This is a genomic window from Brevibacillus sp. NL20B1 (assembly GCF_018195675.1).
Classification (GTDB): domain Bacteria; phylum Bacillota; class Bacilli; order Brevibacillales; family Brevibacillaceae; genus Brevibacillus; species Brevibacillus aydinogluensis.
Genome location: NZ_JAGTPT010000009.1, coordinates 55371 through 112117, shown reverse-complemented (window position 1 = coordinate 112117; position 56747 = coordinate 55371). Strand labels below are relative to the sequence as shown.

At 57.5% G+C, this 56747-nt stretch carries 57 protein-coding genes and 1 tRNA gene (2 of these 58 cut by a window edge); 39 read left to right on the top strand and 19 right to left on the bottom strand.

Going from position 1 to position 56747, the window contains the following annotated elements:
• Positions 1-337, top strand: partial view of a type I glutamate--ammonia ligase gene (gene glnA / locus KDN35_RS08465; RefSeq protein ID WP_171564739.1) — the 3' end only. It extends 998 nt beyond the left edge of the window; 337 of the gene's 1335 nt are visible here — the last part of the coding sequence; the start codon falls outside the window, past its left edge; the stop codon is at positions 335-337.
• Positions 338-834: 497 nt separating this feature from the next.
• Here the strand turns inward: glnA and KDN35_RS08460 are convergent, their stop codons facing one another.
• Entirely contained in the window at positions 835-1059 is a 225-nt protein-coding gene (locus tag KDN35_RS08460) for a hypothetical protein (RefSeq protein WP_171566703.1), read from the bottom strand.
• Positions 1060-1420: 361 nt separating this feature from the next.
• Between KDN35_RS08460 and KDN35_RS08455 the strand changes: the two genes are divergently transcribed.
• Positions 1421-1909, top strand: a complete 489-nt coding sequence (locus KDN35_RS08455; protein WP_171566704.1) for a DUF456 domain-containing protein — start codon at positions 1421-1423, stop codon at positions 1907-1909.
• 123 nt (positions 1910-2032) lie between these two features.
• On the opposite strand, the gene lexA is transcribed toward KDN35_RS08455, so the two are convergent.
• Positions 2033-2656, bottom strand: coding sequence for a transcriptional repressor LexA (gene lexA, locus KDN35_RS08450; protein WP_171566705.1), 624 nt, complete (start codon positions 2654-2656; stop codon positions 2033-2035).
• A 219-nt stretch (positions 2657-2875) separates the two neighbouring features.
• Here lexA and yneA point away from each other — a divergent pair, with 219 nt between their 5' ends.
• The 4 genes from yneA to KDN35_RS08430 all read left to right on the top strand — a co-directional run bounded on the left by yneA (position 2876) and on the right by KDN35_RS08430 (position 6187).
• Positions 2876-3151 (top strand): cell division suppressor protein YneA, encoded by a 276-nt coding sequence (yneA, locus tag KDN35_RS08445; RefSeq protein WP_349290965.1) that lies wholly within the window; start codon positions 2876-2878, stop codon positions 3149-3151.
• Between the two features lie 105 nt (positions 3152-3256).
• Positions 3257-3454, top strand: a complete 198-nt coding sequence (locus KDN35_RS08440; RefSeq protein ID WP_171566707.1) for a DUF896 domain-containing protein — start codon at positions 3257-3259, stop codon at positions 3452-3454.
• Positions 3455-3544: 90 nt separating this feature from the next.
• On the top strand, positions 3545-3910 hold the full coding sequence (gene crcB / locus KDN35_RS08435) for a fluoride efflux transporter CrcB (RefSeq protein WP_171566708.1): 366 nt from the start codon (positions 3545-3547) through the stop codon (positions 3908-3910).
• 33 nt (positions 3911-3943) lie between these two features.
• Complete coding sequence (locus KDN35_RS08430; RefSeq protein WP_171566709.1) at positions 3944-6187, top strand: UvrD-helicase domain-containing protein; 2244 nt, start codon at positions 3944-3946, stop codon at positions 6185-6187.
• A gap of 79 nt (positions 6188-6266) precedes the next feature.
• Here KDN35_RS08430 and KDN35_RS08425 read toward each other — a convergent pair whose 3' ends face one another.
• A complete protein-coding gene (locus KDN35_RS08425) occupies positions 6267-6569 on the bottom strand; it encodes a HesB/IscA family protein (RefSeq protein ID WP_171566710.1) in 303 nt (100 codons plus the stop codon).
• Between the two features lie 242 nt (positions 6570-6811).
• On the opposite strand from KDN35_RS08425, the gene KDN35_RS08420 reads away from it, so the two are divergent.
• Positions 6812-6904, top strand: a tRNA-Ser gene (locus KDN35_RS08420).
• 312 nt (positions 6905-7216) lie between these two features.
• Here the strand turns inward: KDN35_RS08420 and KDN35_RS08415 are convergent.
• Positions 7217-8650, bottom strand: a complete 1434-nt coding sequence (locus tag KDN35_RS08415) for an amino acid permease (RefSeq protein ID WP_212132534.1) — start codon at positions 8648-8650, stop codon at positions 7217-7219.
• Positions 8651-8971: 321 nt separating this feature from the next.
• Here KDN35_RS08415 and KDN35_RS08410 point away from each other — a divergent pair, with 321 nt between their 5' ends.
• Positions 8972-9166 carry a hypothetical protein gene (locus tag KDN35_RS08410; RefSeq protein WP_171566712.1) on the top strand — a complete coding sequence of 65 codons (195 nt, stop codon included), beginning with the start codon at positions 8972-8974 and terminating at the stop codon, positions 9164-9166.
• A gap of 18 nt (positions 9167-9184) precedes the next feature.
• On the opposite strand, the gene KDN35_RS08405 is transcribed toward KDN35_RS08410, so the two are convergent.
• Positions 9185-9919 (bottom strand): alpha/beta hydrolase, encoded by a 735-nt coding sequence (locus KDN35_RS08405; protein ID WP_171566713.1) that lies wholly within the window; start codon positions 9917-9919, stop codon positions 9185-9187.
• Positions 9920-10225: 306 nt separating this feature from the next.
• Between KDN35_RS08405 and pdhA the strand changes: the two genes are divergently transcribed.
• The 5 genes from pdhA to KDN35_RS08380 all read left to right on the top strand — a co-directional run bounded on the left by pdhA (position 10226) and on the right by KDN35_RS08380 (position 15492).
• Complete coding sequence (gene pdhA / locus KDN35_RS08400) at positions 10226-11311, top strand: pyruvate dehydrogenase (acetyl-transferring) E1 component subunit alpha (protein WP_171566714.1); 1086 nt, start codon at positions 10226-10228, stop codon at positions 11309-11311.
• A gap of 3 nt (positions 11312-11314) precedes the next feature.
• On the top strand, positions 11315-12295 hold the full coding sequence (locus KDN35_RS08395) for an alpha-ketoacid dehydrogenase subunit beta (RefSeq protein ID WP_171566715.1): 981 nt from the start codon (positions 11315-11317) through the stop codon (positions 12293-12295).
• A 100-nt stretch (positions 12296-12395) separates the two neighbouring features.
• Positions 12396-13775 carry a dihydrolipoamide acetyltransferase family protein gene (locus tag KDN35_RS08390; protein WP_171566716.1) on the top strand — a complete coding sequence of 460 codons (1380 nt, stop codon included), beginning with the start codon at positions 12396-12398 and terminating at the stop codon, positions 13773-13775.
• 5 nt (positions 13776-13780) lie between these two features.
• Complete coding sequence (gene lpdA / locus KDN35_RS08385) at positions 13781-15193, top strand: dihydrolipoyl dehydrogenase (protein WP_212132533.1); 1413 nt, start codon at positions 13781-13783, stop codon at positions 15191-15193.
• Positions 15194-15330: 137 nt separating this feature from the next.
• On the top strand, positions 15331-15492 hold the full coding sequence (locus KDN35_RS08380; RefSeq protein WP_171566718.1) for an aspartyl-phosphate phosphatase Spo0E family protein: 162 nt from the start codon (positions 15331-15333) through the stop codon (positions 15490-15492).
• Between the two features lie 11 nt (positions 15493-15503).
• On the opposite strand, the gene KDN35_RS08375 is transcribed toward KDN35_RS08380, so the two are convergent.
• Both KDN35_RS08375 and KDN35_RS08370 read right to left on the bottom strand, forming a co-directional pair.
• Positions 15504-16268, bottom strand: coding sequence for a DUF5937 family protein (locus KDN35_RS08375; RefSeq protein WP_249178992.1), 765 nt, complete (start codon positions 16266-16268; stop codon positions 15504-15506).
• Positions 16269-16331: 63 nt separating this feature from the next.
• Complete coding sequence (locus KDN35_RS08370) at positions 16332-16484, bottom strand: small acid-soluble spore protein P (RefSeq protein ID WP_230076979.1); 153 nt, start codon at positions 16482-16484, stop codon at positions 16332-16334.
• 195 nt (positions 16485-16679) lie between these two features.
• Here KDN35_RS08370 and KDN35_RS08365 point away from each other — a divergent pair, with 195 nt between their 5' ends.
• Positions 16680-17567: a HEPN domain-containing protein gene (locus KDN35_RS08365; protein ID WP_171566719.1), complete on the top strand. Its 888-nt coding sequence runs from the start codon at positions 16680-16682 to the stop codon at positions 17565-17567.
• A gap of 167 nt (positions 17568-17734) precedes the next feature.
• Here the strand turns inward: KDN35_RS08365 and KDN35_RS08360 are convergent, their stop codons facing one another.
• Positions 17735-18787 carry a phosphodiester glycosidase family protein gene (locus KDN35_RS08360; RefSeq protein ID WP_171566720.1) on the bottom strand — a complete coding sequence of 351 codons (1053 nt, stop codon included), beginning with the start codon at positions 18785-18787 and terminating at the stop codon, positions 17735-17737.
• 121 nt (positions 18788-18908) lie between these two features.
• On the opposite strand from KDN35_RS08360, the gene KDN35_RS08355 reads away from it, so the two are divergent.
• From KDN35_RS08355 to KDN35_RS08345, 3 genes are all read left to right on the top strand, one after another.
• Positions 18909-19052, top strand: coding sequence for a hypothetical protein (locus KDN35_RS08355; protein ID WP_171566721.1), 144 nt, complete (start codon positions 18909-18911; stop codon positions 19050-19052).
• A gap of 141 nt (positions 19053-19193) precedes the next feature.
• Positions 19194-20384: a DEAD/DEAH box helicase gene (locus tag KDN35_RS08350; protein WP_171566722.1), complete on the top strand. Its 1191-nt coding sequence runs from the start codon at positions 19194-19196 to the stop codon at positions 20382-20384.
• 37 nt (positions 20385-20421) lie between these two features.
• The gene (locus KDN35_RS08345) at positions 20422-20577 is read left to right on the top strand and encodes a hypothetical protein (protein WP_212132532.1); all 156 of its coding nucleotides are present in this window, start codon (positions 20422-20424) and stop codon (positions 20575-20577) included.
• Between the two features lie 30 nt (positions 20578-20607).
• Here KDN35_RS08345 and KDN35_RS08340 read toward each other — a convergent pair whose 3' ends face one another.
• On the bottom strand, positions 20608-21444 hold the full coding sequence (locus tag KDN35_RS08340; RefSeq protein ID WP_171566724.1) for a serine/threonine protein kinase: 837 nt from the start codon (positions 21442-21444) through the stop codon (positions 20608-20610).
• A gap of 109 nt (positions 21445-21553) precedes the next feature.
• Here KDN35_RS08340 and KDN35_RS08335 point away from each other — a divergent pair, with 109 nt between their 5' ends.
• Complete coding sequence (locus KDN35_RS08335) at positions 21554-22666, top strand: DUF3900 domain-containing protein (RefSeq protein ID WP_171566725.1); 1113 nt, start codon at positions 21554-21556, stop codon at positions 22664-22666.
• Positions 22667-22692: 26 nt separating this feature from the next.
• The gene (locus KDN35_RS08330; RefSeq protein WP_212132531.1) at positions 22693-23541 is read left to right on the top strand and encodes a DUF1444 family protein; all 849 of its coding nucleotides are present in this window, start codon (positions 22693-22695) and stop codon (positions 23539-23541) included.
• On the opposite strand, the gene KDN35_RS08325 is transcribed toward KDN35_RS08330, so the two are convergent.
• The 3 genes from KDN35_RS08325 to KDN35_RS08315 form a co-directional block, all read right to left on the bottom strand.
• Positions 23538-24479: a hypothetical protein gene (locus tag KDN35_RS08325; RefSeq protein ID WP_349290964.1), complete on the bottom strand. Its 942-nt coding sequence runs from the start codon at positions 24477-24479 to the stop codon at positions 23538-23540. The two genes, KDN35_RS08330 and KDN35_RS08325, sit on opposite strands and share 4 nt — an antisense overlap.
• Positions 24480-24502: 23 nt before the next feature.
• Entirely contained in the window at positions 24503-25549 is a 1047-nt protein-coding gene (locus KDN35_RS08320; RefSeq protein ID WP_212132529.1) for a DUF2515 family protein, read from the bottom strand.
• A 146-nt stretch (positions 25550-25695) separates the two neighbouring features.
• Complete coding sequence (locus KDN35_RS08315) at positions 25696-25836, bottom strand: hypothetical protein (RefSeq protein WP_171566729.1); 141 nt, start codon at positions 25834-25836, stop codon at positions 25696-25698.
• 101 nt (positions 25837-25937) lie between these two features.
• Between KDN35_RS08315 and KDN35_RS08310 the strand changes: the two genes are divergently transcribed.
• A complete protein-coding gene (locus tag KDN35_RS08310; RefSeq protein ID WP_171566730.1) occupies positions 25938-26258 on the top strand; it encodes an iron-sulfur cluster biosynthesis family protein in 321 nt (106 codons plus the stop codon).
• A 9-nt stretch (positions 26259-26267) separates the two neighbouring features.
• Here the strand turns inward: KDN35_RS08310 and KDN35_RS08305 are convergent, their stop codons facing one another.
• The 4 genes from KDN35_RS08305 to KDN35_RS08290 all read right to left on the bottom strand — a co-directional run bounded on the left by KDN35_RS08305 (position 26268) and on the right by KDN35_RS08290 (position 29183).
• Complete coding sequence (locus KDN35_RS08305; protein ID WP_171566731.1) at positions 26268-26717, bottom strand: DUF441 domain-containing protein; 450 nt, start codon at positions 26715-26717, stop codon at positions 26268-26270.
• A 228-nt stretch (positions 26718-26945) separates the two neighbouring features.
• Positions 26946-27254 carry a DUF1811 family protein gene (locus KDN35_RS08300; protein ID WP_171566732.1) on the bottom strand — a complete coding sequence of 103 codons (309 nt, stop codon included), beginning with the start codon at positions 27252-27254 and terminating at the stop codon, positions 26946-26948.
• Positions 27255-27630: 376 nt separating this feature from the next.
• Positions 27631-28254 (bottom strand): cell wall hydrolase, encoded by a 624-nt coding sequence (locus KDN35_RS08295; RefSeq protein ID WP_171566733.1) that lies wholly within the window; start codon positions 28252-28254, stop codon positions 27631-27633.
• Between the two features lie 236 nt (positions 28255-28490).
• Complete coding sequence (locus tag KDN35_RS08290) at positions 28491-29183, bottom strand: peptidylprolyl isomerase (RefSeq protein ID WP_171566734.1); 693 nt, start codon at positions 29181-29183, stop codon at positions 28491-28493.
• A 110-nt stretch (positions 29184-29293) separates the two neighbouring features.
• Here KDN35_RS08290 and KDN35_RS08285 point away from each other — a divergent pair, with 110 nt between their 5' ends.
• The 7 genes from KDN35_RS08285 (at position 29294) to KDN35_RS08255 (ending at position 36642) form a co-directional block, all read left to right on the top strand.
• Entirely contained in the window at positions 29294-30469 is a 1176-nt protein-coding gene (locus tag KDN35_RS08285) for a trans-sulfuration enzyme family protein (protein ID WP_171566735.1), read from the top strand.
• Between the two features lie 289 nt (positions 30470-30758).
• Positions 30759-31322, top strand: coding sequence for an RNA polymerase sigma factor (locus tag KDN35_RS08280; protein ID WP_171566778.1), 564 nt, complete (start codon positions 30759-30761; stop codon positions 31320-31322).
• On the top strand, positions 31319-32392 hold the full coding sequence (locus tag KDN35_RS08275) for a PD40 domain-containing protein (protein WP_171566736.1): 1074 nt from the start codon (positions 31319-31321) through the stop codon (positions 32390-32392). Before KDN35_RS08280 ends, KDN35_RS08275 begins: the two co-directional genes overlap by 4 nt.
• Positions 32393-32410: 18 nt before the next feature.
• Entirely contained in the window at positions 32411-34663 is a 2253-nt protein-coding gene (locus tag KDN35_RS08270; RefSeq protein WP_212132528.1) for a hypothetical protein, read from the top strand.
• A complete protein-coding gene (locus KDN35_RS08265) occupies positions 34656-35582 on the top strand; it encodes an ABC transporter ATP-binding protein (RefSeq protein ID WP_212132527.1) in 927 nt (308 codons plus the stop codon). Before KDN35_RS08270 ends, KDN35_RS08265 begins: the two co-directional genes overlap by 8 nt.
• The gene (locus KDN35_RS08260; RefSeq protein ID WP_212132526.1) at positions 35582-36448 is read left to right on the top strand and encodes an ABC transporter permease; all 867 of its coding nucleotides are present in this window, start codon (positions 35582-35584) and stop codon (positions 36446-36448) included. The genes KDN35_RS08265 and KDN35_RS08260 overlap by 1 nt, the downstream gene beginning before the upstream one ends.
• A 23-nt stretch (positions 36449-36471) precedes the next feature.
• A complete protein-coding gene (locus tag KDN35_RS08255) occupies positions 36472-36642 on the top strand; it encodes a hypothetical protein (RefSeq protein WP_171566740.1) in 171 nt (56 codons plus the stop codon).
• Positions 36643-36692: 50 nt separating this feature from the next.
• Here the strand turns inward: KDN35_RS08255 and KDN35_RS08250 are convergent, their stop codons facing one another.
• A complete protein-coding gene (locus KDN35_RS08250) occupies positions 36693-37610 on the bottom strand; it encodes a TIGR01777 family oxidoreductase (RefSeq protein ID WP_212132525.1) in 918 nt (305 codons plus the stop codon).
• Positions 37611-37798: 188 nt separating this feature from the next.
• Between KDN35_RS08250 and KDN35_RS08245 the strand changes: the two genes are divergently transcribed.
• Positions 37799-39235 (top strand): ATP-binding protein, encoded by a 1437-nt coding sequence (locus KDN35_RS08245; RefSeq protein ID WP_216369499.1) that lies wholly within the window; start codon positions 37799-37801, stop codon positions 39233-39235.
• 82 nt (positions 39236-39317) lie between these two features.
• Positions 39318-39623 (top strand): DUF1292 domain-containing protein, encoded by a 306-nt coding sequence (locus tag KDN35_RS08240; protein WP_171566742.1) that lies wholly within the window; start codon positions 39318-39320, stop codon positions 39621-39623.
• 87 nt (positions 39624-39710) lie between these two features.
• On the opposite strand, the gene KDN35_RS08235 is transcribed toward KDN35_RS08240, so the two are convergent.
• On the bottom strand, positions 39711-40088 hold the full coding sequence (locus KDN35_RS08235; protein ID WP_171566743.1) for a YflT domain-containing protein: 378 nt from the start codon (positions 40086-40088) through the stop codon (positions 39711-39713).
• Between the two features lie 337 nt (positions 40089-40425).
• On the opposite strand from KDN35_RS08235, the gene KDN35_RS08230 reads away from it, so the two are divergent.
• From KDN35_RS08230 to KDN35_RS08190, 9 genes are all read left to right on the top strand, one after another.
• Positions 40426-41229, top strand: coding sequence for a hypothetical protein (locus KDN35_RS08230; protein WP_212132524.1), 804 nt, complete (start codon positions 40426-40428; stop codon positions 41227-41229).
• A 23-nt stretch (positions 41230-41252) separates the two neighbouring features.
• A complete protein-coding gene (locus KDN35_RS08225; protein ID WP_212132523.1) occupies positions 41253-42383 on the top strand; it encodes an Rv1355c family protein in 1131 nt (376 codons plus the stop codon).
• A 78-nt stretch (positions 42384-42461) separates the two neighbouring features.
• A complete protein-coding gene (locus tag KDN35_RS08220) occupies positions 42462-43214 on the top strand; it encodes a YebC/PmpR family DNA-binding transcriptional regulator (RefSeq protein ID WP_171566746.1) in 753 nt (250 codons plus the stop codon).
• A 309-nt stretch (positions 43215-43523) separates the two neighbouring features.
• Entirely contained in the window at positions 43524-45485 is a 1962-nt protein-coding gene (locus KDN35_RS08215) for a DNA gyrase/topoisomerase IV subunit B (RefSeq protein WP_171566747.1), read from the top strand.
• Positions 45486-45487: 2 nt separating this feature from the next.
• The gene (gene parC / locus KDN35_RS08210; RefSeq protein ID WP_212132522.1) at positions 45488-48040 is read left to right on the top strand and encodes a DNA topoisomerase IV subunit A; all 2553 of its coding nucleotides are present in this window, start codon (positions 45488-45490) and stop codon (positions 48038-48040) included.
• Between the two features lie 5 nt (positions 48041-48045).
• Positions 48046-48372: a hypothetical protein gene (locus KDN35_RS08205; protein ID WP_212132521.1), complete on the top strand. Its 327-nt coding sequence runs from the start codon at positions 48046-48048 to the stop codon at positions 48370-48372.
• Positions 48373-48573: 201 nt separating this feature from the next.
• Positions 48574-48777 (top strand): hypothetical protein, encoded by a 204-nt coding sequence (locus KDN35_RS08200; RefSeq protein WP_171566750.1) that lies wholly within the window; start codon positions 48574-48576, stop codon positions 48775-48777.
• Positions 48778-49008: 231 nt separating this feature from the next.
• Entirely contained in the window at positions 49009-51420 is a 2412-nt protein-coding gene (locus KDN35_RS08195; protein WP_212132520.1) for an AAA family ATPase, read from the top strand.
• Positions 51421-51600: 180 nt separating this feature from the next.
• Positions 51601-53826, top strand: a complete 2226-nt coding sequence (locus KDN35_RS08190; RefSeq protein ID WP_212132519.1) for a S8 family serine peptidase — start codon at positions 51601-51603, stop codon at positions 53824-53826.
• A 45-nt stretch (positions 53827-53871) separates the two neighbouring features.
• On the opposite strand, the gene KDN35_RS08185 is transcribed toward KDN35_RS08190, so the two are convergent.
• The gene (locus KDN35_RS08185) at positions 53872-55548 is read right to left on the bottom strand and encodes a PucR family transcriptional regulator (protein WP_212132518.1); all 1677 of its coding nucleotides are present in this window, start codon (positions 55546-55548) and stop codon (positions 53872-53874) included.
• A 125-nt stretch (positions 55549-55673) separates the two neighbouring features.
• On the opposite strand from KDN35_RS08185, the gene KDN35_RS08180 reads away from it, so the two are divergent.
• Positions 55674-56747: the 5' portion of a CoA-acylating methylmalonate-semialdehyde dehydrogenase gene (locus KDN35_RS08180; RefSeq protein ID WP_171566754.1), read on the top strand. It continues 435 nt past the right edge of the window; the window shows 1074 of its 1509 coding nt (coding positions 1-1074); its start codon is at positions 55674-55676; its stop codon lies beyond the right edge, outside the window.

The following is a 56747-nucleotide window of genomic DNA, read 5'->3' as shown; positions in this document are numbered from 1 at the left end:
AGTGCGCAACCCGGACCCGGCTGCAAACCCGTACCTGGCTCTCGCTGTCATGCTGAAAGCAGGGCTGGACGGCATCAAGAAAAAACTGGAGCTGCCGCCGTCGGTGGACCGCAACATCTACGTGATGACCGAAGAAGAGCGCGAAGCTGCCGGCATCGAAAGCCTGCCGGCAACCCTGAAGGAAGCGATCGACTGCCTGAAGGCCGATCCGGTCATCTGCGAAGCGCTGGGTGAGCATGCCCTGGTACACTTCACCGAGGCAAAAGAAATCGAATGGGATATGTTCCGTACCCGCGTCCACGATTGGGAACGCGAACAATACATGAACACCTACTAATCAGCGAACCCCCTTTGCCTGTTGGGGCGGGGAAGTTCCGGGAGTGGGGCCGAGTGATGGCCCTGCTCCTTTTTGTTATTTTTGAGGACGAGGGCGTATGGGCTCCAGAGAGCAAAAAAAACAGCAGCCCCATGGCAGGGGCTGCACAGCGTGTAGACAAAGTCCGCGGCACATGGGAGATCAGGCCCGCTCGCTTGCTTGACGCCCAGCACAGAAGCGAATGATGTCCGCTCCAAAACGAGACGCGGGCAGGGGACAAACATCTGGGTATTTCGAGGAAGTGAGACTTGTGTCCCCTGTTGATTCCCGCGTCTTCGTTTTTCAGCTGAGCAGGTCGTCAAAGGAGCTCGCTTGGCCCATCCCGCCATGCGATGAACATTGTCTTCCGCTTCGGTTGATGAATAGGCAGGCCTTTCGGCCTGGAGATCATTTTTTGTGGACGCTAACTCAATGAACCGTTTGTCTTCAGTCTGAGCAGCCCCATGGCAGGGGCTGCGTTATGATTGTTCGTTTTCCAAACGTTTCTTTTTCACCCATTCATTCCAGTATTCAACTTCCTCAGCGCCTTCACCTAAAACTTCAATTTCGCCTATACAATATTCACAGATGTAATAGATTTCTCCATCGCGGAGAATGGAGCACTTCTTTGGTCTCAAATGCTCGATTTCGCACCAAAAAGAAAGTTTCTTGCAATGTTCGCATCTTATATCATCGTCTTCCATATTACTTTTGTACCTCCTAAGTATTAATCGACCGTACACTTACAGACGTATTCCAAAGAATACATTAACCATAATGATAAAATATGTCAATTATTATGATTTATGGAAAAAGAAAAATCTGTTTATTTTTACTGATACGTGCATACTGACCAAGATGAGTCATGTGAAAAACGAATCCAGGCAGTGATAAACCAGTAATCCGCTTGCTTTCCAGCACGGATGTGAATATGAAATGGAACCGCATGGGGCCGTGTAATTTTGCAGCCTGGCTGGCTTCTGCAAAAATGTGGACGAGAATATATAGAAGGATGCAACGATTGGCGAGGTAATCCGTATATCCTAAGAGAAAGGAGTGTGCCCGATGGAAATACTGCTGTGGATTGTCATCGTGGCGTTGTTTGTCGCAAGCATCGCCGGTATTTTTCTTCCGGTTTTGCCGGATACGATTTTGCTTTGGGCCGGGTTTTTGCTGTACCACTTTGTCCTCGCCGAACCGGGGGCCGGGCTGCCGGCGTCGTTCTGGTGGGGGATGGTGGTGCTGAGTGTGCTGCTGTACGGCGCCGATTTGCTGACCAACATGTACTTCGTGAAGCGGTACGGCGGTTCCAAGTGGTCGTCGATTGCAGCGGCGGTCGGTATCTTTCTCGGGATTTTCCTGTTCCCGCCGTTCGGGATGCTGATCCTGCCGTTTTTGTTTGTGGTGTTGGTAGAGCTGTTCGTATCCAACCAGCCGTTTGAACGGGCGATTAAGGCGGGGGTGGGATCGCTCGTCGGATTTCTCGGCAGCGCAGTCGTCAAGGTCGTCCTGCAAATCGTGATGATCATCTGGTTTTTCATCGCCGCCCTGTAGATCATGCTCCAAGGGGGCGAGATGCAATTCCTGCACCGGATCGTGCCGGTCTGACAGCGCCATAGAAAAAACGAGCCCGTATCTTTCGACGATGGTCGGGAAAGATACGGGCTATTCGTTTTCCTAGTGAATCAACCGGTACACTCCGATGACTTTTCCCAGAATGGTGACCGAGTCCAGGATGATCGGCTCCATCGTGGAATTCTCCGGCTGCAGGCGGAAGTGGTTTTTCTCCTTGAAGAACCGCTTGACGGTGGCTTCGTCCTCATCGGTCATCGCCACGACAATGTCGCCGTTGTTGGCCACGTTTTGCTGGCGCACGATGACGTAGTCGCCGTCGAGGATGCCTGCCTCGATCATACTGTCACCCGACACGCGAAGCATGTACACCTTGTCCGAGGTGACAATGTGTTCCGGCAGGGGGAAGTAATCCTCCACGTGTTCCACGGCCGTAATGGGCTGCCCGGCCGTTACCTTCCCGATGACGGGCACTCGCACGACGGATACTTCATAGTCATCCTGATAGCGGTCGCCATCGGTCAACAGCTCAATCGCGCGCGGCTTGGTGGGGTCGCGCCGGATCAATCCTTTCTTTTCCAGACGGGCCAGGTGACCGTGGACGGTGGAGCTGGAGGCCAACCCGACGGCCTCGCCAATTTCACGAACGGACGGCGGATATCCCTTGTCGCGGACTTCCTTGCGAATGAAATCGATAATGGCTTGTTGTCTGCTGGATAGCTTGGACATGGACCACACCCCTGTTTTCTCGAACATGTTTTCTATATTGTACCATGGGATCTTGCGTTCGACAAACGTTAGTTCGATTTCGCTTGACACAAAACACATGTTCGCATTATGATGAAAACAAGAATATAGAACGTATGTTTGCAGGGGGATGGTATCATGCATGCTGTATCCGCACACAACCGTTTCACCAAAAAACAGGAGCGCCATAGCCGCACTGGTGTGAGACGCGGTGGGGCATTGATCTTTTTCGTGGTATTCTCTCTCTTTTTTTACTTCCTGACAGAACTTGTGTTCGCATCGGAGTCGTCGTCGATCGTGCCTGTGAAGGTAGTGACCGTTCAGAAGGGTGACAGCTTGTGGAAAATTGCCGTTGAGCACCAGGACGAAGCCGACATGGAGGTGCGCGAACTGGTGTACGCGATCAAAAAGATGAACCGACTGGACAACTCCGACATATACCCCGGACAGCGCTTGGCTGTTCCCGTCGGAGAGTAGACGGCAGCCAAGACAGCGGGGCAGGCCAGTGTATATCCTTTCGCTTGCGTTGTGCCGCCGATGTGTTATAATAGAGCGGCATTACAGAGAGTAGGGGGAGAGGCTGTGGTAACCGACGCGGAAATCAAACGGATCAACGAGTTGGCCAAGAAATCCCGCGAACAAGGCCTGACCGACGATGAAAAACAGGAGCAGCAGGCACTGCGGCGCAAGTACATCGACGCTGTCAAGGCGTCCCTGCGGGCTAACCTGGAATCGATCCGCTATGTGGAAGATCTTGAGGACAACGGTCCCAAACATTAAGATAACGTGTACTGGCACAAAAAGGCATCCACGCGCTTCGCTTGGATGTCTTTTTCTACGACGAAACGGAGCGAACAGGGAGGAATGCGCATGTCGTGGCTTGCTGTGGCAGTGGGGGGCGCTGTCGGATCAATCGTGCGGTATGGATTGGGCCTGGTGCTGAATCAGCCGGGCTGGCCGGCAGGTACGTGGGGAGCCAATGTTGTCGGCTCGTTTTGCATCGGTCTTTTGTACGCCTGGGGAAAGGAGCGGGGGTTTCTCCCGCCGGAGCTGTACCTGCTTTTTACCACCGGGCTGTTGGGCGGCTTTACGACCTTTTCTACCTTTTCTCTGGAGGTCATCACCTTTTTTGGCGACGGGAACATTGGACGCGGATTGGCGTACGTGCTGCTCAGCGTCGGCATTGGGCTGTTGGCCTGCGGAGCCGGAGTCTGGCTGGGCCGGCATGTGGGCTGACGCCAGCGCGATTGAAGCGAAGGGAGGATGGACGTGACGATTCGGCATCCCGATTACGAACAGGAACAAAAGCGGCTGGATGAAACGGTGTCCGCCATTGAACGGGAGATCGAGATACTGCGCGAGGAAGTAAGGGAAGTGACCGACGACTACGTGAAGCAGGTGGTCGGGTACAAAAAGGCCAAGGAACTGCGGTATCTGGAAGACCAGGGGAAAGACAAACCTTACTTCGGCCGGGTGGACTTTCTCAAGGATGAGACATACGAACTGGACATCGTCTATATCGGCAAGCGCGGCATTGTCCGCAGCGATACGTTTGATGCGCTGGTCGTGGACTGGCGGGCTCCGATTGCCAGCCTGTACTACAGCGGCGAAAGCAAGGACGCCTTCTACCGGACCGACAAGGGCATCGTCCGTGGAGAAGTTCGCCTGAAGCGCAACTTTGCGATTGAGAAGGGAAAGATTACCGGCATCTACGACGGGGCGGTCAAGGAGACGATCCGCCGGGGTATCGGCCATCCCGACGAGTTTCTCGAGGAAGGGTATATCGATGAGTTCCTCGCCGCCAATCTCAACCAGACCAACGACAGTCGGCTGAAGGACATCGTGGCGACCATCCAGTCCGAACAAAACGACATCATTCGGGCGGACAAAGACCGTCCCATCGTCGTCCAGGGGGTGGCCGGGAGCGGGAAGACCACCATCGCGCTGCACCGCCTCTCCTACCTGATCTACAACTACCAGGATACGATGATGTCGAAAAAATTCATGGTGTTTGCGCCGAACCGCCTGTTTCTGAACTACATATCGGACGTGCTTCCGGAACTGGGGGTGGATGACGTCCAGCAGGCCACGTTCTTGGACTGGGCGGCCAAGCTGGCCAAGCCGCTTCTGCCCAAAGGCTGGCGCATCACCGACCCGCAGAAGCTGCTGCGCCTGTTTTTCGAGGAAGGACAGGACCGGCGGGAACGGGAGATGACGCAAAACCGCCTGCGGTTCAAAGGCTCGCTCGCCTGCAAGGCTGCCTTGGATAACTATCTGCGCTATCTGGCGGAGACGGAAATCCCGTTTAAAAAGTTGAGCTTTGTCTACAGCCGGACCCAACAGGTCTTTTCCATCAGCGGAGAGACGATCCGGGAACTGTTTACCGGCCAGTTCGGCCACCTGCCCTACCGAAAGCGCCTCGAGGCGCTGCGCAAGCATCTGAAGCAGGAGATGAACAAGCAGCTGTTTGCCCATTTGCGCGAGATGCGGATTGATTTGGACAAACAGGGTTTGACAAGGTTTGAGCGGATGATGGAACAGATTCTGGAGAAGTACTTGTCGTCCTTCCCGCAGGTGGATGTATTCGCGGCGTACCGGAAGCTGATCACGGATGAGACGCTGCTCAGACGCCTGGCGCCGGATGGCGTGGAGGACAGCGTCATTGCGGACGTCTGTCAATCATCGGAGGCGCTTTTTGCCAACGAGCGGATCGAGCCGGAAGACGTGGCGCCGCTGTTGTACCTGCGCCATCTGGTGGACGGGCTCGAACAGGCGGGGCAGTTCGACCATACGGTGGTGGACGAGGCGCAGGATCTGAGCGCCTTGGAGATTGCCGTGATCGCCCTGGTGACGAAGCGGCAGTCCTTGACCGTGGTGGGCGACATCGCACAGGGCATCCACGGCTACCGGGGCCTGCAGACGTGGGACGAATTGACAGGCGGTGTGTTTGTCCAGCCTCCCGCTGCGTATTACACGCTGGCGCAAAGCTATCGGTCCACGATTGAGATCATGCGCTGTGCCAACGAGGTGCTGCGCAGGATTCGCCTGCCCGAGTCGGTGATGGCCAGGCCGGTGCTGCGGCACGGAGAAAAGCCGAAGATGCTGTCGTATGCGGCTCCGGCCGAAAAATGGGAACAAACGGCACGGCTTGTCCGGGAATTGCAAGAAGAAGGCTTTCAGACCGTCGCCATCGTCACCAAGACAGCCGAAGAGAGCAAACAGGCGCACAAGGCGCTGCGCGGCGCGATCAGCGAACTGGTCCTGCTCGGCTCCAAAGACAGCCGATACCCCGGAGGTGTAACGGTCATGCCGGCGTATCTGACCAAAGGGCTGCAGTTTGACGCAGTGATCCTCTTGGATGTGGAGCGATACACGGACAGCGAGTGGGACGCCAAACTGCTGTACGTGGCGATGACCCGTCCCGTTCACCGGCTGTTGATCCTGCACGAAGCGGGCCGAATCAGCCCGCTGCTGTGCGATGTTCCCGACGAGTTGTTGTCCGTTACATCATAGAAACGCGTTGTTCAATTTTGCTAAACAAAGAAAAGAGCTCTCTGCGCAGGTTGTCGTGCAGAGAGCTTTTTCGTTGGAATCAGTGATCCCCGTGATTGCCTTTGGACGGATTGGTGATGACGTAGCCTTCTTCCGGCAGGTACAGGTAGTCAATTTTTACGCCATCCAGCAGCGGCTCGTTTTTGTTGACGATCACGTCGATCTCCTTGTCGGTGGAGACGACCTCGTCGTCGGCACCGGGCTTGTCCAGCGCCAGGCCGTAATGGGCGTGGTCGCCGTGCTTATGCGTGATGTAGACGCGCAGTTTCAGCTCTTTGTCTTCTTCTTGATCCAGCACAGCTTTCAATTGCTTCGCAGCGTTGCGGGTGATTTTTACCTTCATGCGGGGCAGTCTCCTTACTTGTAAAAGTGTCTTCTTCATCTTACCAACAGAAAAATCGCTGTGCAATGCGCAAAGTGTGAAACGTCAGCAAGACGCGTGTGATCAAGCGCATCGCCCTGACGAAGCAGCGGCGGAAACGTGCAGCCTGTGTCCATCCTGCTGCATATTTTTTTTGCCTGAAATCCACGAGCCCTCTTGATTTGCTTTAAAAAACAGGGTATACTATCACTCGTCACGAATACGGATGGGTGTCCGAGTGGCCGAAGGAGCACGATTGGAAATCGTGTAGGCGGTGTTGAGCCGTCTCGTGGGTTCAAATCCCACCCCATCCGCCATTACGCGTACACCATACGTCTTCCGGAAGCGGGAGGCGTTTTTTTGTTCCTTTTTTTGTTCATCAGTGTGTAGACAAAGTCTGTGCCGCATGGGTGATGGGGCCCGCCCGCTCTCTTGACGACCAGCAAGGAAGCGGAAAGCGTCCGCTCCAAAACGCGACGCGGGCGGGCGGCAAACAGCTGGGTAGTTCGGTCTCCACCTTTGATCAATGTGCAGGCCTTGCAGCCTGGGACCGATGGGAAGATCAGTTTCTTCCTTAAATATCGTAAAAAAAGGCATGCCCTGATGGACATGCCTTTTTTCTTTATATATCACTGTAGTTCGGTGCTTGCCTGCGGCGAGGGAGTGCTTACTGTCGTCTGTCGCGGCTTCATCACCGGATAGAGCAGCAGCCCGACTGCGTAGAGAGCCAGTCCGAACAGCAGCGTTTTCATGTCGGCTGTCCCCGTCTTGATGACCCAGAGCGAGAACAGCACAGCCAGCACAGCCACCACACCATCAAAGAGGCGTGCGGCCGGCTGCCGTTCATACGTCTGACCGACAACCACCAGCTTCAGCTGGAAAATGGCAGAAGCCAGATAGGGCAGGAGGATGGCCAGTGTTGCCACCGTGATGACAAAGTGGTACGCTTCGGCAATCGTGCCGGAGATCGTCGAAAAAATGAACAGTTGCGACATGAGATTCGTAACGGTCAGCGAGCGAACCGGACTCCCGCTGGCGTTTACCTTGGCAAACGAAGCGGGGAACATGCCGGCGCGGGCCGCTTGAAACGGCGGCTCTGCTCCGATCAGGAGCCAACCGATTGTGCTGCCGATCAGCGAAATGATGGCCAGCACAGCCATGACGATCCCGCCGGTGCTGCCGATGACTTGGGACAAGGCGTCTACCAGCGGCTTGTCCGACACGCGCAGTTGTTCGAGCGGCAGGACCCCCATCGTCAGGAAGGTGATGCCCATGTACAGGACGAGCGAAATCAGCAGCCCGGCGATCGTGGCCGACCGCACGTCACGTTGGGAACGGGCCCGGCCGGAGAGGACCACGGCCGATTCAATCCCGATGAAGGCCCACAGTGTAGCCACCATCGCCATGTTTATCTGACCGGGCAGATCGTACACTGCACCGTTTTTATCCGTGATCGGGGCATAGAAATCGCCCATGTTGGTTGCATTAAAGGCAAACAGGCAGACGACGATAAACAGCACGAATCCCAATACCTTGGTGGCGGTGGACAGGAAGTTCAGCTTGCCGGCGCCGTTCAGCCCCTTCACCAGCAAGGTGTGGAAGCCCCACAACAGCGCGGTGCAGACGAGAAATGTCGTGAACTTTCCTTTTTCCACCGGAAAGGAAAAGAGCGAGAACAGGACGGTTTTGTCCTGCATAATCGGGAAAAATGCGGACAGATACCCGGCAAACGTGGTGATAACAGCGACATTGCCCGCCCAGTTTGCCACCCAGTACCCCCAAACCATGCTGAAGCCGGCAACCTTTCCGGCGCGCGGATTATCAAACATGGCGCGGGCGTAGCTCTGCGGGCCGGCAGTCAAATCGGGCCGGCGGACGGACAGGTTGCCGAAGACGAGCGCGATCATCAGCACGCCAAACCCGGTCAGCAGCCAGGCGAACAGCACAGCGAGCGGACTGGACGCTTGCACCAACGTGTTGGGCAGCATGAAAATGCCGGAACCGACCATGTTTCCCACCACGAAGGCGGTCAGCAGCCAGAAGCCCCATTTTTGCGAACTCATTGGAATCCCTCCACAGTCATGAAGTCATACCTTGATGTCAGCCCATCCGTAAAGGCGGGGTCCCGGCCGTACAAAACCGGACAAGCGGGAATGTGTGCAATAGAACAGTGACGTACCCGCTTCCGCATAAGGTTTTACCATTTTACTTGTTTAATTATTTAATTGGATAAAGTAAAACGAACGTTAAAAAGTATAGCAATGTTGAAATTGACCGTCAACAAGAAATGTGCGGGAGGAGGGCGTCCGCTTTCGGGGAGTAAATCGCCCGAAGCGAGCAATACTATAGGTAGCCAACAATAGGGAAAAGAAAGAGGGATGACGATGATTTCCCCCAAACAGCGCCAGTTGGTGCAGCGTCAGATGCAGCGGGACGAAAGCAGGATCGTCAACATTGTGTTGAGTGACGCCAGACAGGTGGCGGGTGAAATTGAAAAAGCCACCCATCAGGGTGTATACCTGACGGATGGCAGCTACTACCCGTATGCGGATATTCGGGAAATCAACGGATTGTACTGAGGGAACGCGACGCCGTTTTTACAGCGGCAGGGCGGGAAAAAAGTGGCGCAGACCGTCCGGCAGTTCCTTTTGCCACAGTCCCCAAACGTGGTTACCCGGTTTTTCGCGATACGACACGGCAGCATGCTTTTCCATGAGCGACTGCCGGGCGGCGCGGTTCCACTCCACAAAATCAAATGTGCCGATATGTGTCTCCACAGCAGTTTCCTCCAGCCCGACCACCATCCAGATGTCCAGCCAGGAGAGAGTGGATTCCTGAGCGATCCGATCCAGAGTCGGCTGGAAAAAAGCGCCGGAGAGAGACAGCACGCGTGTAAACAGATCAGGACGGTCCAGCGCGATGTGCAGGGAGACTGTTCCACCCAGCGAGTCGCCCGCCAGGACGCGGGATTTTGGATCGCGACGCACCGGATAACGCTCCTCGATGTAGGGGAGCAGTTCGTCTGTAAAGAAGCGTTTGTATCCGTCATGGCGCGAACCGACGGGGGAGTATTCACTCGTCCGTTTGCTTCGTTCCACGGATACGCCGACGATGAGAAACGGCTCCACCCCATCTTCCAGGATCAGTTGATTGGCGATGGTGGCAATCCGGCCCATGGTAAAAAAATCGTTGCCGTCCTGGCAGTAGACGACTGGATATGAGAGCAGTTCGTTGTATCCGGGCGGAAGGTATACCTTGACGGAACGGGGAGTGTCCACGTGAAGGCTGGGCACTTCTTCTTTGACAATTGTACGTTTTACATAGTCGGACATGGCGATCCGCCTCCTAAGTGCAGGAATTTCCGAACTTAGCCTTGAAAAAAACTGATACAGATTTTATAGTAAATGATAACAGCAAGGAAATAAACCCTGTAATATCAATAGTATAACACGTTAAACAGATGATTGTACTGAGATATAACAGGGTGTGCGATCGTGTTTGTAAGCACTTTCAGCACAGGTGAAATTTCCCCAATGTTTTTTAGGCAGTTTTCCCTTTCTGCACGAGCGCGGCTTGGTTGCGCCGGTGTCGGTGAGGGGCTGTCTCGTTTCCACGATACCAGTGACGAGGTGAAAGTGATGAGTGTGAAAACTGCTGTTGAAAAAACAGGCAACAACACCCCGCTGCAAATCCTTGCTCCAGACGGTACGGTTGTTCGTCCTGACCTGATGCCCAAGCTCTCCGATGATGAACTGCGTGAACTGATGCGCAGAATGGTCTTTACCCGTGTGTGGGACCAGCGTGCCATCAGCCTGAACCGTCAAGGCCGTCTCGGCTTCTACGCCCCTGTGGCCGGTCAGGAAGCGTGCATGATCGGATCGGAAGCGGCCCTGTCCAAAGAAGACTTCATCCTGCCGAGCTACCGCGACATCCCGCAAATGGTGTGGCACGGCTTCCCGCTGTACAAGGCGTTCCTGTACTCCCGCGGGCATATTGAAGGCGGCCGCATCCCCGAAGACGTCAATGTGCTGATGCCGCAAATCATCATCGCAGCTCAATGTACCCAAGCTGCCGGCGTTGCCATGGGGTACAAGCTGCGCGGCGAAAAGCGCGTGGCCATCACCTACTTTGGCGACGGTGCTACCTCTCAGGGCGACTTCTACGAAGGCATGAACTTTGCCGGCGTCTACAAACTGCCGGTGATCTTCTTCTCGCAAAACAACGGCTACGCCATCTCCGTTCCGTTTGAGAAACAAACCGCTGCTGAGAATATCGCGGTCAAAGCGGTTGCAGCCGGTATCGCCAGCGCGCGTGTAGACGGCATGGACGTCTTGGCCGTTTACCACGCTGTCCAAGAAGCGAAACAGCGCGGCATCAACGGTGAGGGCGCTACTCTGATCGAGGCGCTTACCTACCGCTATGGTCCGCACACCATGGCCGGCGATGACCCGACCCGTTACCGCACCGGGGAAGAGCAAGGCGAGTGGGAGCAAAAAGACCCGCTGATCCGCTTCCGCAAGTTCCTGGAAAGCAAAGGTCTGTGGAGCGAAAAAGACGAAGAAGCCGTCATTGAAGAAGCGAAACAGGCGGTTGCCGACGCCATCAAGAAAGCGGACGAAACGCCGAAGATGAAAGTGAGCGAACTGATCGACGTCATGTTTGAAACACTGCCGCCGGCGCTGGAAGAGCAGAAGGCAGAATATCTGGCGAAGGAGTCGAAGTAAGCCATGGCACAAATGACTATGATTCAAGCCATCACGGATGCATTGCGCTGTGAACTGAAGCGCGACGAAACCGTTCTCGTCTTCGGGGAAGACGTAGGGAAAAACGGTGGGGTCTTCCGCGCGACAGAAGGTCTGCAAGCTGAGTTCGGTGAACATCGCGTGTTTGACACGCCGCTGGCAGAGTCCGGTATCGGCGGTCTGGCCGTGGGTCTGTCCGTCAACGGCTTCCGTCCGGTTGCGGAAATCCAGTTCTTTGGTTTTGTGTTTGAAACCTTTGACGCGATCGCGTCCCAGGCTTCCCGGATGCGCTACCGTTCCGGCGGGCGCTTCCACAGCCCGATCACGTTCCGCTCCCCGTTTGGCGGCGGCGTGAAAACTCCGGAGCTGCACGCTGACTCGCTGGAAGGCCTGATTCTGCAGACGCCTGGCGTGAAAGTGGTCATCCCGTCCAACCCGTACGATGCAAAAGGGCTGTTGATCTCCGCGATCCGCGACAACGATCCGGTCGTGTTCCTGGAGCACATGAAACTGTACCGCTCCTTCCGTCAGGAGGTGCCGGAGGGCGAGTACACCATCCCGCTGGGCAAGGCCAATGTGGTGAAGGAAGGCAGCGACGTTACCATCATCACCTATGGCGCCATGGTTCATACCAGCCTGAAAGCGGCGGAAGAGATCGAGAAGGCGCGCGGCGCGAAAGTGGAAGTGATCGACCTGCGCACCATCAATCCGATCGACATCGACACGATCGTGGAATCGGTGAAAAAGACCAACCGTGCCATCGTCGTGCAGGAAGCGCAAAAAACTTCCGGCGTAGCTGCCGAAATCATCGCTCAAATCAACGAACGCGCCATCCTGCACCTGGAAGCGCCGGTGCTTCGCGTGGCCGCGCCGGATACGGTATACCCGTTCGCGCAGGCAGAAGACATCTGGCTGCCTGATGTAAAACGCGTCGTGGACGGCCTGACGCAAGTTCTCGACTTTTAACGATTGAACTGCACATGCGGCGGAAAGATCAGCTTTCCGCCTTCTTTAGGCACACCTGTGAGCGATTACGTCGGAGCGTTTATTTTAAGGAGGAGATAACGTGAGTCGTTTTACATTCAGACTCCCGGAGCTTGGCGAGGGCATCCATGAAGGCGAAATCGTCAAATGGCACGTGAAGCCGGGGGATACCGTTGAAGAAGACCAAGTAATCATGGAAGTGCAAAATGACAAGGCGGTCGTGGAAGTACCGTCTCCGGTCAAAGGGAAAGTGCTGGAACTGAAAGTGACCGAGGGCACCGTTTCCGTCGTCGGCGATCCGCTGATCGAATTTGAAGTCGAAGGCGAACTGCCCAACCTGCCGGATCACGGTCATGGAGAAGCTCCGGCTGCGGCCGAGCCCGCAAAAGAAGACAAGATGGAACCGGGCTGCGACATTGGCTCCCAAGTAAGCGCCAACGCCAACCAGCCGATCGACACGCCGATGGCGCAGGCGACTGCAGCAGCAGCACCTGTAGACCGCAAACACGTGCTGGCAACGCCGTCCGTGCGCAAATACGCGCGGGAAAAAGGCGTTCAGCTCGCACTGGTGCCAGGCACCGGCAAATTGGGCCGCATCACGCGCGAAGACGTAGACCGCTTCCTCGCAGGCGGCGCGGCACCCGCACAAGCTCAAGCTGCCCAAGCGCAGGCTGAAGCGGCTGCACCTGCAGATCAAGCGCCGACCGGCGTACAGCAAGCGGCTGCTGCACCGACCGTACACTACACTGCACAAGCAGGCGAAGTGGAGGAGCGCGTTCCGCTCAAAGGCATTCGCAAAGCCATCGCCAAAGCAATGGTCAAATCGGCGTACACCGCTCCGCACGTTACCATTTTCGACGAAGTGGATGTCACCGAGCTGGTGGCCATGCGCAAGGAAGCCAAACCGCTGGCAGAGGAGCGCGGTGTAAAACTGACCTATCTGCCGTTCATCGTCAAGGCGGTCGTGGCCGGACTGAAAAAGTTCCCGGAACTGAACGCTTCCATCGACGAAGAAAAACAAGAGATCGTCTACAAAAAGTACTATAACATCGGCATTGCCACTTCCACCGACGACGGTCTGTTGGTGCCGGTTGTCAAAGCGGCAGACCGCAAATCCATCTTTGAAATCGCCGGCGAAATCAGTGAACTGGCGAAGAAATCGCGCGAACGCAAGGCGACGGCAGACGAGCTGAAAGGCTCCACCTTCAGCATCACCAATATCGGTTCCGCTGGCGGCATGTTCTTCACGCCGATCATCAACTACCCGGAAGTTGCCATTCTCGGTGTAGGCCGCATCAGCGAAAAACCGGTAGTGAAAAACGGCGAAATCGTGGTCGGACAAGTGCTGTCCCTGTCGCTCAGCTTTGACCACCGCCTGATTGACGGCGAACCGGCGCAGCGTTTCGTCAACTACGTGAAGCAGCTCCTGGAGAATCCGACGCTGCTCGTCATGGAGGGATAACAACAATGGTAGTAGGGGAATTTACCACAGAAGTTGACGTTCTCGTCATCGGCGCCGGTCCGGGCGGTTATGTGGCGGCCATTCGCGCCGCCCAACTGGGCAAATCCGTCGCCGTGGTGGAGAAAGCAGACCTGGGCGGTGTGTGCCTCAATGTCGGCTGCATTCCGTCCAAAGCAATGATTCACGCCGCTCACACGTATGAGCATGCTCAGCACACGGCGAACATGGGCATTACCATGGAAAACGTAAAAGTGGACTTCGCCAAAGTCCAGGAATGGAAAAACGGCATCGTCAAGCAGTTGACCGGCGGCGTTGCTTCGCTGTTCAAGGGCAACAAGATTCAGGTAATCCCCGGCGAAGCGCTGTTTGTCAACGAAAACGAAGTACGGGTCTTCCACGGTTACGACGTGAACCGCTACCGTTTTAACCACTGCATCATCGCGACGGGGTCCCGTCCGATCGAACTGCCGGCGTTCCCGTTTGGCAAGCGCGTGCTCTCCTCGACGGAAGCCCTGTCTCTGACGGAAATTCCGAAGAGCCTGGTCGTAATCGGCGGCGGCTACATCGGAATTGAGCTGGGTACCGTCTTTGCCAAGTTTGGCACCAAGGTAACCATTTTGGAAGGCTCTGACCAAATCCTGCCGGGATTCGAGCCGGAGATGACCCGCCTGGTAGAACGCAAGCTGAAAAAGCTGGGCGTGGACATCAATGTCAAAGCGCTCGCCCAAGGCATGGAGGAAAAGGAAGACGGCGTGGTCGTCACTGCGGAAGTAAAAGGAGAGCAGAAGCAGTTTGATGCAGAATACGTGCTGGTAACCGTCGGCCGCCGTCCCAACACGGACGAACTGGGCGTACGCGACATCGGCATGAACCTGACCGATCGCGGCTACATTGTGGTGGACAAACAGGGCCGCACCAACATCCCCAACGTCTACGCGATCGGGGACATCGTTGCCGGTCCGGCTCTGGCCCACAAGGCGTCCTACGAGGGCAAAGTAGCGGCGGAAGCAATCGCCGGTCTTCCGTCCGAAGTGGACTACAAGGCCATCCCCGCTGTCGTTTTCTCCGATCCGGAGATCGCCAGCGTCGGGATCAGCGAAAGAGAAGCCAAAGAACAGGGCATCGACTACGTGGCGGGCCGCTTCCCGTTTGCCGCGAACGGCCGCGCGCTGTCTGTCAATGCCGGTGAAGGCTTCGTGAAACTGATCGCCGAAAAAGGCACCAACCTGGTGCTGGGCGCCCAGATTGTCGGACCGGAGGCGTCCAACATTATCGCCGAAATTGGTCTGGCCATCGAGATGGGAGCGACGCTGGAAGACATCGAGCTCACCATTCACGCTCACCCGACCCTGGGCGAAGTGACGATGGAAGCTGCGGAACTGGCTCTCGGCCATCCGATTCACGTGCTGAACAAGTAAACGCACAACATGCCCTGCATCAGCAACAGATGCGGGGCTTCCTTTTTTTGATGCGTTCTCGCTGGCATTCTCCTCTTTCCATGCATTATCAATTAATGTAAAATAGTGGTTGACTGAGTCGGTGGGGGTCTGGCAGCATGAAAATTACGCAGAAGAAGATTGATGATCTGCGGCAGCAACTGGAACGCGCAGCCAAAGATGCCGGTTACAATTTTAACGACCCTAAAATTGTGAGGATGAGTCAACAACTGGATCGGTTAATCGTTGCGCACATGCTGCAATACGCAAAACGCCCTTAACAGGGCGTTTTTCATTGTTCAAAACGATAAAGCAGGTGAGCAGTTTCCCCTTTTTTAATGAGAGAAGCAGCGGCAGTGTAAAAATGGCTGGGGGAGAGGACCAACTGCTGGACGGGTTGAGCGCCGGGATCTCCGTTTTCCCATACGAGCTGTTCCTGCTCGTCGTCATAGCGGAAGCGGGGATCGATTATCCGCAAATAGGACGTGATCTCATCCAGTGACCGCAGCGACAGATGGATGCGTTCCGCTTCCCGTACAAACCGGGGCGCCAACGCCTCCCACTGCGAGGCGAAAAAAAGCTGCCAGTAGGTGGAGAGAAACAGATTGAAGCGCCCTTTAACAAACGCAGGGTCTTCCCGAAGGTCAGCTGCCAGCGGAACATCCTCACAGCGAGTCTCCCATGCGTCCAGCATCGGCCGCAGGTTGTCCACAAACGCTTCTTCGGACAGCGTGAAGAAGTAATTGTATTGATCGTCAACGGCCATCACGCCTCGCGTTTGCACAGGATCAAACGAGTCGGGAATGGCGCGGGTAAACATCGGACGGAAGTATTCCCAGTCTGATGAGATGCGGGCGGCACGAAAGCCGGCCAGTACGTCCGCGGCCCAGTCGGCCAGACGCGGGTCGGGCGTTTCCTGAGCCAGTGCGTGGAGGCTTGCCGCCAACTCGTACAAGGGAGAAACACTGTAGCTGATTTTGTGCGGAAGTGGGCTGCCGCCCGAAAGCGGAATGAGAATCATGATTGGTTGACCTCCATCCAAGGATACTGTATTCATGATAGTTCATCCTTGTGGGACAATTCAATCATTTGATTGTAAAAAACAGGAAGGCTCAGCGGATCAGCCTTCCCTCGTCTTTACCTGGCGCGAGTGATTCGCCTGCTTTACCTTTTTGGAGCCGGGCATCGGCTCGCCGGTCTGTTCCATGGGTTGGTAGGTGTTGTTGTACATTTGATGGGGATTTTCTTCGCGTACGCGATCCTTGTCCATCATCATATCAACTCCTTTTTGTATAGCATGCCGGACAAGCAGGATGACGAACCATAGGAATTGCTGGTATTCTATAAGGAAGCATGTTGCAGACTGCAGAGTAGATGACATAACATTTATTATGTAATCTTTTTGGGCTGAACCAAGACTGCCCGTCGGCCGGACGCACCTGTAAAGAGCCGGAAAGGAGAGACGCCCATGCCGTATCTGATTGCCCCGGTCTTTAACTCAACGACGCTCAGACCGGTTCGGATTGAATTGCCTCAGTCGTTTCTGCTGCTGTCGGGAGAGGAAAAACTGTACAAGCTGGCCTCCCGTTTTCTTAAAAATCAAATGGACGAGAGCCGTCTGCTGTTTGACCGCAAAGTAAGGGCGGACAGCCTGTTTTTGTTTGCCGAATACCCTGATTTGAAGGTAAGGCAGGACCAAGCCTGGATCGAAGAAATTGAACAAAAGCTGAACCTGGCGGCATTGGACGGCATCTGCTCCATCCCGTACATCATCACGGCCCAGCCGCCGGTGTTTGGGATCACCTATTTGAAGCGGTCCAATGACGGGAAGAAATTTATCTTCGACGAGCGGACCGAAGAAATTTTTCAGTCCCTCATCTGGGACAAGCCGTCTTTGCCTCAACTGGCCGTTCGCCGCTACGCCCTCTCCCTGGAGAAGAAAAATCTGGAGGATCAACTGCTGGACTTGTGGATTGCGCTGGAATCGCTGTTTGTGCCCGACGGCAAAAAAGGAGAGATCACCTACAAGCTGCGGCTGCGCATGGCCTATTACTTCGGGGATACGTTTGCCGAACGGGAACAGGTGGCCCAGTTTGTCAAGCGCTCCTACAACCACCGCTCGGAGATCGTCCACAGCGGGAAGCTGCTGGGCAAAGCGTTGGAGCACGATGTGCACCGCCTGCGTCAAATGGCTCGCGCGGTTATATTAAACACGGCGATGGAGGGCATTACGCTGCAGGAATTGCGCATACGGCTGGACGAGCTGATCATCGCCGGAGAGAGTTACGCCAGCCGGTACAAGCCCACCTTCTTTGAACGAGTAAACCTGGAGTCGCTAAACAAGCGGAAATCATGAGTGTTTTCCTGGAAATAAATCTAGACGCCAGGCGAATCGAGTGGATGCAAAACAGGCAGCCCGACGCTTCTGTAAGCGGGCTGCCTGTTTTTGATGCGTGAGACTGACCATGCGGCGTGGTGGAATGCGGCGGATGGGGCGTGGGTCAAACCGGACAACGGTTGGTCTTAGTAGACGGCCCATGCATTGGGCAAAAAGCGGCCGCGTTCGTACGGGCAGGATGTCCTGGTGATGGCTTCCCCGTTGTACAGCATCATCGAGCTGGACCCGCCGTCCATGGCCATCGCATTGACGACGCCCCGTGCTGCCAGGATTTCCGCGACGTCGTTCATGCTGGCCCCGATGGAGTGGCCGGGCTGCCGTCCGTCGATGACCAGGAACACGATGGTGCCGTCCGCTTTTTGGCCGACAGCGGTGCGCGGCTGTATCCCCCAGCTTTTGGCGGGCTTGTCCGCAAACAGGTTTTTGCCGTTGACGATGAGCTGCGGCCGGAAACTCATCGCGTCCCGAACGCCCATGTTTACCAACTCCTGGGCGGAGTAATTGCCGGTCACCAGCCTGCCGTCGTAAGTGATGCCCAAGGCTGTTTCCCCGCTCTTGGGGTTGTACCCCTGCAGGATTTTGCCGTCCTTGATCACCACGCCGTACGCTTTGGTTCCCTTGCCGTAGCCGTCCGGGTCGTAAAACCCGCTGGCGTTGACGATCCCGATGGCGTTGTACTTCTTGGCGAACTCGTCGAGAAGATCGCCCCGGTCTTTGCGCGTGGTGACGACCAGATGGACGCGGTTGGGATCGCTGATGTACATCAGCTTGCCTTTGAAATAATAACTGCCGCGCGCTTCGTCGATCTCCTCGATCTCGATCAGCTCCCTTGGCTTTTCCGGCGCGGGGATGTCGACCGGCCGGACGCCCGGCTGCTTCGTGTCCGCCACCGAATTAATGACGACAGGATTGCGAATCTGTCTTTTTAGTTCTTCCAGTTTGTCGTCGGGCAAAAACGTGTACGGTGCCCAGTAGTCGTGCTGCGTTGTCAGCAGCGTGCCGGCTGCCCATTCCCGCAGCTCATCGCCCGTATCCGTGCAAAACAGAAAGAGCGCGCCTCCCAGGGCAAGGGTGGAAAACGTGAACGTGCAGACAGCCGTCAACCGCCAGAACCAGTTCCACCGCCGGCTGCGCCGCTGCCTTCGCTTCCGCGTCAAGGTTCGTGACAAGGTGGTCATGCGTAATCTTCCCTACATTCATATTTATTTTTGTCGTATAAGTTTGACGATCGGACGGGAAAAAAGTTTCAGGGGACAGCGGGAGCGTTGGCGGACAGACTAACTGCAGGAGGTGAGGCGCATGCGCGGTTATGACAAGGAATTTCAACAACAGGTGGAAGAGTACATGAAAAATCCGCCCGGGACGCACAACCAGCACAGCGAGAAAGATCGGCACGACAAAATGGAAAAACGGGAAACCCGTCTCGATTCCAACAACCGTTGAGGGCATCAGGCGGATTTCAGCCGGATGGATCAGGTGGACGTACGGGTTGGATCAAGCGTTGAGGCATCCTGATTGGCGGTTTCGCTTGGCAGTCATTTGTGGTAAGCTTACCCATGATCATGTCTTGCCAGGAGGATTGTTGTGAGTACCACGTTTGCTGATTTCAAGCTGAGCGCACCGCTGTTGGAAGCGCTTGAGGAACGAAACATGAAGCGGCCCACACCCGTGCAGCAGGATGCCATTCCCGTCATTCAGAGCGGCCGAAACGCTCTGGTGGAATCGCCGACGGGAACGGGGAAAACGCTGGCCTATCTGCTGCCGCTGATCGACAAAGTGGAAGCGGACACCAAGGAGCTGCAGGTGCTGGTGCTGGCACCGACGCATGAATTGGTAATGCAGATTGCCAGAGAGGCGGAGCCGCTGCTCGCAAAAAAAGGGGCAACCGTGGTGCCGATCATCGGCGGCGTCGATGTGAAGCGGCAGGTGGAGCGCCTGAAAAAACGGCCGGCGCTGATTGCCGCCACACCGGGACGTCTGCTGGAGCTGATTGAGCAGCGGAAAGTAAAGGTGCACACCGTCAAAGCAGTGGTGGTGGATGAAGCTGACCGTCTTCTGGACGAAGGGTTTTCGCGGCCGGTCCAGGACGTGTTGAAACGGACGATGCGGGACACGCAGCGGCTGTTTTTCTCCGCTACCTTATCAGAACAGGTGGTGCAGCTTGCCTCGGCGCTTGCCGCCGAACCGGTGGTGATCCGATCGGCGGCGCCGGAGAACACGGCGGGTGTGGCGCACATGTACCTGGTCAGCGATCCCCGCAAAAAGGCGGACACGCTGCGTCGGCTGCTGCGTCTCGTCAACGCACGCGCGTCGATCGTGTTTGTCAATCAGATCGACAAGGTGGAGGAGATCACCGCCAAGCTCACATATCACCACCTGCCGTGCCGGTTGCTGCACCGTGACGCCAGCAAGGAGGAGCGGGCCCATACTTTGCAGCAGTTTCGCAACGGTGCGTTTCCCGTCCTGATTACCACGGACGTGGCGGCCCGCGGTCTTGACATTCCGGGCGTGGAATGCATCGTCCATTACGATCCCGCTCCCGATGCGGATACCTACATCCACCGCAGCGGCCGTACCGGCCGGATGGGACGGGCGGGTCTGGTCTTTTCCATTGTCACGCCGCAGGAGTTGTTTATCGTCCGCAAGTTTGCCAAGCAGACCGGTTTGTCCATCGTGGAAAAAGCGATGTCGTACGGTGCGCTGGTCGATCCCTCTGAGCTGCGCAAAAAGAACAGCGGCCGCGTACATAAGAAAGGACGCTTTCGTACAAAGTAGGAAAAGGAATACCTATTGATGCCCACAGGAGGTCTCCATGCGCAAAGATCGATTGGATGAAGAAGCTCTGCTGGTAAACGGCCCTGTTGGCGGCGAGCGCCTCTCCAAAAGCGAGCGGCAAACGCTGCGCCGGGAAGCGGGGGAACTGAAACGGCAGATGGAAGCGGCCAAGAAGCAGCCGATTCACGAGTAAGCAAAAAAGAGCAGACGCAATCGGTATTGTTCATCGATTGGACTGCTCTTTTTTCACGTTCAAATACCCATCCAGATCAGCGAGCCACTCCTCGACACTGTCGTATGCCGGGTCGATTTGCAGCAGGCGGCGGATCATCTCCCGGATCTGCGGGGTGAGCGTCAACTCTTCTTCCCAACTGCGCTCCGGCTGGTTCTCATCTGCGCGATACCCGGAGTAGAGCAAAAACAGGAAAAAGTGGCCGAGGGCATACAGGTCGCTTGTCGGCTCCACTTGCCGCTTCAACTGTTTTTCCTCCGGATAGTCACTCAGGTCCTGGGCGATGTAGGTGGGCGGGTCTCCCCGGAATCGGGCCAGTCCAAAGTCGATCAGATGGAGCCTGCCTTCCTGCCAGATCACGTTGGGGATGCGGATGTCGCGATGAATGACGTTTTTTTCGTGCAGATAGGCGACCAGCTCACCCACCTGCCGCATCAAGCGGGCCGCTTCCCACTCACTGAGCGCGGTCCCCTCTTCGAACAGCAGCTCTTCCAGCGTCGGCCCGGCGATGTATGACATCACCAGAAACGAATCGTTCCCGTGCCGAAACGACTCCAGCCAGCGCGGGATCTGCGGGTGGGAGAGGGCGGCCAGCACTCGCTGTTCGTAGTGCTGCATCGCTTCTCCCTTGGGGGAGCGGCGCAGGCTGGGCTTCACCTGTTTGATCACGACAACCCGTCCGGACGGGAGATGGACGGCCCGGTAGGCGATTCCGTAGCTGCCCATGCCCAGCACCTCTTCGATCCGGTAGCTGCCGACCAGCGTGCCGGGCTTGTACGGTCTGTCGCGCACGTTGAGGTTCCACCAGGCGCAAAGCTGTTTCCACATGAAGTGTCCCTCCTGTCTCCATGATACCATTTTCGGAAAAACGCCTGACCGTTTTTTCCGGCTTTGCTATAATCATGTCGTTCAGATATGGGACAGGAGCGAAGAACGGATGAATTTTGTCATCGATTGGCTGACGTTTTTTTTGATCGAACAACCGGAAGGAGAGGGAGGCGCCAAGCACGTTCGGATGAGCCGGTTCTTGTCCGGGGATGAATACCAGAAAAGCGAGCTGCGCCCGTTCTTGGACGGGGAATTTGCCCGGATTGCCAAGCGCAAGGTGGAGCCGAACCCGAAGAGCGAAGCCAGCCCAACCAAGCTGGGCCGCTTTGTGCTGGAGGAGGGACATCCGCTGGAGTCCAACCCCAATTACGCCCTGCTGCAGCGGCTCTTGGCCGCAGAGACGCCGGGGGAGAGCAGGGAACCTTGTCAGGAGCTGGTTCAGTCCTATCTGCGCACATCCCAGGTGAGGGGCGGGGTGCTCCTGGTCGTCCGCACACGGCTGGAAACGCTGGACGACCGGTACGTATTCATACTCAAATGCGACTTTGAACAGAAAACGGCCATCATCACTGATGAACACAGCCTGATCGCCAACGTCAACATGGCGATCAGCGCGAAAAACATGAAGTCGATGATGTACCCGCACATGGTCGAGCAGGGGATGAACGATCCGTATCACGTGAAGATCCATCAATTTTCCCATGCCCGGTACTTTGAAGAATTTATGCGTTTCATTGAATATCCGCAAACGCTGACCCAGCTCGTCTCGGAAGAAGTGCTGTCACTGGCCCGTCAGCACATCGAATACGTCTATCCGGAAGAAACGGAGGAGCGGCTGCGGGCAGAAGAGGAGATCGAGCTGATCGCCGCCAGCCCCAAGCGGGAACTGGCCGAAAAATGGGAACACGACACGGTGATGGAAGCCGCGCAGATCATCACCGAGCGGCAGCCGGAAGCAGAGCTGAAATTCAAGCTGGACCACATGCAGGTGCGGGCACTGTTGGCCGACTACGGGATCAATCTGCACATCGCCAAGACAAACGGCCGGTACGTGGTGCTGCTGGAAGGAGATGCGCTGCAGTTTGAACGGGGCGTATCACCTGTGGAATTTGCCAAGCCCAAAAGCCTGCATGAGGTCATAAGCGAGATTGAGGAACGCAGCCGTTCCTGCTCGGCAGCGCCGCCCGCCGCCGATCCGGACGACCGGCCGCCGTGGGAGTGAGATATGACAAACGAGGGGGAATCATCATGACAAACAATGTGCGCCAGTCACTGAAGCGGCGGGTCGTCGAACTGATCGGCAGGGAACTGCCGGACGAGCTGTTTTGCGAAGCGGAGGAGGACAGCCTCAGCATCATGCGGCGAGCGGACGGCTCGCCAATCGTGTCCGCGATCCCGTTGGAGCCGCTTTATCGCCGCGTAGAGGACAAGCCGGATGAGCGGCGGACGGCTCTATACGCATTTGTCTCCCGCGTGCTCGCCGCCGTTCGCGGGCAGACGGCTGATCGCACCTTGGCCGGACGGGAAAGTCGGATCTATCCAGTCCTGCGGCATGCCTCGCTGCTCCGGGAGAATTCCGGGCCCTGGGTGTCTCGTCCGCACACGGAGGAGACGGCCATCCTGTACGCCTTGGACCACGGTGAGGGGTATACCCTGATTGAACGGGAGGCGTTGGCGGAAGCGGGCTGGTCGGAGGAGGAGCTGCACCGACATGCGATGGCCAATCTGCAGGGTATGCCCGTTCCCATCAAGACACAGCTGGTGGGACCCAACCGCATTTTTTTTATCAGTCCGCGCGACGGGTATGCAGCCAGCCGCGTGCTGCTCACATCCATGCTGGAGGAGATGGAACGCAGCAAGACAGGGGATGCCCTCGGCGTGGCTGTTCCCCATCAGGACGTGTTGATCGTGGCCGATCTGCACGGTGAGACCGGGGCCACGCTGCTGGCCCGGCTCGCGCAAGATTTCGCGGCCAAAGGGCCCGTGCCAATCTGTCCGCTTCCCTTTTTCTGGGAAAAGGGTGAATTGGTGCCGTTCCTGGTGGTGCAGCATGGCACTCACCCCCGCGTCAGGCGGCAGACGAACCGTCGAGATTAGGCGGCGGATGCACCGGCAGCCTGCATCAGTTCGATAAACCGGCCCGATTCGTGGATGAGCCAGTAGGGATGGCGTGGACCGCGTATGTACAGTTCAGCCGCAGTCTGCAGCATGCGCTCCACCCTGCGCACGTCGCCCACCCGTCTGGCGCATTCTCCCATGATCATCCAGGGGTACAGGTCGCCGGTCTGAAAGATGTCGTAGTGGGGAAAGGCGGCCGTAATGCGCTCGTACAGGCCGCTGGCTGCATCGGGGGGGGCCAGTCCGTACACGATCGGAAACGCCTGGGAGGTGACGTCCGGGTACCACTTGCGCCAGCCGGGATACTTGCGATCGTACATCGCGTAGGCTGCCCGCGCCGGGCTGTACATCGCCGCAATTCCCCTGCGGCAGGCTTCCGCCCGATACTGCGCTTCCTGCGCCAGCGCGTCGTCACCGATAGCTGCAAACAGGGTGGCCGCATCTTCCAGTCCGACGGCCACTTCGCAATTGTCCATCAAATATTTGACCCGATACGAATGCTTTGCCCAGGTCAACCCGTCTTTTTGCTGCAGCCGCCCCACTGCCTGAAGCATTTTGGCCAACTCATCCCGGCGCTGCCGCAGCCAGTCTGTGTCGCCGGTGAGCCGCAGCCATTCCACAAGCAGACTGAAAAGCGTGGCGTGATAGCTGTCCTCGCTGTCGGCATTGCCGGTGTCCACTTCCCGTTCGCCGTCCAGCCGGTAGTCGTTGATGTAACCGCGTTCGTTGACGTGGTCCAGATACCAATCCACGTACTTTCGCACTGCCTCCCCTTCGCCGAGCCGGACCAGGGAGATCAGCGCCAGGTTGGTGAAGTACGGATTGATCTGGACGCGCCTGGGGGCCAGCCGAAATGCGCCGCTCGACAGTTGGCAGCCCAGCAGATACGCCTTCTGGTTTTCGATCAATGATTTCACGCTTCCGACACCTCCACATCGTGTCATTTCATGGCCGTAATCCTCTCCAACCCTTTCTCGGCGAGCTGCAGCGAGCGCAGATACGCCTCGCTCTCCATCGTCGGCAGATCATCCTCGTCTTCCAGCGCCTCCAGCCATTTCTCGTCACGATACCAGTCCACGCCGTCAGCCGGGGCGTGTTCCACATCCGGCCAGACAGCGCTCAGCACTGGGCTGTACAGCTTGGGACAGCCCGGCCGCAGCGCAGTGCCGTCGATGCGCGGCACGTAGACGGGGGCCGCTATTTCGTCGTGAGGTTTGGGAGAAAACAGGTGGGGCCAGTAATCGGCACGCGATCCCGTATGCGGAATGCGCTCCGCCCACCTGACAATCGCCTCGTGCCGTTGGTCATCGGCGTAGAGGAGCCGGTACAGCGTCTTGCCTGTGGATATGCGCTGCCGGACAGCGGGAAAACGGTTTGTCGCGATGCCGACGATGCTCAGCCGCCGGTCGGCGGGATGGGCCTTGTAGGGAAACAACACCTGGTTGAGCGAAAGCACGGACTGCACCTGATCCGTGAGGTTGGCCAAGACCTGCTCTCGGATGAACGGTTTGCGCACCACGCGCTGCTCAATGTACTGCTGTTCGTTGACGATCAGGGCGCGGGTGAGCCGCACGCTGTCCTTCTTTTCCAGAAACTCGCGCCACATTAGCTGCATGAAGCGGGAGACACCGAGGTGGGGCAGGAGGTGAGTCAGGTCGGTTCCTGTCCGCTTCATCTCCGCATAGAGCAGCAGTTGGGCGTAGGCGTCGTGAAAAATCAGCCAGTTGTTTCGCTCCAAAAACCAGAAAAACGACCGGATGTCCTGCTCGTCGATCAGGCGGGGGAGCCATTCGCCGCACAGATCGGTCATGCTCCAGCCGCTGTTGCGGGAGACCAGGTGGGCAAGCAGGGCCCAGTGCACTTCCGGGTGCTCGCGATAGAATGCGAGGTAGGCGGCCGTGCGGCTCACATTGTTGCGGTTGGCTGCCGCTGTCCGCCGACGAATCTCAGCGACCAGCGACATGTCGTGCGTGATGAAGGAAGACATGATGTTGCGCTCCTTGTGCAGTGGTTTTTCAGCAGGTGATACGCCAAGCGGCCCATAGGAGAACAGGGCTTTGGACGTGTCGGTGAAAAGTCATCCAACGGCTTGGGGCGTGAAAAAAGCAGGTCTCTGGCGACCCGCTCCTTCCGTCATCCAATCATTTCTAGAACGAGAAGCCTCATCTGCAGCCTCTCCCAGGCTTCTTCCCACGAGTTTCCGCAAATGACGACCAGTTCCGATTGGTATTCCGCTTCTGCGATGAAGATGCCGTCTCGTTCGTATATGCGCATGTGCAATCGTCCTTTCCTTGCTGCCTTTCAACTATTCTATGCTATGATGGGAAGGAAGATGCATCCAAAACGGACAAGACGGAAGAAATGGAGGACCATGCATGCGTGTAACTTTGACGGATGCAGCCCGTTCTGTTCTCACTGCGCTGGCCAACGAACGAAAGCAGGCGCTGCGAATCAACGGAGAACTGACAGGGGGCTGCGGCATGACGGTGGAATACAGCCTGTGTTGGGACGAACCGCTGAGCGGCGATCGGGTGCTGGAGGTAGAGGGGATGACCCTGTTGGTGGACAAGGAGACCGAGACCTATGTCGGAGCGGAGGAGTTGGTCATCGATTACCGTGAGCAACAGGGCTTTCGGCTGGTGACGCCGCAGGAGATTCTCGCCTACGGCCTGAAGGTCAAGGAGCGGTGGGGCTGACACCGCCGCTCACTTTGGGAGAAATTGCAGGAGAAAGGCGAGCATGCCGGCCGCGATGAGCGGTCCGACCGGGACGCCGCGGAAAAAGGTGACACCAATGATCGTGCCGAGCAAAATGCCGGTGACGACCAGCGGATTTTGCGTCATCAAGCTGGCCCCCTTCCCGCCCAGATAGGCGACAAAAATGCCGATCAGGACGGCGAGAACGGACTGCCAGTGAGTAAAGATGGAAAGAATCGTATCAGGGCGGATCTTGCCGCTCGCCAGAGGCGAAAGCACCCCGATCGTTAACACGACAATGCCAATCTGCAGGCCGTACTGTTCCAGAAAAGGGAACATTCGCTCCAGGTGGAGCAGGCGGATGAGCAGCAAAATCGCCACCGCAATGGAGACGGCCGGATTGTTGCCGACAATGCCCAGCGCCAGAAGCGCGAGCAGAACAAGATTGATGACATCCATAGTTGACGAAACTCGCTTTCTTTATTTTGCCCCTATTATATCCAATGCGGGGCAGTGTGTGGACAATATTTGACAGTCAAGCACCGCACCCGGGCCGTCCATGGAAGGAACGGGCGGCGCTTCTGAAACGGTGTGCAATGAAACAGCCGGCTGCAGCGAAGCGCCGGCTGTGTGGCGTCAGCGTCAATCACAGGGACAACGGCCGCAACCTTCCCCAGCTGCTGTCGCCTACACCCACGGCTCCAGCATGCCGACGGGATAGCCGACAGGCTCCGGTGAAGCGGGAAATTTGCCCCAGGCAAACACGCCGTTAAAGTATTCGATCGTAAACGGTTCGTCGTGGCCGTAGACTCGATAGCTACCGCCGACGCGAAACTCTGCGGTTCCGATGTAATACGATTTGGCCAGGAAAAATTTTTGCTGCAGGACGGCGTACTGTGACTCGTCACCGGCCTGCTTCTTTTCTTCTGCCGCGAGGCGCAGCCGTTCCATCTCTTCCTGCAGTTCGGCAAGGGTCATTTGACTGTACAAGCGCACGGTGCCCCCCTCCTTTCATCCCTATCATTGTAACAGGAAACAGGGGTTTCGGCCATGGAGCAAAGGCGGCGGATAAAAAAATGGCACTCCCAATGCAGGAGTGCCCAAGGGTAGGGGGCGATTGAGAAAAAAACCGATGGGCGCGGCGGACGCCGTTGGCAATCAGGCCAAACGTCACCGCCAGCAACAAGGTGCGTCACAGTAATCATGACGAGTTGGGGTCACAATTGATACTTGCATGACGACAAAAGCATCGGTGCTTTTCTCAATGATTGAAAAAGTGCGTACTGGTACAGATTAGCAAATAATTGTAAACAAACGGTAAAATAAAAATAAAGTTATGTTAAATGTGATCTAATAACGTGCATGCCTGCGGTCAGCGCGCAAACACGTGGTTGGCGATTCGCACCGTCAGCGGTCTCGTCCGAATCCAATCGGACGTCGCCGTTTTCGGATTGTAGAAGTAGAGGGACCCGCGAGATGGATCCTTGCCGTTAACGGCGTCCCGGACGGCCTTGCGCGCCGTATCGTTCGTCTTATACGTTAGATGGCCGTCATTTACAGGTGAAAAGGCGTTGGGTTGATAGATGACCTCTCGCACCGTGTTGGGAAATTGGGGCGATTTTACACGATTCAATACGACCGCCGCGATGGCCACTTGGCCTTCGTAGGGTTCGCCCCGGCCTTCCGCGTAAACGAGTCGGGCCAGCAGTTCCATTTCACGTTCGGTCAGCCGAACACGCGCTCTTGTGGCCGTGCGCCGCTCGTCACGACTCGCCCGGACCGCTGGGCGCCGCTCCTGTTGTCGGGGTTCAAGAGTTTTGGGGACGTCCGTCGCCAGTGCCATAGGTCCATGTGGCCGAGGCTCGTTCTGGGCGGGCGCGGTTTTTTTCGCCTGGGGTGCCGTTGCGCTGGTCGGCGTCACCAGCAGGCACACCAAGAGCAGCAAAATGCTGCCGGAAAAGAAGAAAAAGCGCGTTCGCGCCTCTCGTTTCATCACGAAGACATCACACTCCTTTTCGCTCTTAGCTTGCGGTCGCGTAAAGCGAATCGGGTCATTTGCAAGTCTATCGGTGAAACAACTGTGGTTCAAGAGGGAATGGATTCCATGCCCCCCAAAACAGCTCAGCCGGACCGCCGCGCGCATTGGGTGAACACGAGCGGACGGAACCGGAAAAGTCGGGCTGCGTCAAAAGCAAACGGCGCCGATCTAGAGACTGGCGCCGTTTGCTCCGCTTATTTTTCCTGAATGGTAATCGTTTTGATTTTGATCGGATCGGCAGGCATGCTCGCTTCGCCCGTAAGCGGGTTGTTTTTCACCTTGACGGATTCAATTTTTTTCACGACGTCCATGCCGCTGATTACCTTGCCGAAGATGGTGTAGTACGGGGTGTGCTTCAGGTTTTTCACATCATCGCCGGAGCCGATGAAGAACTGGCTGCCGTTGGTGTTGGCACCAGCGTTGGCCATGGCGACGACGCCCGGTTCGTAGACGTGGCCGTTGTTCAGCTCGTCTTCGAAATTGTAGCCCGGACCGCCGGTTCCGTTGCCCAGCGGATCGCCTGTCTGGATCATGAAATCCTTGATCACGCGGTGGAACGTCAAACCGTCATAAAACTTGTCCTTTGCCAAAAAGACGAAATTATTTACCGTTATGGGCGCGTCTTTGGCAAACAGTTCCACCGTGATGTCGCCCATCGTCGTGGAGATAACCGCCTGGTATTTTTTGTTTTTGTCAATTTGCATGGCCGGAGGTGTGGCGTACTTTTTCTCGCCCGTCGGCCCCGGCGGCTGTGCCGGTTCCTTGGAATTTTCCTTGACAGGCGGCTTCGGTTGAGGGGGCGCCGTTTCGCTGCTTCCGCCGGAACATCCCGCAATCAATGCGGCTGCTGTCAGACATGCGAGTAGGGTGGTAAACAGTCGTTTCATCTTGTGCACCTTCCTTTCCTGCTTGTCCTGATATGGGGACGCAGAGGATTATAGCACAAACATGCAAGAGAACGCCAATAGGGTGGTCGGAATGGCCGGCGCGTGATAGAATGTTAGAAAAGTTGACGCTGGAGGGATTTCTGGTGGGCGAGCGCTTCGAGACGAAAACAGTACATATCGGCCACAAGCCGCTTCAACAGGTGGCCAGCAAGTCTACCCCCATTTATCAAACGTCCGTGTTTGCCTTTTCTGGGCTGGAGGATGTAGAGCGATACTACGCAGGAGAAGGAGAGTACCTGTACACCCGCAACGGCAACCCGAACCAAACGGAACTGGCATTGGCTGTTGCCCGGTTGGAACAGGCGGAGGCAGGCGTCAGTGCCGCGTCCGGGATGGGCGCAATCATGGCCGGCCTGCTCGCCGTACTGGGACCGGGCGACCACGTACTCGCCTCCCATGAACTGTACGGCGGAACCTATGCGCTGCTGCACAAGGAACTGTCCCGGTTCGGGATCGAACTGGAGTGCATTGACCTGAGCCGAAAGGAATCGCTGGCGGCCCATGTCCGGCCGCAGACCAAGCTCCTTTTCACCGAGACGATTACCAACCCGCTGCTGTCGGTGCCGGATCTGCCATATTGGATACGCGAAGCAAAACAGTACGGACTCGCCGTCATGGTGGACAACACGTTTGCCACTCCGTATCTGGTCCGGCCGATTCAACTGGGAGCCGATCTGGTGGTGCACAGCGCGACGAAGTACATCGGCGGCCACAGCGACGTCACGGCGGGCGTTCTGGTCGGCCGGCAGGATCTGGTGGAAAGGGCCGCGGAGATCGTGGTCAACTACGGCGCGTCCCTCAGCCCGTTTGAAGCGTGGCTGACCGCCCGCGGGCTGAAGACGTTGGCGCTGCGCATGGAGCGGCAGTGCGACAACGCGAGTGCAGTGGCGCAGTTTTTACGGAACCATCCGGCGGTCAAGCACACCTATTATCCGGACCCGGCTTCCACTTCGTTTTTTCACACCGATAAGCAAGGGGCGATGATCTCGTTCTGCCTGGCGGACGAAGAAAAGGTGTACGACTTCTTCCGCTCCCTCGACTGGATCAAGCTGGCCCCGTCTCTGGCGGGTGTGGAGACAAGCGTGTCTCATCCCGTCACCACCTCCCACCGCGCATTGTCGGAAGAGCAGCGGCGGGAAGCCGGCATCACCCAGGGGCTGATTCGCCTTTCGGTCGGCATAGAGGCGGTAGAGGACATCATCGCCGAACTGGACCGGGCACTCTAGGTCCTGAGACGGCAGCTTTGCATCACCTCAAAAAATTTTCTGCCAGCCTTGTGACTTTTTTCCGCCTCCATACGTAATACTCATTTGGATAATAAAGCATCTGTATGAGGTCCGTTCACGGGACGGCCGCATTCGCGGATGCTTTTTCCTCGTCCGCAAGCGCTGACCGGAAAGGGGTGCTTGCTTTTGCGTTTGAAACGAGAAGACCTGACCGCGTCGGAGTGTGCCCGCGTCGTTGGAACACGGCGATCGGGCTTCCGGCCGATACGGCGGGGTGGAGGAAATCACGATGGCAATGGCGATGAAGCGTTCGACGCGCCCGTCGTCAGACTCTTCGGCCGAGTATTACGAGTCCCGCGATTTTACCGAGTTGTACGACGAGTACTTTGACCGCGTCAACCGCTATTTGCGCTGCCGCGTGCAAAATCCGTGGGATGCCGACGACTTGACGACGACAGTGTTTTTAAAAGCGCTTGAAAAATTTGATCAATACAGCAGAACAAGTCCGTTTGCTTCCTGGATATTTCGCATCGCTCACAATACGTACGTCGATTTCATGCGAAAAAACCGGGAGTTTCCAGTCGATCAGGACGACCTGCTCGGCGGTGAACCGGACGATACATGGCAGCCGGAACGGCAGGCGCTGACCAACGAAGAGATTCGCCTGCTGCGCGACCGGTTGGACAAGTTGACGCAGGATCAGCGTGACGTCCTGACCCTGCGTTATTTTGCCGATCTGAAAATCAGCCAGGTGGCGGAAGTGCTGGGCAAAACGGAATCGAGCGTAAAGATGATCTCCTATCGCGCTTTGCATCAGCTACAGAAGATGTACGAAAGGGGAGAGGGCGAATGAGAGACGAGAAGCACATCCCCACCGACTGGTCAGAAGATCATTCCGTCGCCCAACTGCTGGCCCATCTGCAAAAGCTTCGCCGGTCCGTGCCGGTGAACTACCAGCTGAAAGCGGAGTTGAAAAAACAGCTGTTGCAGCGGATCAAGGAACTGGACAAGGAGCGGCAGCAAAGCCTGGTGGGGTCCCGGCCAAACAGGTTCCGCCTGGTCTGGAGCCTGGCAGGCGGGGTGGTCCTGCTCGTGCTGGCTGTCTGGTACGGCTTCTGGCCGCATGGTGTGCTGTCGGTTCGGCAGCCGTCGCTGCTCGCCATGGAAGCGGTGATCGATCAGGAGCGGGTCGATCTGAATGCCGACGGTACGCGGATCGCGTACGTGACGGGCGGTTCAACCATCCGCACGTATGCGCTGCATGAGCCGGATAAAAAAGTGGACCTGTCACTGCCGGTCGATCACGGCGATTTCACGTCCCTGTCCTGGAGCAATCGGGCCGACCAGTTGGCCGTGGTGGAGCAGCAGGGAGAGACGTCCCGGCTCTGGATCGTGGACGTGCCCGACGACAAGCAGTCGGGCAGCAGCCGTTTGATCAAGGAGGAAGAGGGGGCTGCGTTTCGTTCTCCCAATTGGTCGCCGGCCGACGACAGCATTGTCTATACGCGCACGAGCGACGGCGTGGAGGAGATATGGGTAAGCAGCATCGTTTCCATGCGGGATTGGAAGGTGGCAGAAGGCAGTCAACCGGAGTGGTCGCCCGACGGACGCCTGCTTGCCTTTACAAAACAGGGCAGCGTGTTCGTGATGGAAATGCGCTCCGGTCGGACTACGCTCGTCGGTCGAGGCGGCTGGCCGTCCTGGAACAGTGAGTCCAGCCTGACGTTCACCACTCCGGAAGGCACCCTCGCGGAAGCGGAAGTAAACGAACAGCCGCCTGTGCTAAAAGAGGTGCCGATCCGATCATGGAAGGGCGGACGTCTGGTGCGGGCTCACTGGGCGGCTGACCGCGAGCACTTGCTGCTGCTCCAGGCTGGCGACGAGACAGAGAACACATTGGTCGTCTCACTGGCGTCACGATAACGAGCGGAGGAGAACGAGATGAACAGGAGTTGGCTGCTCGTCTTCGCGGTCGTGTGGTTGAGTTTCGCCGCTCAGCCGGCTGCCGCCGAAGGCAGCGTTGAGATGAAAGTACACATGCCGTTCAACGGAGTGTTCAAATACGATGCCTGGGTACGACTGGAAGTGACCGTGCACTCGCAGGAACAGCCGTTTTCCGGTTTGGTCGAGCTGTCCAATGCAAGAAAACCGAGAAAAACCGGGTATGGCGTGCTTCGGCAGCCGGTAAAGCTGACGGCAGGCGAAAGCAAGACGATCGCCTTTGACATGCCGGCGCAATTGTTTCTGGAAGAATGGCGGCTCTGGCTGACCCAGGGTGACAAGGTGGTCGCGTCGGAAAAGCTGCGGATGCGTTTTCCCAATGAGGGACGCATCATTGGCGTGCTGGATTCCGGCAGCGGCGCTTTTCATGTATTGACGCTGACACAGCGGCAGATGGACGGCGGCCACGTCCTCGTGCAAAACCTGACCGCCGAGATGCTGCCGGACGAGCCATGGCTGTACCGCAACCTGGATATTCTCGCGCTGAGTGGAGAACAGGTGAAGCAGCTGCGCGATGAACAGGTAAGGGCGATTACAGAGTGGATCAAGAGCGGCGGCGTCGTCATTTTGTCCGCCGGACCCGGTCAGGAGGAAGCAGTCCGGCGGTTTGCCGATGTTTTGCCGATCGAGCCGAAAAGCGGACGCGTCGATCTGAAACAGGCGCTCTCTGCCTATATGCCGGCGAAAAATCTGCCTGACGGAAGCATTCCCGTTTTCAACAGCACGCTGCCGCTGTTCGTTGCCCAAGAGGCGGGCCACGGCCGGCTGCTGTTTGTCAATTATGACGTGACGACAGAGCCGCTTGCGTCCTGGCAGCACGGTGACGAGTTGTGGCAAAACGTCCTGATCCGTCATGGTGTGCAGGATGTGCTTGAACAGGGACGGCGCATCAACCAGTTCAATCGCCACTTGCTCGAGCTGAGCCGCTACATTCCCGACGTGCAACCGCCTCATCCCGTCTGGATCGCCGTGCTGTGGGTCGTGTACGTAGGGGCGGTGGCCCCCGGCACTTATTTGCTATTGAAGCGGTTGAACCGGCGGCAGTGGGCGTGGGGCGTCATTCCGGGAATGGCTGTGCTCTTGATGGTCGGGGTCTTTTTCATCGGCAAGCCGATGGTCGTCCGGGAAAACAGCAGTTACTCCGTCAATCGGGTGCGGATTCTCGATGGGCAGCTGGCTGAAGTGGAGTCAGCGTCCACGTTTCTTTCGGTCAGCAAAGATCGTTTCAGGACGGAGGTCCAGCCGGGGATTGTTGCCCTGCCGCTTTCCTACAACCGATATAATTTCCAACCGGACGGGTTGATGTCGGAAAAGCAGGCGGACACGACATACGTCCTGGAGTTTCAGAAAGTGCCGTATCTGACGCCGCGGCAGGTGGTCGGATTCGGACTGATGCGCGATGCAGGCGAGTTTGCGGCCAGCCTTTACGTGCGAAAAGACAGGCTGCGCGGGACGGTGACCAACAACACGGCATTTCCGCTGGAGACGGCCTACGTGGAGATGGGACCGCAGCGGATTCCGCTCGGCAGCATGCGGCCGGGAGAAACGAAGCGGGTCGACGCCAAACTGGAGCCGCTCTACCTGCCCAGCCGAAGTGATTACGAGAATACGAGTCCCTCTGTGGAAGAGCGTATCCACTGGATGAAGGACGACGTGCTGTCAGTCGAGGGCGGTGATTCTGTGCGAATTCTCGGCGTCAACAGCCAGCCCATCCCGCTCATCACCTTTCAGGAAGAGCATCGTTCCCACTACTGGAACGTGATCAGCCAAACGGTGCGGCTTCAACCGGATAAGCGCGGCGTGATCACGTATCCGTACGGTCTGCTGGACGTGAGCATACAAGAGTCGACCGGAGAATTGGAGCCGAAATCGCCTTATCTGTGGGATGTGGCAAAAGGCAGCGTCACGTTTTCGCTGAAGCTGGGTCAGGCGAGACACCACGCGGAGCGGCTCATCGTGCCGCTCGACCACAGTTCGTTCCGCCCGTTTCAGAAAGCGATTTTCCACCAAAAGAGCGGACAGTGGAAGCCGCTGCCAAGAGACAAGCGATTGGTCCTCGAGGCGGACTTGAGCGAGTACCTGACGCCCGATGGCACTGTCCTGCTTCGCTTCTCCCACCCGGGTGCAAAGCGTCTTTCGCTGCCGATCCCGTTCTTCCAGGTAGAGGGGAGGGAACCTGTCCGCCATGATTGAAACGATCCATCTGAGCAAGCGATACGGCAGCCTGCGGGCGCTTAGCGACCTCAATCTGCGGATTGAGCAGGGAAAGGTGTTCGGCTTCATCGGTCCCAATGGCGCGGGGAAGACGACCACCATGCAGATTTTGTCCACGTTGCTGGAGCCGAGTGAGGGACAGGCGTTTGTCTGCGGCTACGACGTGATGAAGGAGCCTGCGGACGTTCGGCAGTCGATTGGGTACATGCCTGATTTTTTCGGCGTTTATGACAACCTGACGGTGCGAGAGTACCTGGACTTTTACGCCGGGGCCTACAAGATTCCGGCGAACAAACGGAATGCCCTGATCGCCGATCTGCTGGAATTGGTCAACCTGTCCAACAAAGTGGACGCCTACGTCGATTCGCTCTCCCGGGGCATGCAGCAGCGTCTGGGACTGGCGCGGTGCCTGGTCCACGACCCCGCGGTGATGATTCTGGACGAGCCCGCTTCCGGACTTGACCCGCGCGCCCGCATTGAGCTCAGGGAAATCCTGAAACAGCTTCGCGCGATGGGCAAGACGATCTTGATCAGCTCCCACATTCTGCCAGAGTTGGCGGAGCTGTGCGACGAGATCGGCGTGATCGAGCAGGGCAGGCTGATCGCCTGCGGAGCGCTGGATGACGTGAGCGTCCGAGCCCGCGGCATTACGCTCATGCTGGTGCGGACGCTGACCAATCTCCATCAGGCGGGACACGTGCTGTCACAGTGTCCCCTGGTAAAGGATCTGGAGGAACAGGAAGACGGGTTTCGCTTTCGGTTTGTCGGAGGCGAAGCGGAAAAGGCCCAATTGCTGCAAGAATTGGTGAACGCGGGTGCGACTGTCACGTACTTTGGCGAGTCCAGCGAAAACCTGGAAGCCGTCTTTTTGGCCATCACGGAAGGAGTGGGAGGCTGATGTGGGATTTTCTGTCCAATCCGATCCTCGTCAAGGAACTGCGGGAACGGTTCCGCACAAAGCGGACCGTGTGGATTCTCACGCTGTTTCTGCTGATCATGGGAGGCATTCCGCTTGGGCTGCTGCTGATCAGCCCGTCCAGTGCGGGAACGCTGGGAGAAAACGGGGAACTGTTCCTCATCTCGGCAGCGATCCATTACGCCATGATCTGCTTTGTCGTTCCGGCGCTGACAGCGGGCGCCATCAGCGGCGAGAGGGAACGTCAGACGCTCAACATTTTGCTCACTACCCAGCTGTCGCCCCGCACGATCGTCTGGAGCAAGCTGGTCACGTCGCTCGCCTTTACCAGCCTGCTTCTGACCGCGTCCATGCCCCTGTACAGCCTGGTCATGCTGTACGGCAGCGTGTCGCCGGAACAGGTGGTGAAGCTGGTCCTGTTCTTCGCCGTCAACATCCTTTTTCTGGGATCGCTTGGCTTGTTCTGTTCCACCTGGATCAAGCGAACCGCCGTCAGCACGATTACCGCGTACGGCATCGCGTTTTGCTTTGTCGTCGGAACCGGCCTGCTGTTTTTCTTCCTCGGCGAAATTTTGCAGCAGATCGATCCGGAACGGTATTCCCAGGCAGTGGTGTGGAGTCTTCCGGAACTGCAAATTCTGGCTGGAATCAACCCGGTGATCGTGCTCTTCGCCATCCTCGACGATTCGCTGATGCCGTCGGTGGAGTTTGCCTTTACCCCCTGGCTGTTTTTTGCCTGCTGTTACCTGGCGCTGAGCGTGCTGTTCATGCTGTGGAGCGGATATCTGCTGAAACCGGTGCGGCGCAGGTGGTGGAGTTGGAAGAAGCGCCCGGTTCGTGTACAATAGGAAGGGTATAAGGGGGGAACGTCGTGAGCGACCAGCAAGTCCAGATTCTCGACTTTGAAGAACTGCTTCGGTATATCGAACGCCGCCTCGCCGAATCCGGCAAATACGTCCAGCGGGATGCCATCATTGCCATCTTGCAGGCGGAAGAGGCGTTCCTGATGGAAAAAGGCGTGCTGCAAGAAGTAAAAGAATAGAATCGAGGGCAGCCTGCGGGGGGACCGCAGGCTGTTTCTTTTTGGCGGGACTACGGCTTGCCGAGCAGGTCGAACAGCGCTGCCTCCAGGTCTGGATGGCGGAAGCGAAAACCGTGATCCGCCAACCGCTTTGGCACACAATTTCTGCCGGTCAGTGCCAGGCTTGGTTCCGTCCGCATGAAGACGTACGCTCCCAGCCACACCAGAGGCGCAGGAGTCGGGGGTGCCCACCCCTTGTTCAGCACCTTTCTCAGCACAGCCATGAATTCCTTGTTTGTGACCGGGTGCGGCCCGGTCGCGTTGTAGATGCCGGTCATCCTGTCGTCTTCGACAGCTGCGAGGAAGATCTGGTTCATATCGTCAATATGCAGCCAGCTGATGTACTGATTGCCCTTCCCGATGGTTCCTCCCAGGTTGTACCGGGTCAGCTTGATCATCGGTTCAAGCGCGCCGCCGTCGCGACCCAGCACAAAGCCGATCCGCAATAGCACTTGTCTGGTCGAAGGCAGCTCCCTGGAAAAAAAGGCTGTTTCCCATTGTTTGCAGACGTCAGCGGAAAATCCCGTTCCATGTGGGGCATCCTCGTCGCAGAGGTTTCGCGTGTCGCCGAAAATGGCCAGGGACCCCGCCTGAACAAAGACTTTGGGCGGATGCTTGCAGGTCAAAATGGTGTCGGCCAACACGTTGACGGAATCCAGGCGGGAGCGGATGATTTCGTCCCGGTTTTTTTTGGTATAGATGCAGTTGACGCTTTTCCCGGTGAGGTTGATGACGGCATGGCTTCCGTCGATTTCGTCCGTCCACGTGTCGATGGTCGCGCCGTCCCAGTGAACGTACCGGACATGATTTCGTTCGGTCGACGCGCCTCTCGTCAAGATGACGACGTCATATCCTTTCTGAGTCAACAACGCAGCCAGTGATTGCCCAAGAAAACCGGAACCCCCTGCGAGAATGATTTTTTTCTTCACACGACCACCCTTTCTCGGAGAGATGTGCCCACAACCCATCCAATTATACCAAAAATAGAAAGATTTTGACAAAACCATGCGGGCGCAGATTGCGGAAGATACGATTTTTTTAGGAAAAAAGAGGAAACGTGGAAGGCACAGCGAATTCTTGTTGCATCTCATTCTCAGGGTAAAGGAGTGCTCGCCTGTTGCAAGCAGGGATCTACACCGGAAAACCGTCGGTCGACTTGAACAAGGACGAACTACGCCGAACTGTGGAAAATCTGCACAATCACATTTTCAAGTACAAGCGTGACGCAGACGGTCAGTTCGTGTTCACCCTCTCGGAAGGAAAGTTGGCCAGAGAGTTCGGACTGACGACGGACAGCATCAGCGGCAAGCGGCTGCAAGACGTATTGCAGTTGTGCAGCGATGACATCATGTCCATGTACGAAAAGGCGTATGACGGCCATGTGGTGGAGTATGAGTCAACCATGGGGGAACGAATTTTTACGACGACCCTCTCCCCGATCATCGAACAGGGGCGGGTCGTGGAAGTGGTCGGCTCCTCGACGGAGATTACGGAGCGCAAGCGCATCGAGCATGAACTGCAGGAAGCGGAGGAATTGTACCGCAGTCTGGTCGAGGACACGTTGGTCGGCGTGTACATTGCGTACGTGAACGAACACAGCTTCGTCTACGTCAATCCCCGCATGGCCGAGATGTTCGGCTACACCCAGGAGGACATGATGCGGCTGGGAGCGGTCGATCTGGTCGTGCCGCAGGAACGGGAGATTGTGCTGAAAAACCAGAGCCGCCGCAGCAAGGGAGACCGCTCGCCCATTCGTTATCAGTTTCACGGTCTGCGCAGCGACGGCAACATTGTTCATCTCGAAGTGCTGCAGAAGACCACGATCTACAAGGGGAAGCCGGCCGTAATCGGCATTCTGCAGGACATCACGGAGCGAAAACAGGCGGAGGAGATGGTCCGCAAGTCGGAACTGCTCTCCGTCATCGGTCAGCTGGCGGCCGGAGTGGCGCACGAGATCCGCAACCCCCTGACCTCGCTCAAGGGCTTTTTGCAGCTGATGTACTCCCACCATCAGGACAAGCAGCAGTACTTTACCATCATGTTGTCGGAGTTAAACCGGATCGACAAAATTATCAGTGAACTGCTCGTGCTGGCCAAACCGCAGGACATCGCCTTCAAGGAGAGGGACGTCGTTCCCATGCTGGAGCATATTATCGTGCTGGCGGAGACACACGCCGTCATGCACAACGTCCGCATCTTCATCCATCACGAACCCAATCTGCCTGCGGTCATGTGCGAGGAGAACCAGCTCAAACAGGTGTTTCTCAATCTTTTGAAAAACGCCATCGAGGCCATGCCGGACGGAGGCGAAGTGCACGTGAGCGTGCGGCGGGAGGAAGACACGGTTGTCATCAGCTTCCGCGATCAAGGCTGCGGCATTCCCGAAGATCGCCTGGCGAGACTGGGGGAGCCGTTTTACACGACCAAGGAGAACGGGACAGGTCTGGGGTTGATGGTCAGCTACCGGATTATTCACAACCACGGCGGAACCATTTCCGTCACGAGTCAGCTGCACCAAGGTTCCACCTTCGAGGTGAGGCTGCCTGTCAGCTGACAGCCATGCGTGTTTGCGTCTTTGCGAAAAAACCTGTATGATGGACACGTATCATGAATCTTTCAATAAGGACGTGAACACATTGACCGCAGAAAACAAAGACCTGGAACTGGGCGACATCATTACGCTGGACGACGAAAACGGCGAACCGCTTGGCGACTTCGAAGTCATCGCCTTGTTTGAACTAAACGGAAAGGAATACGTCGCCTTGACCGACGCTGTTGAAGACGAGGCGCAAGCAGACGACGTGGATGAAGAAGTGGACATCTTCGTATTCCAGGTCGACGGCGGTGAAATGGTGCCGCTGGAGGAAAACGAGGAAGCAGCCGTCTACGTCAAGCTCAACGAAGTGCTGGAAGGCATCGAACTGGTCGACGAAACAAAGTAAGCATCACAAAAACACATGCAATAAAGCCGCTGCGGCATAGCAGCGGCTTTTTTCAGTGCGCGAAAGGCACCTCTCTTATGCGAGGAATCAGTTGCTCATCTTTATGATATTGTCCTTGAGATCCCGCACGACCAGCAGGCAGGAGTAATCCGACTCCTGCAGCTCGCGGAACAGTGCCGAGGCTTCGTCCTTGCTCAGCCCCAGCTTCTCCAAACGAGTCCGCAGCTCTTCGCCGCCGTTTTCAAAGACATGTGCTTTGCTGTCGATATCGCCGATGACATCCTCGGAATGGCTGCTGTACTTGTAGTAGTTGTCGCGCTGGTTGGAGTGGTTTTTGTCCGGATTCCACCGTAGGACCCAGATATCGTCCTTGTGGTAGCCGGAGGAATTAAGCGCCTGAATGTCGGAGACCAGCTCCTGGTCATAGCGGTGAAACTTCACAAACGGTTTTGTTGCGCTGATCAAGGAACTTCCCCCTTTGTCTGCCTTGGGTTTTCAACTCCTCCATAGCTTGCCCCATCTTCAGGCAATTAGCCGAAAAACATGGTGTTGACCACACGGTTCGACGTTTGAAAAGAACAAAAAGTTTAAAAAATTGGAAAACGTTGTATGTTTTTGGAGGAAAACCGTGCATTTTGTAGAACTTTTTTCCTGTTTCAAAAATCTCATCCCATCCGTGGCCGTCCGCTGTCGACAGACACGGCGCCCTGCATGGGAGATTGGAGGAACAAACGGAATGGTGTACTCCCGCTCTTGTCAAACGGTAACAGAATTGGTCCCTTTTAGTTCCAGCCCATTCAGCTTGCTGCCGAACGATTGGTTGGTGCAGTCTTCCTCAGCGGGTATCAAAAACACCAAGCTGACCTGCTTGTTCGACAAGCTGGTGCGTCCCGTCCGTGAACAGCGACATGCATGTCTCGATGCCGCCCTGTACGAGTGCAGGACACTGGACGAGACGGAAACGCATCTGCACGAGCAGGTGAACGACATCGTCAATTTCAGCTACAACCTCCACTATCTGCATGACCAGCTTGAGTTTGAAGATGTCGGCACCCATACGGAAAAACAGGCGCACGTGTTTGCCGTCGTCCAGCAGGTCGGCAGCCATCCGCTGGTGCTGACGACCGCGCGGGCCGTGGTGGACGACGAACTGGACTGTTACGAGCTGTTTGCTGGCGTAAACAAGCCGGCAAAAGCGGCGGAGTTCGTCCGCTTCGCTTTTCATCCGCTGCTGGATTTTATCGGCAAAGACGAAGGGACGAAGCGGTATCGACCGCTCCTCGATCTGCACAAGCGCTACCTGTTTCGCCTTCTGCTCCGCCACATGTTCGCGTTCATGGAAGCGCGGGAAATCCGCACGGTCTTTGCCATCCTGCCACTTCACGTCAAAGTGTTTCTGGAACAGACAGGCATTCAGCTGACCAGAGTGCCCGCTGCGGTTCCCGCTGCATCGGACAAACACGCGTTCATGCGGCAGGCTTTTTACAAGTACTGGCGGCCGGATGCAAAAACCTGCCGGCAGCCGGCCCTGTACACGGTAGGCTTTTGCATGTCGCCGCTGGTGCAGACCGTGGACGGGCTCAGCATTGTGATTGATCAGGAGTGACGAAAGAAAGGGGGAAGTTTATCATGACGGACCTGCGTTCGCTGCTGGCCGCACATACAGAGACGAGGAGGGAGGAATGGCTGTATACGCCGCTGTTTTTCCGCCTCCGGCAGGAGGATGACCGCCGCCGCTTACAGGACCTCTGCCGCTGCCAAAACGATCTCGTGATGCTCAATCCGTTTCGCGGACAGGTGGAGGAACTGATCAAGACAAGGCACCCGGACCGCCAGTTCAGCCGGGAAGAGCTGCAAGCGGCGGTCGACGAGTATCTGGGGGATGCCCCCGAGGAGAAAGGCGTGTGGGTGTACTACCCCTGGCGCAAGACCCTCGTGCACCTGCTGGACGAAGAGGAATTCGTGTTTGTGCGGACGAATCGGAATCGAAACAAGATCACACAGCAGGAACAAGAGGTGTTGGCCCGAAAGGCGATAGGGGTGATCGGCCTTTCCGTCGGCCAGTCCCTCGCGCTCACGCTGGCGATGGAACGGGTGTGCGGCGAAATCCGCCTGGCCGATTTTGACACGCTGGAACTTTCCAACCTAAACCGCATCCGGGCCGGCGTTCACCATCTGGGCATGCCGAAAGTCATCGTCACGGCGCGGGAGATTGCGGAGATCGATCCCTTTTTGAAAGTGGTCTGCTTTGCAGACGGGGTGAACGAGGAGAATCTGGACCGCTTTCTGGTGGAAGGAGGGCGGCTGGACATCCTGGTGGACGAGTGCGACAGCTTGAACATGAAGATTTTATGCCGGCTCAAAGCCCGGGAGCTGGGCATTCCCGTCGTGATGGACACCAGCGACAGAGGGCTGTTGGACGTGGAACGGTTTGACCTTGAACCGGACCGGCCGATTTTACACGGGCTGGTCGACGGATTGGACTACGACACTCTAAAGGGGCTGTCCAACCAGGAAAAAATCCCGTATGTGCTGCGGATCGTCGGGGGTGACGCCATCTCGGCGCGCTTGCGTATGTCGCTTTTAGAGGTGGGCAAAACCGTCTGCACCTGGCCGCAGTTGGCCTCGTCCGTCACGCTGGGAGCAGCAGTTGGCACCGATGTCTGCCGCAGAATCGCCCTCGGCCAGTTTCGCGCGTCCGGCCGATTTTATGTCGATCTGGAACAGTTGATCGCCGACGGGAACTGCCTGGTCGTGTGAGGTTTGGCTTTGACCGATCTTCTCCTCTAGTGCTACACTTAAACATGGTATTTTTGTTTGAGATGAGGAGAGTTGGTTATGCCAAAATTCAAACTGTTTGCCGCCAAAAAAGGCGCAGCCGACCAAAAACGAAACAACCTGTTTGTCAAATTTGCCCGGCAGATTTACGTGGAGGCAAAGAAAGGCGGCCCGGACCCGAACGCCAATCTGAAGCTGAAATCGATCATCGCCAACGCGCGCGCGATCAATATGCCGGTGGAAAATATCGAACGTGCGATCAAAAAGGCGACGGATACCGGCAACATGGACAACTACGAAGAAATCCGCTACGAAGGATACGGACCGGGCGGCGTGGCCGTCATCGTCGAATGCCTGACAGACAACCGCAACCGGACCGCGGCCGACGTGCGCGCCATCTTCAACAAGCGCGGCGGCAACCTGGGGGAGACCGGTTCCGTCAGCTTTATGTTTGACAAGAAAGGCGTCATCGTCATCGACCGCGAAGCGTTTCCCGTCGACGAGGACACCATCCTGATGCAGGCGCTCGAAGCCGGCGCCGAGGATATGGTGACCAGCGAAGACTCCTACGAGATTTTGACCCACCCGCACGAGCTGGAACAGGTTAAAAACGGACTAGAAGCAGAAGGTTACACGTTTGCCAACGCCTCCGTTCAGTGGATTCCGCAGAACACCGTCAAAATCAGCGGAGAAGATGCAGCGAAAATGCTCAAGATGATGGAGGCATTCGAAGAAAACGACGACGTCCAAAACGTCTACGCCAACTACGAAATTGACGACGAAGAAATGGAACGGCTGCTGAATGAAAAATAATGCAGCACATTCGGCCATCTCGCGGGGACGAGGTGGCCTTTTTTCAGAGTTCACCCGTCACCGCACAAGACGGACGGGCGTTTTTTTGCCCGTCAACATCGCATTTTCTTGCCGTTTGCTGCCAGCAGGCGTTGAATACAGTCAATTCCATACGGTACAATAGCGATTAAGTGTTCGCTTTTTTACCGGACAAAGACCGGAAACGTCACGTCCGTTACGCATAAGGGCGACCACGGCGCCGCTTTTCGCCACGGGCGGCCGGCGCCGCGTTTCCTTGCGCAAGTTGAAGAAGCAGAGGGGAGAACGCGATTGAAGGAAACAGATACACTTACGTATACCGAAGAAGACATTCAGGTGCTGGAAGGCCTGATTGCCGTGCGCAAGCGGCCGGGCATGTACATAGGTTCCACCGGCAGCCGCGGTCTGCACCATCTCCTGTGGGAGATTGTGGACAACGCCAAGGACGAAACGCTGGCCGGTTTTAACGATACGATCATCGTCACCCTGCACAAGGACGGCAGCGTCAGTGTGGAGGACCACGGGCGGGGTATCCCCACCGGCATGCACAAGACGGGCCGCCCGGTGCCGGAAGTGATTTTTACCACGCTGCATGCCGGCGGCAAGTTTGGCGGCGGCGGATACAAAAAGAGCGGGGGACTGCACGGGGTCGGTTCCAGCGTGGTAGTCGCCCTCTCCAAATGGCTGGAGGTGGAGATCCACCGCGACGGCAAGATTCACAAACAGCGGTATGCCTACGTGGTGGACGAACAAGGCAACGAACACGTGGGCAAGCCCGTGACCGGCCTGGAAGTGGTCGGCACCACCAGGCGAACCGGTGTGACCGTGCGCTTTCTGCCGGACGACGCGGTGTTTGGCAGCGCCCGGTTTGATTACGAGACGATCCGCGACCGTTTGCGCGAGACGGCGTTTTTGCTGAAAAAGCTGCGCCTGGTGCTGATTGACGAGCGCGGACCCGAGGTCAAACGGGAGGAGTTTTACTTCGAGGACGGGCTTAAATCCTACGTGGAGTACCTCAACGAAGGCAAACAAACGCTCCACCCGGTGGTCTATTTCGAGGGGGAAAAGGAAAACGTTTACGTCGAGCTGGCGTTTCAGTACAACGACGGCTACACGGAAACGCTCGTCTCGTACGTCAACTCCATTCCGACGACGGACGGCGGCACGCACGTAACCGGCTTCCGCAACGGAACCACGCGGGTGTTCAACGAATTTGCCCGTAAAAAAGGCTTCCTCAAGGAGAAGGACCCCAACCTGTCGGGCAACGACCTGCGCGAAGGCTTCCTCGGGGTGCTGTCCCTGCAGATGGCCGATGTCCAGTTTGAGTCTCAAACCAAGGACAAGCTGGGCAACGAAGAGGCGCGGACCATTGTGGAGCAGATCGTCTCGGAAAAACTCGGATTTTTCCTCGAGGAAAACCCGGAGATCGGCAAGTTGTTGATCGAAAAGGCGATTCGTTCCGCGGAAATTCGTGAGGAACTGCGCAAACAGCGGGAAGCGCTGCGCGGCGACAAGAAGGGCAAAAACGCCAAGAAGCGGAAATCCATCTCCGACAAATTCGCGCCGCCGCAGTACAAGGACCCCAAGCGCAATGAGCTGTTCCTCGTCGAGGGGGATTCGGCCGGCGGTTCGGCCAAGCAGGCGCGCAACTCCGAGTTTCAGGCGATTTTTGGCCTGAAGGGTAAACCGCTCAACACCGAAAAGGCAAAGCTGTCCGACATCCTCGCCAACGAGGAGTTCCGCACCATTCTGGAGGTGCTGGAGACCGATATCGGAGAAGACTTTTCCATCGAAAACTGCGCGTTTGACAAAATCATCATCATGTCCGACGCCGACGTGGACGGGTCGCACATCCAGACGCTGCTGCTGACGTTTTTCTTCCGCTACATGCAGCCGCTGATCGCCGCAGGCAAGCTGTACATCGCCCAGCCGCCGCTGTATCAGGTGCGAAAGGAAAACCGCGGCAAGCCGGCGGACGTGGTCTACTGTTGGAACGACTACGAGCTGGAGCAGGCTCTCAAGCGGCTGGGGCGCGGTGCGGAAGTGCAGCGCTACAAGGGCTTGGGCGAGATGAACGCCGACCAGCTCTGGGAGACGACGATGAATCCGGAGACGCGCAAGCTGATCAAGGTGCAGTTGGAAGACCTCGCCCATTGCGAAAAACTGGTCACTGTCCTGATGGGCGACAAGGTGCCGCCCCGGCGCGAGTGGATCGAGAACCACGTCACCTTTGAAGTGGGAGAGGATGAATAAGCATGCTGTCCAATCAGATCATCGAACAGAGTTTCGCGGAAATCATGGGGAAGCGTTTCAGCGACTACGCCAACCTGGTCATCTTGTCCCGCGCCATTCCCGATGCCCGCGACGGCCTCAAACCGGTGCAGCGCCGCATCCTGTACGCGATGTACCAGGAGGGCAATACGCATGACAAGCCGTACCGCAAATCGGCCAAGACGGTCGGGTATGTGATGGGGACCTACCATCCGCACGGGGACAGCGCCATTTACGAGACGATGGTACGGATGGCGCAGTGGTGGAAAATGCGTCAGGTGTTGATTCAGGGTCATGGCAACTTCGGGAGCCTGGACGCCGACCCGCCGGCAGCGATGCGTTACACCGAGTCCCGCCTGTCCGCGCTGGCCAACGAAATGCTGCGCGACATCGAAAAAGACACGGTCACCTTTATCCCCAACTACGACAACTCGGCACAGCAGCCGGCCGTGCTGCCGTCCCGTTTTCCCAACCTGCTCGTCAACGGAGCGTCGGGGATTGCGGTCGGGTTTGCGACGGAGATTCCGACGCACAACCTGGGGGAAGTGATCGACGCGGCGATCGCCCAGATGAAAAAGCCGGACATCACGCTGGACGAGCTGATGCAGCATATCAAAGGGCCCGATTTTCCCACCGGCGGCATTGTCCAGGGCACATCCGGCATTCGCAAGGCGTTTGAGACCGGGCGCGGACAATTTGTCATCCGCGGCCGCAGCCACGTGGAGGAGCCCAAAGGCACCAAGGTGAAAAAGATCGTCATCTCGGAGATTCCGTATGACGTGATCAAATCGAAGCTGGTCGCCCAGATTGACGAACTGGTAATGGAGCGCAAGATCGAGGGGGCGCTGGCTGTCCGCGACGAGACCGGCCGTAAAGAGGCGGAACAAAAGAAGGTGCGGATTGTCATCGACATCCGAAAAGACGCGGACGAAAATGCGATCCTCAACTATTTGTACAAAAACACCGACCTGCAGATCTATTACAACTACAACATGAACGTCATCCACGAGGGAACGATCCGGCAGATGGGGCTGAAGGAGCTTTTGGCCGCCTACATCGACCACCAGAAAGACGTGGTGACGCGCCGTACCCAGTACGACCTGGACAAAAAGCAAAGACGGGAGCACGTCGTACAGGGGCTGATCCGGGCCAAGTCGATCCTGCGGCAGATCGTGGAGACGATCATGAACTCCGAAGACCGGGCCGACGCCAGAAAAAACATCATGGAGCAGTACGGGTTCACGGAGGCACAGGCGGAGGCGATCCTGTCCATCCAGTTGGCGTCGCTCACCCGTTTGGATATCGTCAAGCTGGAGAAGGAGCTGGCAACGCTGTCCAAAGAGATCGAGGTATTGAAGGCGATTCTTGGCAGCGAGAAAAAGCTGATCCAGGTGATTACCGCCGAGCTGAACGAAATCAAGAAAAAGTACGCGGAGCCGCGTCTGACCGAGATCCAGGGAGAGATCGAGGAGGTCAAGGTGGATATCGCGATGCAGATCAACGCGGAAGACTGCGTCGTGACCTTGACCAACGAAGGCTACATCAAGCGCACCAGCCCGCGCTCGTTCAAGTCGATGGGCGGGACAATCGAGACCTGCGGCGTCAAGGAAGGGGACAAGGTCCGCTATTTTGCGGAGGCCAACACCTCCCACACGGCCTTGTTCTTCACCCAGGACGGCAAGTATTTTGCCACGCTGGTCAACTCCATTCCCGACGACAAGTGGAAAGAGATCGGGACCGCGCTGGTCAACGTCATCCCGCTGGACAAGCAGCAGCACATCGTCGGGTTTGCGATCGTGGACGATTTCAAGCAGCCGCTCTACGTCTATCACGTCAGCCGCTCCGGCTTGATCAAGCGGACGGCGCTGACCGAGTACGAGACAAATCGTTCCGGCGCGCTGGTGGCGGCCAAGTTGAAAGCAGAGGGAGACGAGTTTGTCACGGCGTTTGTGGCAGGTGAAGAGGGTGCCTTCCTCGCGGTGACCAAAGACGGCATGGGCATCCGCTTCCCGCGCAGCGAGGTGAGTGCGACCGGCCGGGCGTCCAGCGGCGTCAAGGCGATTTCGCTTGCGGCTGGCGACGAGGTAGTCGCCCTGCTGCCGACGGAGGCGGAAGATGCGCGGTCGTTCAGTCTGCTGACGGCCGAAGGACAAGTGAAACGCACCTTGATCTCCGCCATCCCGCTGCAGGGCCGGGCAGGCAAAGGGGTCCAGGTGATTCGCAAGCGGAAAACCAATCCGCATCGGGTGGTGGCGGTGACTGTGGAAGACACGCTGTACGCTTTGACGGACAGAAACGAGTGGGTACTGGTGCCGACCGAACAGGTGGCTGTGACGGAACAAGGGGGGGCGGCTCGCAGCGTGGTGGACGGCGGCGTGGAAGCCGTCGCCTATGAAGCCGTTTTGCCGGACGAAGCGGAAAAAGCGGCGGAGCCCCCGAAAGGGTCGACCGAAGCGGAGCCGGACAAAACACCCCGGGATGGTAATGCGGTAACCCAATTCAGCCTGTTCGACAATTCTGCGGATGAAAAGGAATGATGCACATGGCCAAGCCGTTTGAACGATTTGCTTCTGAACTGAACGCTCAGCAGGTGTCGCTGCTGCTGGATACCGTCCAGTATTTTGAAGAGGCGCCGAAGCTGCTCTCCATCCCTGACCGGCAGGGGACAAGCATTCCGGTGCCGATCACGGCCGACACGCTGCGCGCAATCCTGGCCGTTCTGGACGAAAACAAGCCGATGGACAAACAAGTGTTTGTCTTTGACTGGCAGGAGGGCAGCCAAGAGGAGACTGATCTGCTGCTGGTCGAGCTTCCGGATGGTACCATTATCCGCCAGCCGACTGACTACCAGGCGTTTTCGCAGGTATAGGGTCCTGTCGGATATGAACGTCCTGTCCGCGACTGCTTACTCCCTGACCGCATGCAGCCTGCGGGACGCACTGCCAGTTTCACTGTGTTTCGCTGTGCCCAGGCAGGCAGCAGCCGCGTCTTGAGCAGTCGAAGCGCACTGCCCCGGGGATGAAGCGGGCCGCAGGCGGACACACTATGGCGGGAGGTGTGTCCGAACGATATGGAACGAACCATCAACGTGAACGGCAGCGCATACACGTTTTCCGCTACGTACGACGGTGATTCGCAGTACAACGTGCAGGTGCACAGCGGCGACAAACTGATTACCATGTTCAAGGTCGCCGCCGAGTCGGAACAGGACGTATTTGCAGCAGCCCAGGCCCGCTTCAAGGCCGACGTGGACATTGGCAACGTAAAGCTGTAGTGTAGGGAACAACACAACAGAAACGAGCAACCTCCTATGACGGGAGGTTGTTCAGCATGCAGACAAAGTTCGTGGCGCATGGGTGATCGGGCCTGAGCAACCTCCTAATGACGGGAGGTTGCTTTTTTGCCGTGTGCCAGGAGTGTGTTTTCGATCATTGCCTTTTTCACCAAAATTGAAGTATGGTACAACTGGAGTAGACACGAAAAACCAGAAAAGGAGAGGGGCACGATGCAGCAGCGAGCAGCGGACCGGTTGGAAGTTGTGTGGAGGTGGCGGGAGCACCCACCTGACATACGACAGCTGTCGGAAGGGGAGCTAATCCCGCTCCTCCGCTTGATCGAGGAGCGGCGCGGAACGGACGAGGACAAACGGCTGGATCAGGCGGAAGCGGTGGTGCTCACCTGGCTGGCTGCTCTCCGCATGGAAAAGCGGGGAGGCTACGGGTTGGCCGAGGAATGGCTGTCCCGTGCCGTCCGGCTGGACCCTGCCTACCGGCCGTCCGCCGAACTGCGGGTGCGCCTGTACCTGACCCGTCTGAAGGAACACCGCCTCGACGGCAGCTATCCGCTGATCCGCGAAACGGATAACGCCGCTACCCGCAGGCGGAACGCAGAGCAGCTGAAACAAGCCGCCGAGGCCGAGTTGCAAGCCCTTCCGTCATGGCAGGCTCTGGCTGCCGCCGCGCGCGAAGCGGCCGAAGCGGCCGGGGACGAAACAGCGGTGCACGCGGCAGCCGGCGTGGAGCGGTTGTACGCGGAGCGGGAGCGCCTGCTCGGCGATATGCTGGAGAGGACCCAGGCCTATGCGGCCTCGCTGCAGGGCATGTTTTATTCGGCGGAAATGCTGGCTGCCTTGCAGGAGAGCGTCAAACGCTTGACCTCACAGCAGGAAGAACATGAACGGCTGCTGTCCATTGACGGGGAATCGGACGATGCAGAGATGCCTGGAGGCGGGCGCGGGCAGTCAGCCCTGGAGGAACTGGAAGGGCTGATCGGGCTGGACGAGATCAAGGAGCGCGTGCGTAAGCTGGCCCGCTTCCTGCGGTATCGGCAGCTCCGTGAGGAAAAAGGTTGGCACCTGACCGATCAGCTGCCCCTCCATCTGGTGCTGATGGGCAATCCGGGGACGGGGAAGACCACGCTGGCCCGTCTGATCGGCCGTCTGTATCACGAGCTGGGACTTCTGGAGCGCGGCGACGTGGTGGAAGTGGACCGCTCCCATCTGGTCGGGGCGTATGTGGGACAGACGGAACAGCGGGTGATGGAGGCGGTCAAACGGGCGGTCGGGGGCGTGCTGTTTATTGACGAAGCCTACAGCCTGAAGCGGGCTGACAGCTCGGGCAGCGATTACGGCCAGGCTGCAATCGACACGCTGGTGGCCGCGATGACCGGCGGCGAATACGCCGGCCGGTTTGTGGTGATGCTGGCCGGTTATCCGGAGGAGATGCGGCAGTTTTTGTACGCCAATCCGGGGCTGCGCAGCCGTTTTCCAGAGACGGGCCACTTCTTATTGCCCGACTATACGACCGACGAACTGGTGGCGATTGCCGAGCAGGTGGCCGGCCGAAACGATTTTTCCTTCACGCCGGAAGCGCGGCGGGCTTTGCGGCAGCGAATCGAACAGGCGCGTGTGGACCACACCTTCGGCAATGCCCGGACGGTGGCCAATCTCGTGATGGAAGCGATTTTTGCAAAGGGGCGGCGTCTCGACGAACCGGATGAACTGAAGTGGGACGACTTCACCATTCTCTACCCCAAAGACGTTGGCGGTCTGGACGCGCTGCCGGATGTCCAGCCGGCGAGAGAAAAGCTGGCGTCCTTGATTGGCCTGGATGAAGTAAAGGCGGAACTGAACAAAATCGCCGCGTTTGCCTCGGTGCAGCGGAAGCGGGCCGCCTGCGGACTGCCGACCGTTCCCGTTGAGCTGCACGCCGTATTCACCGGCAGTCCGGGCACGGGGAAAACGACGGTCGCCCGCCTGTATGCGGAGATGCTGCAGGAAATCGGCTATCTGAAACGGGGCCATCTGGTCACGGCCAGCCGGGCCGATCTGGTAGCCGGATACGTCGGGCAGACGGCGGCGCTGACCCGGCGCAAAATCCGCGAAGCGCTGGGCGGCGTCCTGTTTATCGACGAGGCGTACGCACTGCTGGAAGGCGGCGAACGGGACTACGGTCGGGAAGCGATTCACACGCTGGTGGAGGAAATGTCCCGTCATGGCGAAAACCTGGTGGTCGTGCTGGCCGGCTATCCGTCGGAGATGCAGCGTTTGCTGGCGAGCAATCCGGGCCTGTTTTCCCGCTTCAAAAAATACCTCCACTTCCCCGATTACACGACAGAAGAGCTCACCCGCATGCTGCTGCAGGCGGTCACGCAGGCGGGATACCGGCTCGGCGGCGATGTGGAGGAGCGCATTCGGCAGCAGTTGGAACAAGCGGCTCAAGCGGGGACGCTCACTGGCAACGGTCGGATGGTGCACAACCTGCTGCAGGAAGCCATGCAATACCAGGCGCTCCGGCTGACGCAGGCGGGCGACGACAGCCCGGACATTGAGCAGTTGAGCCGTTTGGAATGGGTTGATTTTCAGCCGTTGTTTCCAAATGGCGCACCGGCGTCAGGAACGTCTGTCCACGGAGGGTGACGAGTCGGTGCAGGGAAGTTCTTCATCCTGGATCGGGGACTGTTCCTCGATCCTTTTTTGTCTAAAGGAAATATTCAGACTCTTTCCCATCGTCGAATTTTGCCGTATAATGGAAACATTATACAACAATGGGAAGAGGGTGTTGATTCTTTGCGGTTCAAATGGCATGCGGCACTATCCATGACACTGGTCGTATCCTTGATGGTCGGTCAACTGCCTGTCAGCGCCAAGCGGGAAGAGGGGCGCAAGGGCAGACTGGCGATCGAGGCGAAGGAGGAACTTTCACTCGCTTCCCAAACGTCGCAGAAGGGAAGCACGGATCTGATCGTCATTCAGTTTGACGGTCCGGTGGTGGAAGAGTGGAAGGAGCAGGTGGAAGACCTGGGCGTAACCCTGGGGGATTACATACCCGATTACGCGTTCATTGCCCGGGTGGACGAGGAAAAAGCGCGGCGGGCGCTGAAAAAGCTGCCGTTCGTCAGGGACGTCCTCCCGTTTCATCCCGTCTCCAAGGTGTCGCCGTCGCTGCGCTCCACCCTCGGCAAGCGGGCGGATGTGGAGGTAGCGGTCATCGGGTTTGACCACCGTGTCGACATGGAGCGCACCTTGAAGCGGATCGTGAAAGACGGGGAAGCCAGACAAGTGAAAAGCCTGGAGGAAGCTCCCCACATCTCGATGGCGCGGCTGAGCGGCCGCAGTCTGGAAGAGGTAATCCAATCCGACGAGGTCATCGCCGTCGTTCCCGTTTTGGAGCGAAAACTTCGCAATGACCGGGCGGCGGCAATCATCCATTCCGACTACCTGGCCTCCACCGGCTACACTGGCGAAGGGCAGATTGTCGGCGTAGCGGACAGCGGCCTGGACACCGGCGATCCCGATCAGATCCACCCGGATTTTGAAGGCCAGGTGAAAGAGCTCTATGCCATCGGGCGCCAAGGGGATGCCAGCGACCCTGACGGCCACGGCACTCACGTGGCGGGCTCGATCGTGGGCACCGGCAAAGCGTCAGACGGCCAGTACAAAGGCATGGCTCCCGATGCGAAGCTCGTCTTTCATTCCATGCTGGACGAAGACGGATATCTGGCCGGAGATGTCCATGACATTCTGGAGGAGGCTTACGCGGAAGGCGCGCGCATCCACTCCGATTCCTGGGGCGTCGATGACTATGGCGAATACGGCCTGGACTCGTTTTTGTTCGACCAGTTCCTCTGGGAACATCCGGACATGACGGCGTTGGTGGCGGCCGGCAATTCGGGCGTATACGGATACGAGACCATCGGCACGCCGGCGACAGCCAAAAACGTGATCGCCGTGGGCGCTACCGAGAACGACCGGCCGGAGCTGGATGATTACGAAGCGGACGACCCGGACGAGGTAGCCGAATTCAGCAGCCGGGGGACGACGGCGGACGGCCGCCTCAAGCCCGATCTGGTCGCGCCGGGAAGCTACATCCTGTCCACGCGTTCCTCTTTGGCACCCGACGAGAATTATCACGGACATTTTGATGAGTTCTACGCCTATCTCAGCGGGACAAGCATGGCGACGCCAGTGTTGGCCGGCGGTGTGGCCCAAGTCCGTCAGTACCTGCAGGAAAACGGCGTGGACAATCCAAGCGGGGCGTTGATCAAGGCAATGCTCATCAGCGGCGCCGACGATTTGGACGAAGACATGCGCTTGCAGGGTTTTGGACGAGCCAACCTGCAGCGTGCGATCGAGACGAGCTTTGTGGATGAGAAAAAGGGAATGAAAACAGGGGATGAAGCCACCTACCGTCTCAAGGTGACGGACGATTCCCAACCGCTGGCCATCACCCTGGCCTGGACAGATTACCCGGCTTCCCTGGCAGCCACGCGCACGCTGGTCAACGATCTGAACCTGCGAGTAGTAACGCCAAGCGGCGAGACCTTGAACGGCAACGACTTTTTCCGCTATCCCTACGACGATGAAGTGGACAACCTCAACAACGTGGAGCAGGTCTGGATCAAGCATCCCGAGGAAGGCATCTACACGGTGACGGTAGAGGGCTACAACATCCCCAAGGGGCCTCAGCCGTACGCTCTGGCAACCAACGGCAAGCTGCTGTCCGACGATTGGATAACAGAAGTCAAAACGGGGCGACTTATCGAAAATTCGCGTAATAACAGGGATCACACGTATTGGATCCGGGCCAAGCAGGCGGGTGAAATGACCGTGACTGCGGAATGGATCGGCGATGCCGATGTCAATCTGTACGTCTACGATGGTGACAGAAATCTGATCGGCTCCACCGACAGCGAAGACAATCCCGAAACGCTGACGGTGGATTTGGCCGAACCCGGACCGTACCGAATCGTCATTCAACTGGAAAAAGGCAGGATGGCTTGGTATGACATGCAAATTACCTATCCGGCCAGATCCCGCCGTTGAGGCAGACACACAGACAACCCCAATTGAACGGCGCGTCCCGTCACGTCAGCGTGACGGTCGCGCCGTTTGTTCGTCCGGACGGAAGGGGGCAGCGGCCGGTCTGTGGTTCAGCCATTCATAGGCACGCAGGGCAATTTCGAGACAAAGCCGGTGGTGCGGATGGGCATAGTCAGGCGGAAGGATCTCTTCAATCTTTTCCAGACGGTGATACAAGGTTTGGCGGTGAATGTAGAGTTTCGTGGCCGTCTCCTGCTTGGAGAGGTTGGAATCAAGGTAGACACGCAGTGTGTGGACGAGCTGTGTGCCGTGTTTTTCGTCGTAGTCGATCAGCGCCCCCAGGTAATCGTTGATGAACGGCTTCAACACCGATTCATGCGGAACGTGAAAGAGCAGGCGAAACAGGCCAAGATCGGCAAAATAGGGGCTTGGAGAATCGTGCTGAAAGGCGAGCGCCTGTTCCGCCTCTGTCAGGTGCCTGCCGGCCTCCCCCAGCCGAGTGCCTGGACGGCTGACGCCAAACAGCACGTCCGTGTCCGCTCCCATCACCTGCCGGCAGATGCGTTTCATCTCGGCCATTGCCTTGTCCAGAGAGCGGCGGGCGTCTGCAGCTTTGTACGGGCCGATCACGAGCAGGTAAAAGCGGCTGCCCTTGCAGCGGATAAACGGGCGAAAGCCCAGCCGCGAGAGGAGCGAACGGAATACACCTGTCAGTTCGTGCGGCGGCAGGGGAGCGGCGTGCTCGTCGCCGTCACGCCGCAGGGACATCAGCAGGATATGGTAGACGGGCGCCTTTCCTGTCCCGGCCAGCCCGAGCAGCGCGCGAATCTGCTCTTCCGTCAGCGAACGGTTGATGATCAGGTCGTCAAACAGCCGGTTTTCCGTCGCGAGCGCCTGCTCTTCGGCAAACATTCGGCGCATCAGGACCTGGGCCAGAGCGCTGACTGTGTAATCCAGCGTGAGCAGCAGGTACTCGTCCGCTTCCCGTTCGTACAGAATCACGCCGAGGTACGCTAGCAGATGGCCCATCGCGGTCACCGGCTGGTAGACGATGCGCTTTTTGTCGGACAGGGCGAGGACGCCATTTCCCCCCTCCGCCGAGGGAACAGCGGGAAAGGCGGAGCGCATCATGGACGCAAGTTCGCTCTGAACGGTCTGCGGGAGCGACGGCACAAATTGCGGAGGCGCTTCCGGTGTGTACAAAAACACCTGTGTTCCCACGGCCGCCTGAAAATGCTGCAGCATCCTGGAAATGCCCTGCGTCTGCAGGCTCAAACGCTGCAGGCCGCGCGAGTAAGACTCCAGATTGCGCAGCGCCTGCATCTGCCGGTTGATCAGATGTTCATGGAGATCGAGCGTGATGTCGACGAATCGTACAGGTTGGTGGAACACGATCAGGGGAAAATCGTGATGGTCGGCCAGTTCCAGCATGTCATCCGGCACGTGCGGGATATAGGCGCCCAGCTCGATACAGAGGCCGACCGCTTTGCGGCGAATCAGCTCGGACAGATAGGCCAGCCGTTTCTCTTTGGCCTCGCCGAATCCAAGGCCGGTGGACAGGATCAGTTCGCCGCCGTTGAGGAATTGACAGGTGTCGGCCGATTCCAGCACGTGGACCCAGCGGATGGGACGGGACAACCCGCGGCTGCCGGCCACCACCTCCGCATCGCAAAACAGCGGCCGTCTGATGACATCGGCCACGGTAAGACGCCAGTCGCTGTTCATGCTTTTCCTCCTCTTGACAGTATGTATGATGAATACTACCCAACTACTTGCAGTTTGTCTAGTGATGTCGTGTGAAAAATTCAGATAAGATGGAACTATCAAACAAATGGTAAGGAGTTGAAGCAATGAGTACGACGACCGTAGGGCCCATGCTGAAGAACTACATCGCCGGCGAGTGGGTGCAGTCCCAGTCCGACCGTTACGAGGACATCCCCAATCCGGCGACAGGCGAGCTTTTGTCGCGCGTCCCGCTGTCGACCAAAGACGACGTGGACAAGGCTGTCCAGGCAGCCAAGGCGGCGTTTCCCGCCTGGAGCGAGACCCCGGTGGTGGAGCGGGCGCGCATCATGTTTCGCTTCCAGCATTTGCTGTGGGAAAACCAGGACGAACTGGCGCGGATGATCACGCTGGAAAACGGAAAGAACCTGCCCGAGGCGCACGCCGAACTGCTGCGCGGGATTGAGATGGTGGAGTTTGCGGCCGGGATGCCGACGCTGTTGATGAGCGAGTCGCTGCCCAACATTGCCAAGGGCATCGACTGCCAGGTAATCCGCTTTCCGCTGGGCGTCGTGGCCGGCATCACGCCGTTCAACTTCCCGCTGATGGTGCCGATGTGGATGTACCCGATTGCCATTACAGCGGGCAACACCTTTGTGCTGAAACCGTCCGAGCGCACGCCGCTCTCCTGCATCCGGATTGCCGAACTGCTGAAGGAAGCGGGCCTGCCGGACGGGGTGTTCAACGTGGTCAACGGCGCTCACGACGTCGTCAACGGCCTGCTGGAGCATCCGGATGTGAAAGCCATTTCGTTCGTCGGTTCCCAGCCCGTCGCGGAGTACGTCTACAAAACGGCTTCTGCTCACGGCAAACGGGTGCAGGCGCTGGCCGGCGCGAAAAACCATCATCTCGTCATGCCTGACACCGACCTGCGCCGCGCCGCCAAAACGATTGTCAGCTCAGCATTTGGCTGTGCAGGGGAGCGCTGTATGGCGGCCAGTGTCGTCGTCGCGGTGGAGGAGATCGCCGACGAGCTGATTCAATACCTGGTCGAAGAGTCCGACGCGCTGAAGATGGGCAACGGACTGGAGCCGGGCGTCGATCTGGGGCCAGTCATCCGGCCGGCTCATCTGGAAAAAGTGCACGGCTACATCGAGAAAGGGATCGCTGCCGGTGCCCGTCTGGTCCGGGACGGCCGGGAA

Bases quoted from the DNA above. Each gene is read 5' to 3' on its own strand.
- KDN35_RS08340 (WP_171566724.1), bottom strand. From the start codon at position 21,444: ATGTGGAAACAGCTTTGCGCCTGGTGGAACCTCAACGTGCGCGACAGA.
- KDN35_RS08220 (WP_171566746.1), top strand. From the start codon at position 42,462: ATGCCAAAATTCAAACTGTTTGCCGCCAAAAAAGGCGCAGCCGACCAA.
- KDN35_RS08370 (WP_230076979.1), bottom strand. From the start codon at position 16,484: ATGATGGACAAGGATCGCGTACGCGAAGAAAATCCCCATCAAATGTAC.
- KDN35_RS08355 (WP_171566721.1), top strand. From the start codon at position 18,909: ATGCGCGGTTATGACAAGGAATTTCAACAACAGGTGGAAGAGTACATG.
- KDN35_RS08395 (WP_171566715.1), top strand. From the start codon at position 11,315: ATGGCACAAATGACTATGATTCAAGCCATCACGGATGCATTGCGCTGT.
- KDN35_RS08315 (WP_171566729.1), bottom strand. From the start codon at position 25,836: ATGCGCATATACGAACGAGACGGCATCTTCATCGCAGAAGCGGAATAC.
- KDN35_RS08190 (WP_212132519.1), top strand. From the start codon at position 51,601: ATGACACTGGTCGTATCCTTGATGGTCGGTCAACTGCCTGTCAGCGCC.
- KDN35_RS08335 (WP_171566725.1), top strand. From the start codon at position 21,554: ATGAATTTTGTCATCGATTGGCTGACGTTTTTTTTGATCGAACAACCG.
- KDN35_RS08185 (WP_212132518.1), bottom strand. From the start codon at position 55,548: ATGAACAGCGACTGGCGTCTTACCGTGGCCGATGTCATCAGACGGCCG.
- KDN35_RS08320 (WP_212132529.1), bottom strand. From the start codon at position 25,549: ATGTCTTCCTTCATCACGCACGACATGTCGCTGGTCGCTGAGATTCGT.
- KDN35_RS08280 (WP_171566778.1), top strand. From the start codon at position 30,759: ATGGCAATGGCGATGAAGCGTTCGACGCGCCCGTCGTCAGACTCTTCG.
- KDN35_RS08455 (WP_171566704.1), top strand. From the start codon at position 1,421: ATGGAAATACTGCTGTGGATTGTCATCGTGGCGTTGTTTGTCGCAAGC.
- KDN35_RS08305 (WP_171566731.1), bottom strand. From the start codon at position 26,717: ATGGATGTCATCAATCTTGTTCTGCTCGCGCTTCTGGCGCTGGGCATT.
- KDN35_RS08200 (WP_171566750.1), top strand. From the start codon at position 48,574: ATGGAACGAACCATCAACGTGAACGGCAGCGCATACACGTTTTCCGCT.
- lexA (WP_171566705.1), bottom strand. From the start codon at position 2,656: ATGTCCAAGCTATCCAGCAGACAACAAGCCATTATCGATTTCATTCGC.
- KDN35_RS08425 (WP_171566710.1), bottom strand. From the start codon at position 6,569: ATGAAGGTAAAAATCACCCGCAACGCTGCGAAGCAATTGAAAGCTGTG.
- KDN35_RS08260 (WP_212132526.1), top strand. From the start codon at position 35,582: ATGTGGGATTTTCTGTCCAATCCGATCCTCGTCAAGGAACTGCGGGAA.
- KDN35_RS08270 (WP_212132528.1), top strand. From the start codon at position 32,411: ATGAACAGGAGTTGGCTGCTCGTCTTCGCGGTCGTGTGGTTGAGTTTC.
- crcB (WP_171566708.1), top strand. From the start codon at position 3,545: ATGTCGTGGCTTGCTGTGGCAGTGGGGGGCGCTGTCGGATCAATCGTG.
- KDN35_RS08375 (WP_249178992.1), bottom strand. From the start codon at position 16,268: ATGAATACAGTATCCTTGGATGGAGGTCAACCAATCATGATTCTCATT.
- pdhA (WP_171566714.1), top strand. From the start codon at position 10,226: ATGAGTGTGAAAACTGCTGTTGAAAAAACAGGCAACAACACCCCGCTG.
- KDN35_RS08205 (WP_212132521.1), top strand. From the start codon at position 48,046: ATGGCCAAGCCGTTTGAACGATTTGCTTCTGAACTGAACGCTCAGCAG.
- KDN35_RS08275 (WP_171566736.1), top strand. From the start codon at position 31,319: ATGAGAGACGAGAAGCACATCCCCACCGACTGGTCAGAAGATCATTCC.
- KDN35_RS08345 (WP_212132532.1), top strand. From the start codon at position 20,422: ATGCGCAAAGATCGATTGGATGAAGAAGCTCTGCTGGTAAACGGCCCT.
- KDN35_RS08360 (WP_171566720.1), bottom strand. From the start codon at position 18,787: ATGACCACCTTGTCACGAACCTTGACGCGGAAGCGAAGGCAGCGGCGC.
- KDN35_RS08290 (WP_171566734.1), bottom strand. From the start codon at position 29,183: ATGAAACGACTGTTTACCACCCTACTCGCATGTCTGACAGCAGCCGCA.
- lpdA (WP_212132533.1), top strand. From the start codon at position 13,781: ATGGTAGTAGGGGAATTTACCACAGAAGTTGACGTTCTCGTCATCGGC.
- parC (WP_212132522.1), top strand. From the start codon at position 45,488: ATGCTGTCCAATCAGATCATCGAACAGAGTTTCGCGGAAATCATGGGG.
- KDN35_RS08365 (WP_171566719.1), top strand. From the start codon at position 16,680: ATGCCGTATCTGATTGCCCCGGTCTTTAACTCAACGACGCTCAGACCG.
- KDN35_RS08265 (WP_212132527.1), top strand. From the start codon at position 34,656: ATGATTGAAACGATCCATCTGAGCAAGCGATACGGCAGCCTGCGGGCG.
- KDN35_RS08310 (WP_171566730.1), top strand. From the start codon at position 25,938: ATGCGTGTAACTTTGACGGATGCAGCCCGTTCTGTTCTCACTGCGCTG.
- KDN35_RS08405 (WP_171566713.1), bottom strand. From the start codon at position 9,919: ATGTCCGACTATGTAAAACGTACAATTGTCAAAGAAGAAGTGCCCAGC.
- KDN35_RS08285 (WP_171566735.1), top strand. From the start codon at position 29,294: ATGTTAGAAAAGTTGACGCTGGAGGGATTTCTGGTGGGCGAGCGCTTC.
- KDN35_RS08225 (WP_212132523.1), top strand. From the start codon at position 41,253: ATGACGGACCTGCGTTCGCTGCTGGCCGCACATACAGAGACGAGGAGG.
- KDN35_RS08330 (WP_212132531.1), top strand. From the start codon at position 22,693: ATGACAAACAATGTGCGCCAGTCACTGAAGCGGCGGGTCGTCGAACTG.
- KDN35_RS08410 (WP_171566712.1), top strand. From the start codon at position 8,972: ATGATTTCCCCCAAACAGCGCCAGTTGGTGCAGCGTCAGATGCAGCGG.
- KDN35_RS08195 (WP_212132520.1), top strand. From the start codon at position 49,009: ATGCAGCAGCGAGCAGCGGACCGGTTGGAAGTTGTGTGGAGGTGGCGG.
- KDN35_RS08460 (WP_171566703.1), bottom strand. From the start codon at position 1,059: ATGGAAGACGATGATATAAGATGCGAACATTGCAAGAAACTTTCTTTT.
- KDN35_RS08380 (WP_171566718.1), top strand. From the start codon at position 15,331: ATGAAAATTACGCAGAAGAAGATTGATGATCTGCGGCAGCAACTGGAA.
- KDN35_RS08415 (WP_212132534.1), bottom strand. From the start codon at position 8,650: ATGAGTTCGCAAAAATGGGGCTTCTGGCTGCTGACCGCCTTCGTGGTG.